This is a genomic window from Moraxella sp. CTOTU47618 (assembly GCF_032017425.1).
Classification (GTDB): Bacteria; Pseudomonadota; Gammaproteobacteria; order Pseudomonadales; family Moraxellaceae; genus Faucicola; species Faucicola tetraodonis.
Map to the genome: position 1 here is coordinate 1 of NZ_DALZPW010000002.1, position 57,671 is coordinate 57,671.

49 protein-coding genes (1 of these 49 running past the window's edge) are annotated in these 57,671 nt (G+C 44.2%); 17 read left to right on the forward strand and 32 right to left on the reverse strand.

The window, feature by feature from the left end:
• Window positions 1-269: 269 nt before the first annotated feature.
• Complete coding sequence (map, locus tag RTS09_RS02215; protein ID WP_096489403.1) at window positions 270-1,055, reverse strand: type I methionyl aminopeptidase; 786 nt, start codon at window positions 1,053-1,055, stop codon at window positions 270-272.
• A gap of 160 nt (window positions 1,056-1,215) precedes the next feature.
• Here map and msrB point away from each other — a divergent pair, with 160 nt between their 5' ends.
• The 3 genes from msrB to tsf all read left to right on the forward strand — a co-directional run bounded on the left by msrB (window position 1,216) and on the right by tsf (window position 3,838).
• Window positions 1,216-1,686, forward strand: a complete 471-nt coding sequence (gene msrB, locus RTS09_RS02220) for a peptide-methionine (R)-S-oxide reductase MsrB (protein ID WP_096489404.1) — start codon at window positions 1,216-1,218, stop codon at window positions 1,684-1,686.
• Between the two features lie 271 nt (window positions 1,687-1,957).
• Entirely contained in the window at window positions 1,958-2,731 is a 774-nt protein-coding gene (gene rpsB, locus RTS09_RS02225) for a 30S ribosomal protein S2 (protein ID WP_050324911.1), read from the forward strand.
• A 228-nt stretch (window positions 2,732-2,959) separates the two neighbouring features.
• Window positions 2,960-3,838: a translation elongation factor Ts gene (tsf, locus tag RTS09_RS02230; RefSeq protein ID WP_050324910.1), complete on the forward strand. Its 879-nt coding sequence runs from the start codon at window positions 2,960-2,962 to the stop codon at window positions 3,836-3,838.
• Window positions 3,839-3,985: 147 nt separating this feature from the next.
• Here the strand turns inward: tsf and RTS09_RS02235 are convergent, their stop codons facing one another.
• The 4 genes from RTS09_RS02235 to glyQ form a co-directional block, all read right to left on the reverse strand.
• Complete coding sequence (locus RTS09_RS02235) at window positions 3,986-5,272, reverse strand: O-acetylhomoserine aminocarboxypropyltransferase/cysteine synthase family protein (protein ID WP_312533943.1); 1,287 nt, start codon at window positions 5,270-5,272, stop codon at window positions 3,986-3,988.
• Between the two features lie 657 nt (window positions 5,273-5,929).
• On the reverse strand, window positions 5,930-8,032 hold the full coding sequence (gene glyS / locus RTS09_RS02240) for a glycine--tRNA ligase subunit beta (protein WP_312533945.1): 2,103 nt from the start codon (window positions 8,030-8,032) through the stop codon (window positions 5,930-5,932).
• 122 nt (window positions 8,033-8,154) lie between these two features.
• Window positions 8,155-9,024, reverse strand: coding sequence for a sulfite exporter TauE/SafE family protein (locus RTS09_RS02245; RefSeq protein WP_312533947.1), 870 nt, complete (start codon window positions 9,022-9,024; stop codon window positions 8,155-8,157).
• Between the two features lie 269 nt (window positions 9,025-9,293).
• Window positions 9,294-10,232, reverse strand: coding sequence for a glycine--tRNA ligase subunit alpha (gene glyQ, locus RTS09_RS02250; protein ID WP_062334805.1), 939 nt, complete (start codon window positions 10,230-10,232; stop codon window positions 9,294-9,296).
• A 583-nt stretch (window positions 10,233-10,815) separates the two neighbouring features.
• On the opposite strand from glyQ, the gene aciT reads away from it, so the two are divergent.
• The 5 genes from aciT to hemJ all read left to right on the forward strand — a co-directional run bounded on the left by aciT (window position 10,816) and on the right by hemJ (window position 15,939).
• Window positions 10,816-11,250 carry an AciT family ciprofloxacin tolerance protein gene (aciT, locus tag RTS09_RS02255; RefSeq protein WP_312533950.1) on the forward strand — a complete coding sequence of 145 codons (435 nt, stop codon included), beginning with the start codon at window positions 10,816-10,818 and terminating at the stop codon, window positions 11,248-11,250.
• A gap of 343 nt (window positions 11,251-11,593) precedes the next feature.
• Window positions 11,594-12,997, forward strand: a complete 1,404-nt coding sequence (locus RTS09_RS02260) for a hypothetical protein (RefSeq protein ID WP_065252165.1) — start codon at window positions 11,594-11,596, stop codon at window positions 12,995-12,997.
• A gap of 163 nt (window positions 12,998-13,160) precedes the next feature.
• On the forward strand, window positions 13,161-14,180 hold the full coding sequence (bioB, locus tag RTS09_RS02265) for a biotin synthase BioB (RefSeq protein ID WP_312534369.1): 1,020 nt from the start codon (window positions 13,161-13,163) through the stop codon (window positions 14,178-14,180).
• 72 nt (window positions 14,181-14,252) lie between these two features.
• Window positions 14,253-15,404 carry an aminotransferase class I/II-fold pyridoxal phosphate-dependent enzyme gene (locus RTS09_RS02270; protein WP_284035112.1) on the forward strand — a complete coding sequence of 384 codons (1,152 nt, stop codon included), beginning with the start codon at window positions 14,253-14,255 and terminating at the stop codon, window positions 15,402-15,404.
• A 91-nt stretch (window positions 15,405-15,495) separates the two neighbouring features.
• Window positions 15,496-15,939, forward strand: coding sequence for a protoporphyrinogen oxidase HemJ (hemJ, locus tag RTS09_RS02275; protein WP_219331982.1), 444 nt, complete (start codon window positions 15,496-15,498; stop codon window positions 15,937-15,939).
• 44 nt (window positions 15,940-15,983) lie between these two features.
• On the opposite strand, the gene RTS09_RS02280 is transcribed toward hemJ, so the two are convergent.
• From RTS09_RS02280 to ppnP, 5 genes are all read right to left on the reverse strand, one after another.
• Window positions 15,984-16,694 (reverse strand): exonuclease domain-containing protein, encoded by a 711-nt coding sequence (locus tag RTS09_RS02280; RefSeq protein WP_312533959.1) that lies wholly within the window; start codon window positions 16,692-16,694, stop codon window positions 15,984-15,986.
• A gap of 201 nt (window positions 16,695-16,895) precedes the next feature.
• Window positions 16,896-18,293, reverse strand: a complete 1,398-nt coding sequence (locus RTS09_RS02285) for a TrkH family potassium uptake protein (RefSeq protein ID WP_312533962.1) — start codon at window positions 18,291-18,293, stop codon at window positions 16,896-16,898.
• 37 nt (window positions 18,294-18,330) lie between these two features.
• Complete coding sequence (locus tag RTS09_RS02290) at window positions 18,331-18,990, reverse strand: potassium channel family protein (RefSeq protein ID WP_312533965.1); 660 nt, start codon at window positions 18,988-18,990, stop codon at window positions 18,331-18,333.
• Between the two features lie 75 nt (window positions 18,991-19,065).
• Complete coding sequence (gene rlmB / locus RTS09_RS02295) at window positions 19,066-19,842, reverse strand: 23S rRNA (guanosine(2251)-2'-O)-methyltransferase RlmB (RefSeq protein WP_062332305.1); 777 nt, start codon at window positions 19,840-19,842, stop codon at window positions 19,066-19,068.
• Window positions 19,843-19,903: 61 nt separating this feature from the next.
• Window positions 19,904-20,242: a pyrimidine/purine nucleoside phosphorylase gene (gene ppnP / locus RTS09_RS02300; protein WP_100285178.1), complete on the reverse strand. Its 339-nt coding sequence runs from the start codon at window positions 20,240-20,242 to the stop codon at window positions 19,904-19,906.
• Between the two features lie 587 nt (window positions 20,243-20,829).
• Between ppnP and recN the strand changes: the two genes are divergently transcribed.
• The 6 genes from recN to xerD all read left to right on the forward strand — a co-directional run bounded on the left by recN (window position 20,830) and on the right by xerD (window position 25,373).
• Window positions 20,830-22,536, forward strand: coding sequence for a DNA repair protein RecN (recN, locus tag RTS09_RS02305; protein WP_312533970.1), 1,707 nt, complete (start codon window positions 20,830-20,832; stop codon window positions 22,534-22,536).
• Window positions 22,537-22,619: 83 nt separating this feature from the next.
• Complete coding sequence (locus tag RTS09_RS02310; protein ID WP_050324897.1) at window positions 22,620-23,186, forward strand: YqgE/AlgH family protein; 567 nt, start codon at window positions 22,620-22,622, stop codon at window positions 23,184-23,186.
• Complete coding sequence (gene ruvX, locus RTS09_RS02315) at window positions 23,179-23,664, forward strand: Holliday junction resolvase RuvX (RefSeq protein ID WP_063619555.1); 486 nt, start codon at window positions 23,179-23,181, stop codon at window positions 23,662-23,664. Before RTS09_RS02310 ends, ruvX begins: the two co-directional genes overlap by 8 nt.
• Window positions 23,661-24,128, forward strand: a complete 468-nt coding sequence (locus tag RTS09_RS02320; protein ID WP_312533972.1) for a hypothetical protein — start codon at window positions 23,661-23,663, stop codon at window positions 24,126-24,128. Before ruvX ends, RTS09_RS02320 begins: the two co-directional genes overlap by 4 nt.
• Window positions 24,121-24,393 carry a sulfurtransferase TusA gene (tusA, locus tag RTS09_RS02325; protein WP_050324895.1) on the forward strand — a complete coding sequence of 91 codons (273 nt, stop codon included), beginning with the start codon at window positions 24,121-24,123 and terminating at the stop codon, window positions 24,391-24,393. The genes RTS09_RS02320 and tusA overlap by 8 nt, the downstream gene beginning before the upstream one ends.
• A 35-nt stretch (window positions 24,394-24,428) precedes the next feature.
• Window positions 24,429-25,373 carry a site-specific tyrosine recombinase XerD gene (gene xerD / locus RTS09_RS02330; RefSeq protein ID WP_312533975.1) on the forward strand — a complete coding sequence of 315 codons (945 nt, stop codon included), beginning with the start codon at window positions 24,429-24,431 and terminating at the stop codon, window positions 25,371-25,373.
• Window positions 25,374-25,383: 10 nt separating this feature from the next.
• Here the strand turns inward: xerD and RTS09_RS02335 are convergent, their stop codons facing one another.
• The 21 genes from RTS09_RS02335 to sdhC form a co-directional block, all read right to left on the reverse strand.
• Window positions 25,384-26,280 (reverse strand): putative RNA methyltransferase, encoded by an 897-nt coding sequence (locus RTS09_RS02335; protein ID WP_312533978.1) that lies wholly within the window; start codon window positions 26,278-26,280, stop codon window positions 25,384-25,386.
• A gap of 67 nt (window positions 26,281-26,347) precedes the next feature.
• The gene (mraY, locus tag RTS09_RS02340) at window positions 26,348-27,466 is read right to left on the reverse strand and encodes a phospho-N-acetylmuramoyl-pentapeptide-transferase (protein ID WP_050324892.1); all 1,119 of its coding nucleotides are present in this window, start codon (window positions 27,464-27,466) and stop codon (window positions 26,348-26,350) included.
• Window positions 27,467-27,687: 221 nt separating this feature from the next.
• Window positions 27,688-29,169 (reverse strand): UDP-N-acetylmuramoyl-tripeptide--D-alanyl-D-alanine ligase, encoded by a 1,482-nt coding sequence (locus tag RTS09_RS02345; RefSeq protein WP_312533981.1) that lies wholly within the window; start codon window positions 29,167-29,169, stop codon window positions 27,688-27,690.
• A 51-nt stretch (window positions 29,170-29,220) separates the two neighbouring features.
• Window positions 29,221-29,865 (reverse strand): histidine phosphatase family protein, encoded by a 645-nt coding sequence (locus RTS09_RS02350; RefSeq protein ID WP_312533983.1) that lies wholly within the window; start codon window positions 29,863-29,865, stop codon window positions 29,221-29,223.
• 14 nt (window positions 29,866-29,879) lie between these two features.
• Window positions 29,880-31,442: a UDP-N-acetylmuramoyl-L-alanyl-D-glutamate--2,6-diaminopimelate ligase gene (locus RTS09_RS02355; protein ID WP_312533985.1), complete on the reverse strand. Its 1,563-nt coding sequence runs from the start codon at window positions 31,440-31,442 to the stop codon at window positions 29,880-29,882.
• A gap of 19 nt (window positions 31,443-31,461) precedes the next feature.
• The gene (locus RTS09_RS02360) at window positions 31,462-33,531 is read right to left on the reverse strand and encodes a peptidoglycan D,D-transpeptidase FtsI family protein (RefSeq protein ID WP_312533989.1); all 2,070 of its coding nucleotides are present in this window, start codon (window positions 33,529-33,531) and stop codon (window positions 31,462-31,464) included.
• A gap of 12 nt (window positions 33,532-33,543) precedes the next feature.
• The gene (gene ftsL, locus RTS09_RS02365; RefSeq protein ID WP_312533992.1) at window positions 33,544-34,092 is read right to left on the reverse strand and encodes a cell division protein FtsL; all 549 of its coding nucleotides are present in this window, start codon (window positions 34,090-34,092) and stop codon (window positions 33,544-33,546) included.
• Window positions 34,093-34,233: 141 nt separating this feature from the next.
• The gene (gene rsmH / locus RTS09_RS02370; protein ID WP_312533994.1) at window positions 34,234-35,193 is read right to left on the reverse strand and encodes a 16S rRNA (cytosine(1402)-N(4))-methyltransferase RsmH; all 960 of its coding nucleotides are present in this window, start codon (window positions 35,191-35,193) and stop codon (window positions 34,234-34,236) included.
• A gap of 243 nt (window positions 35,194-35,436) precedes the next feature.
• Window positions 35,437-36,471, reverse strand: coding sequence for a UDP-glucose 4-epimerase GalE (gene galE / locus RTS09_RS02375; RefSeq protein WP_312533997.1), 1,035 nt, complete (start codon window positions 36,469-36,471; stop codon window positions 35,437-35,439).
• An 8-nt stretch (window positions 36,472-36,479) separates the two neighbouring features.
• Window positions 36,480-37,742: a UDP-glucose 6-dehydrogenase gene (locus tag RTS09_RS02380; RefSeq protein WP_284035099.1), complete on the reverse strand. Its 1,263-nt coding sequence runs from the start codon at window positions 37,740-37,742 to the stop codon at window positions 36,480-36,482.
• A gap of 28 nt (window positions 37,743-37,770) precedes the next feature.
• Complete coding sequence (pgi, locus tag RTS09_RS02385) at window positions 37,771-39,417, reverse strand: glucose-6-phosphate isomerase (RefSeq protein ID WP_312534005.1); 1,647 nt, start codon at window positions 39,415-39,417, stop codon at window positions 37,771-37,773.
• A gap of 17 nt (window positions 39,418-39,434) precedes the next feature.
• Entirely contained in the window at window positions 39,435-40,322 is an 888-nt protein-coding gene (locus RTS09_RS02390; protein ID WP_312534007.1) for a UTP--glucose-1-phosphate uridylyltransferase, read from the reverse strand.
• A gap of 213 nt (window positions 40,323-40,535) precedes the next feature.
• Window positions 40,536-41,438: a succinate--CoA ligase subunit alpha gene (gene sucD, locus RTS09_RS02395; RefSeq protein ID WP_007115061.1), complete on the reverse strand. Its 903-nt coding sequence runs from the start codon at window positions 41,436-41,438 to the stop codon at window positions 40,536-40,538.
• Between the two features lie 87 nt (window positions 41,439-41,525).
• Window positions 41,526-42,701 (reverse strand): ADP-forming succinate--CoA ligase subunit beta, encoded by a 1,176-nt coding sequence (gene sucC, locus RTS09_RS02400; protein WP_007115062.1) that lies wholly within the window; start codon window positions 42,699-42,701, stop codon window positions 41,526-41,528.
• A 189-nt stretch (window positions 42,702-42,890) separates the two neighbouring features.
• On the reverse strand, window positions 42,891-44,339 hold the full coding sequence (gene lpdA, locus RTS09_RS02405) for a dihydrolipoyl dehydrogenase (protein WP_050324884.1): 1,449 nt from the start codon (window positions 44,337-44,339) through the stop codon (window positions 42,891-42,893).
• 87 nt (window positions 44,340-44,426) lie between these two features.
• A complete protein-coding gene (gene odhB, locus RTS09_RS02410; protein WP_050324883.1) occupies window positions 44,427-45,662 on the reverse strand; it encodes a 2-oxoglutarate dehydrogenase complex dihydrolipoyllysine-residue succinyltransferase in 1,236 nt (411 codons plus the stop codon).
• A gap of 140 nt (window positions 45,663-45,802) precedes the next feature.
• Window positions 45,803-48,745, reverse strand: a complete 2,943-nt coding sequence (locus RTS09_RS02415; RefSeq protein ID WP_312534014.1) for a 2-oxoglutarate dehydrogenase E1 component — start codon at window positions 48,743-48,745, stop codon at window positions 45,803-45,805.
• Between the two features lie 427 nt (window positions 48,746-49,172).
• Complete coding sequence (locus RTS09_RS02420) at window positions 49,173-49,883, reverse strand: succinate dehydrogenase iron-sulfur subunit (RefSeq protein WP_312534017.1); 711 nt, start codon at window positions 49,881-49,883, stop codon at window positions 49,173-49,175.
• 77 nt (window positions 49,884-49,960) lie between these two features.
• On the reverse strand, window positions 49,961-51,823 hold the full coding sequence (sdhA, locus tag RTS09_RS02425) for a succinate dehydrogenase flavoprotein subunit (protein ID WP_219331998.1): 1,863 nt from the start codon (window positions 51,821-51,823) through the stop codon (window positions 49,961-49,963).
• Window positions 51,824-51,920: 97 nt separating this feature from the next.
• The gene (gene sdhD / locus RTS09_RS02430) at window positions 51,921-52,256 is read right to left on the reverse strand and encodes a succinate dehydrogenase, hydrophobic membrane anchor protein (protein WP_036594948.1); all 336 of its coding nucleotides are present in this window, start codon (window positions 52,254-52,256) and stop codon (window positions 51,921-51,923) included.
• Window positions 52,256-52,645, reverse strand: a complete 390-nt coding sequence (sdhC, locus tag RTS09_RS02435; RefSeq protein WP_100274133.1) for a succinate dehydrogenase, cytochrome b556 subunit — start codon at window positions 52,643-52,645, stop codon at window positions 52,256-52,258. Before sdhC ends, sdhD begins: the two co-directional genes overlap by 1 nt.
• A 777-nt stretch (window positions 52,646-53,422) precedes the next feature.
• On the opposite strand from sdhC, the gene gltA reads away from it, so the two are divergent.
• On the forward strand, window positions 53,423-54,709 hold the full coding sequence (gene gltA / locus RTS09_RS02440; protein ID WP_050324880.1) for a citrate synthase: 1,287 nt from the start codon (window positions 53,423-53,425) through the stop codon (window positions 54,707-54,709).
• A gap of 168 nt (window positions 54,710-54,877) precedes the next feature.
• Here the strand turns inward: gltA and nfuA are convergent, their stop codons facing one another.
• A complete protein-coding gene (nfuA, locus tag RTS09_RS02445) occupies window positions 54,878-55,495 on the reverse strand; it encodes a Fe-S biogenesis protein NfuA (protein ID WP_007115071.1) in 618 nt (205 codons plus the stop codon).
• A gap of 284 nt (window positions 55,496-55,779) precedes the next feature.
• On the opposite strand from nfuA, the gene RTS09_RS02450 reads away from it, so the two are divergent.
• Both RTS09_RS02450 and RTS09_RS02455 read left to right on the forward strand, forming a co-directional pair.
• A complete protein-coding gene (locus RTS09_RS02450; protein WP_312534020.1) occupies window positions 55,780-56,883 on the forward strand; it encodes a bifunctional nicotinamide-nucleotide adenylyltransferase/Nudix hydroxylase in 1,104 nt (367 codons plus the stop codon).
• 69 nt (window positions 56,884-56,952) lie between these two features.
• A protein-coding gene (locus RTS09_RS02455; RefSeq protein WP_312534022.1) for a nicotinate phosphoribosyltransferase crosses the window boundary here: on the forward strand, window positions 56,953-57,671 show its 5' portion. It continues 688 nt past the right edge of the window; only the first 719 of its 1,407 coding nucleotides appear in the window; it begins with the start codon at window positions 56,953-56,955; its stop codon lies beyond the right edge, outside the window.

Genomic DNA, 57,671 nt, shown 5'->3' on the forward strand with positions numbered 1-57,671 from the left:
ACAAGTTGTTCTTGTGTTTGTTGTTATTTAGTGTACCAAAGATATCGTCTATCATATGGTGAGCTTGATATTGTAATACGTTTTGTTTTACGCTGTCAAGCTTTATTTAATTCTTGCTAAGCTTCGTAATTTGTTTTACTTGTTTGTAAACTCTTCGTCGCTCAGTGGTGGCGTATTATACGTGAATCTAAATGGGTGTCAACAGGAAAATATAAATAATTTTAAATTAATTACTAACTTTCTTTTATATTAATGATTTTATTCATATTTTAACTGTTTAAAAAACTCAAATCTTCTTCTGGACGCTTGGTAAACACTTCACAGCCGTTTTCAGTGACCATCAGTGTGTGTTCCCATTGGGCGGACAATTTACGGTCTTTAGTAATTACCGTCCATTTATCGGGTAAGGTTTTGGTTTGCCATACACCTTGGTTAATCATTGGTTCAATGGTAAATGTCATGCCTGTCGTCAGTTGTAAACCGGTATTTTTTTTACCATAGTGCAGAATTTGTGGTTCATCATGGTATACGTCACTAATTCCATGTCCGCAATATTCTCTTACTACGCTAAAACGCTCGGGTTCAGCCACCGCTTGAATCGCTGCGCCAATATCGCCTACATAGGCGCCATTGCGAACAGCTTTCATCCCTGCATATAGTGCGTCTTGGGCAATTTTGCAGATACGCTGCGCCATGATAGATCCTTCACCGATAATCCACATTTTTGAAGTATCACCATGATAGCCATCTTTTATCACTGTGACATCAATATTGACGATATCGCCATCTTTTAGGATACGACTGTCATCGGGAATACCGTGACAAACCACATGGTTGATTGAAGTACAAAGCGTATGCTGGTAGCCATGATAGCCGACATTGGCGGGAATGGCTTTTTGCACATCGATAATATAGTCGTGCGCAAGCTTATCTAATGCCCCTGTCGTTACACCTTCTTTGACATATTCATCTAACATCACTAAAACGTCGGCGGCTAATTTACCAGCGACGCGCATTTTTTCAACGGCTTCAGGGTTATTTAATAGTGTTTTCATACAATAATTATCTGATTTTGCAAAAATTTAAGAAGACGTATTATAGCCCTTTTCGCCTTGTTCACAAAACTACTATTTGTTTAAACAGTTGTTACTTGAATTTTGGATGGGTTGTAACTATTGTGATGTTCTACAATGACAACAAGGGTTAGGAACGTCTATGGCTAATTCAATTAATATCGATACACAGAAGTATGTAAGACCTTCTGAAGCTGAAATCAAGGCAAATTTGAATGATGAGCAATATTATGTGACACAGCAAAACGGCACTGAACGCCCTTTTAGCCATGAGTATGATCACCAATTTGAACGTGGTATCTATGTGGATATTGTCAGCGGTGAGCCGCTTTTTAGCTCATCAGATAAGTATGACTCAGGTTGTGGTTGGCCCGCCTTTAGCAAACCGATTGATACAGCGGTAATCAATGAATTGTTTGATGATAGTCACGGTATGCGACGTACTGAAGTGCGTAGCCGTGTTGCTGATTCGCATTTAGGCCATGTGTTTAATGACGGTCTTCCTGAGCTTGGCGGCATGCGCTATTGCATCAATGGCGCGTCGCTACGTTTCATTCCTGTAGATGAGATGGAACAAGAAGGTTATGGTGACTTAATCGGATTGGTTGAATAATCGCCATGTGATTTTGCTAAAACATATAGCTTAACCATATAAAAATATGTTAAAATAGCAGTTTGTCATTTTATCTTGAAATGGCAAATTGCTTTTTTTATTTACTAACATGACACACACATTGCTATTTTCAAGCTGACAAGCTTGATAAGAGTTAAGCTGGGTGTTTGCAAATTTGATTAATTAAAATCCTGTAGATTTTGATGCGTGTTTGCAAATCGGCTTAATCGGTAATGTGGAGGCATAACCCAACTTTACTTAAGGAAATCTCATGGCGTCAGCTAATCCTACCCAAGTTTCAATGCGTGATCTTTTAGAAGCCGGTGCACACTTTGGTCACCAAACTCGTTTTTGGAATCCAAAAATGGGCAAATTTATTTTTGGTGCACGTAACAAAATCCACATCATCAACCTTGAGCATACAGTTAAAGCGATGAACGAAGCACTAAACTTCGTTAACCGTGAAGCAGCACGTGGCAACAAAGTACTATTTGTTGGTACTAAACGTGCAGCAAGCAATGTTATTAGCGAACAAGCCGCTCGCGCTGGTATGCCGTATGTTGACCATCGCTGGTTAGGTGGTATGTTAACCAACTGGAAAACCATCCGTCAGTCAATTACGCGTTTGAAAGAATACGAAAAACAAGCTGAAGATGGTACGTTTGCTAAGTTAACCAAACGTGAAGCGTTAGAGCGTACTCGCGAAATGGAAAAACTTGAGCGTGCCTTAGGCGGTATCAAAAACATGAACGGTCTACCTGATGCAATTTTTGTGGTTGACGTTGACCATGAAGCGATTGCAATCAAAGAAGCAAAAAACTTAGGTATCCCTGTTATTGGTATCGTTGATACAAACTCAAACCCAGATGACGTAGATTATGTCATTCCTGCCAATGACGATGCGATTCGTGCGGTAACGCTATACGTATCAGCGGTTGCAGATGCAATTATCGCTGGTAAAGAATACGCTAAAACTCAAGGCGGCAAAGCAGCAAATCAAGAAGAAGCAGTAACTGAAGCACCAGCAGAAGCTGCGGCAGAATAATGGTTACCGTAGTATCATAGCAGCGCATTGCTTAGGTTGTTATGATACTGTCATCAAAATTTTATAAACTAACTTTGATAGGTAAACACAAAATTGGTTTATAAAAATTCGAATTTGTAGCGTAATATTAAAGGGCAAAAATCACCCATTTTTGTCCTTTAATCTTCAAATTTTTAGACAATAAACAACCCAATTCTCATCTATAATGATAATCAATTGAGGTATCTCATGGCAGAAATTAGTGCAAAACTGGTAAAAGAATTACGTGACCGTACAGGTCTTGGTATGATGGAATGTAAAAAAGCCCTGCAAGAAGCAGACGGCGACATCGAAACCGCAATCGATAACCTGCGTAAATCAGGTCAAGCAAAAGCTGCTAAAAAAGCAGGTAACATTGCTGCTGATGGTGCTATCATTATCGCTCAAGAAGGTAACAAAGCCTTACTACTTGAAGTAAACTGTCAAACTGACTTCGTGGCAAAAGATGCTAACTTCACCGCATTTGCAAACAAAGTAGCTGAACTGGCGCTTGCTAACGATACCACTGATGTAGCGGCTATCTCTGCATTGCCGTATGGCGATGGTCAAACGGTTGAAGAAGCCCGTGTTGAGCTCGTACAAAAAATCGGCGAAAACATCCAAGTACGTCGTGCAGAAGTGATTGAAGGTGACAACCTAGCCTCTTACCGTCACGGTATCCGTATTGGTGTAGTGGTTTCTGTTGAAGGTGGCAATGCAGACACCGCAAAACACGTTGCCATGCAAGTTGCAGCATTCAACCCAATCGCCGTTGATGAAGCCAATGTACCTGCTGATACGCTAGCGCGTGAAAAAGACATCATCGAAGCGAAAGCAAAAGAATCTGGCAAACCAGACGCCGTGATTGAAAAAATGATTACCGGTGGTCTACAAAAGTACTTGAACGAAGTGACTTTGTTGAACCAACCTTACGTTATCGACAACGAGAAAAAAGTTGGCGATATATTAAAATCTGAAGGTATGACGGTTAAAGCATTCAAACGCTTAGAAGTGGGTGAAGGCATCGAGAAAAAACAAGAAAACTTCGCTGAAGAAGTGGCAGCAGCTCAAGCAGCAGCAGCTAAATAATAAGCGATAACCGCTAAGCGATTAACTTGTTAAAAATACCCCATTCATTTGGGGTATTTTTTTATCTAATTTTTTTATTTTTTAAATTCAAAAAGCGAGTTAAAGGTTCGCTTTTTTATGTGAAGCGATTATTTGTAGATGAAGCGATTAATTGGCTGCGGCTAACGCTTGCTCAAGGTCAGCTTTGATGTCGTCAATATGCTCAATACCAATGGATAAACGAATCATGTCTTCGCTGACACCTGCTTTTTGCAACTCTTCAGCATTTAACTGGCGGTGCGTGGTAGTAGCGGGGTGGCAAGCGAGTGACTTGGCATCACCGATATTAACCAGACGGGTAATTAATTGTAGCGCATCAATGAACTTCGCCCCTGCTTCACGACCGCCTTTTAATCCAAAGGTTAGAATCGCTGATGGCTTACCACCAAAGTATTTTTGCGCAAGCTTATGCTCTGGATGGTCGGTTAATCCTGCGTACTTGACCCAAGCCACTTGTGGATGATGGTTTAAAAATTCTGCCACGGCTTGGGCATTTTGGCAATGTCGCTCCATACGCAAGGCTAACGTCTCTAACCCAAGCATAATTTGCCAAGCGTTCATGGGGCTTAGTGCTGCACCGGTATTACGTAAGGGCGCAACGCGTGCACGTGCAATAAACGCCGCAGCACCCATGGCTTCGACAAAATTGACACCATGATAGCTGGCATCCGGGGTATTTAAAATCGCGAAACGTTCTTTGTGAGCGCCCCAATCAAATTTACCACTATCGATAATCACCCCACCCACCGACGTGCCCGAGCCGCTCACATATTTGGTCAATGAATGAATCACAATATCAGCACCATGCTCAAATGGACGGCACAATATTGGCGTGGCAACGGTGTTATCAATCACCACAGGTACGCCTTTGCTATGGGCAAATTCGCTAATTTTTGCGATATCCAGCACGTTACCCAATGGATTACCGATACTTTCGCCAAATACCAATTTAGTACGTTCATCAATCAAATCAACCAAGGTCTCAGGTTTGGTATAATCAAAGAAACGCACTTCGATACCTTGACGTGGCAACGCATGGGCAAATAAATTGTAAGTACCGCCATACAAAGTTGATACTGAGACGATGTTATCACCTGCCTCACATAGGGTTTGGATGGTATAAGTAATCGCCGCCATCCCGGATGCCACCGTCAATGCACCGATGCCGCCTTCTAACGCTGCCATACGCGCTTCAAGCACCGCATTGGTTGGGTTCATGATACGGGTATAGATATTGCCGGCAACTTTCAGATCAAAAAGGTCAGCACCGTGTTGGGTGTTGTCAAAGGCATACGAACTGGTGTGGTAGATAGGGACAGCGACAGCTTTGGTGGTTGGTTCTGGTTCGTACCCTGCATGAATAGCGAGCGTTTCTGGGCGATGCGGTGGGCTCATATATATTCCTTTAATTTAGTTTAATTAGCAAAAAAATCTCTTTTGCATTGTAGCGATTTGCTAATCAATTTTGCAAATTCACAATAGAGCATTATTGGAACATTAATGGCATGTTTTGGAATATAGATTTATAGTGACTTGGCCTCTAAAAGTGCGCCATATATCCATTGATAACCACCAATGATAGACAAACAAACACAGCACCACTAAGCTTTGCGAATAGGCTTTATAAAAGAACCCGCTACCTTTTGGTAACCACCATGGAATGAAACAAGCCATCATTATTACGGGCTTTCACGTAATTACTCTAGACGAAGATAAATTAGAAAAAATAAATTAGCGATAATGAACTAGAAAAGATAAATCATGGAGAACGCCCCACCGTTAAATACCTAATCTAACAAAAGTGTTGAAGCTGGTCACACCAGAATAAACCCTAGAGAGCAATTCAGACGAAAATACCCTTAAAATAGTATCAAATACGCGTAAACTAGCCTGCCAATTTAGTGAAAACAAGCGTAAAAGTATCTTTAGCTTGTAAAAAAACCCATAATGACCGTTGTCAGTATGGGTTTAACCAATGATATTAAAGCAGGGGTATTAAAGCCATTGTATCGAAGCCCTATGATTAAAGCGTTAACTCGTGTCTAAATTAGCTTATAGCTGTAACTCACTGATATCTGCAACCGTTAAAAACAACCCACGCACTTTTTTTAGCAGCGCCAACCGATTGGCTTTAAGATTAGCATCTTCACTATTCACCATCACCTGCTCAAAGAAGTCATCCAATGGCTGCTGCAGCGTGGCTAGCGATTGTAAAATCTGGGTGTAGTTGGCGTTGTCAGTATGTTGGTGGGGCTCAATACTTTGCGCTGCAGTTTGCACCGCTTGATACAATGCTTTTTCGGCAGGTTCTTGTAAATAAGCCGTTTGTATTTGGCTTGCAATCTCACCCTCAGCCTTGGCTAAAATATTGGCAACGCGTTTATTGGCCTCGGCAAGTTGTTTGGCGGGTGGCAAATCACGGAAAGCTTGGACGGCTTTGATACGATGGTCAAAATCCATTGGCACTTGCGGTTGTAGCGCCTGTACCGCCATAATTGTATCCACGCTCACGCCTTGGTCTTCATACATGGCACGGTAGCGTGAATTGATAAACTCCATCACTTGTTTAAAAGTTTTTGGTAAGTCGTCAATTTTGCCTACATAACCCAATAAAGCTTGCTCAAGCAATACTACCAAATTTAATGGCAGTTGCTTCTCAATCAAAATACGCAGTACCCCAATCGCCGCACGGCGCAGACTAAACGGGTCTTTTGAACCGGTTGGCGCTTGGTCAATGCCAAAAATACCGACCAGCGTATCCAAACGGTCTGCTAATGCCAGCGCCGTTCCAATGTTGGTCGCCGGTAATTTATCACCGCTAAATTTTGGCAGATATTGCTCTTCGATTGCCGCCGCCACCGCTTCTGGCTCTTGGTTTAAACGCGCATAGTAAGTCCCTGCCACGCCTTGTAATTCTGGAAATTCACCCACCAAGGTACTGGCAAGGTCTGCTTTTGACAGCAAGCCTGCCCGTGCCGTTTGCTCAACGTCTTCGCCAATTTGGGTAGCAATAAAGGCAGCTAGCTTGGCAATACGCTCAGATTTTTCCCAAATTGTCCCTAACTTATCTTGGAATACGCGGGTTTTGAGATTTTCAGTCAGCGCAAATAATGGCTGTTTTTGGTCTTGTAAAAAGAAAAACTCGGCATCGGCAAGGCGTGGACGTACCACTTTTTCGTTACCAGCAATCACTTGCGCTTTATCTTTACTGTCAATGTTACTGATAAAGATAAAATAAGGCTGTAATTTACCTTGGCTGTCAGTCAAACAAAAATATTTTTGATCCGCCTGCATGGTGCTAATCAAGGCCTCTTGCGGCACTTGTAAAAATCGTGGCTCAAAGCTTGCGCGTAGCGCTACTGGGTAGTCGACCAGCGCAGTGACTTCATCAAGCAAATCTTGCGGTACGATAGCGGTCGCCCCTACTTCATCGGCAAGCTGTTGGACTTGCGCTTTAATCTGTTGTTGGCGTTTGTCAAAATCAGCGATAACGTGCGCCTCGGCAAGGTTTTGCTCATAGCTGTCCGCCGTGTCAATTCTAACCTTATCAGGATGATGGAAACGATGTCCGAGACTATAACGACCCAGTTCAACGCCCTGCGACCCTGTCTCACCTGACATTAACCCTTGAATCGTTGCTGGCAGCACTTGGTCGTCTTTGAGTAGCACCAACCATTTGACAGGGCGAACAAACTCGGAACGCTCTGCGCCACTACGCATGCGTTTGGCAATCGGCAACTCATCTAAGGCTTTTTGAAAAATACTCGGCAGTAAATCAGCCACAGGCTGACCAATGACATTCATTTCATAGCCGATATAATCGCCTTTATCACCCTTGATGGTAATCAAATCCTTGACGTCAATACCCAAGCCTTGGGCAAACCCTTGTGCCGCTTTGGTTGGATTACCGTCCTTATCATAGGCAGCTTTGACTGCAGGACCGCGTTTTTGTTCGATTTTATCGGGCTGTTTTTCACTAATTCCTTGAATCTGCAAGGCAAGGCGACGCGGGGCGGCAAAGCTTTTAATGGTATCAAAGCGAATATTGGCATCTGTTAGTGATTGGGTGACATGGTCGCTAAGTGCATCACGCAATGTTTTTAGATTTTTTGGGGGCAATTCTTCGGTGCCAAGTTCAAATAAAATAGTAGACATGCTAAAGCCTTGTTGATTCAAATAAGGTAAATATAGGCGATTATAGCAGAAATTTAAGCCATAAAAATGCCCCATCAGCGGGGCAAATCAAGAAAACCGTCAGCGCAAAACGAAAATTAAACTTATCGGCTGGCGCTTGCCGAAGTCGTTACAGCGGTTGTGGCGACTGGCGTATTAGCTGCCGCTTTTGGTTTGGCTTTGGCAGGATTGACCACAAAATTAATGCCTAACAACAACAGCGTCACCCCTAAAATCGGGCGCAATTTTTTCTCAGGTAGTTTACTGCTCAATAATGTGCCTACAATAATGGCAGGAATCGCGCCAATGAGCAAAAAGGTCAGCATGTGAAAATCCACACTGCCTGACAGCAAATGCCCGAGACCTGCAACCAAAGTTAATAGCACCGCATGTACCACATCCGAGCCGATGATACGAATGAGGGGCAATTGGGGAAAAATCAGCACCAGCGCCATGACGCCAAATGCCCCTGCCCCAACCGAGGATAAGGTCACTACTACCCCGAGCAATATGCCCATCAGCACCAATTTATATTTGGGGATTTGGGAGGTGAGGCTGTCAGTTTGGTCAGTTTTACGGTATTTGTCAAAAAACGCTTCGATACGGTTGCGAAAAATCAGCGAAATCCCTGTAATGGTCAACATCACGCCCAATATCAAGGTCATAATTAGTTTGATGGCGTTGATATTACCCAAGTAAGTAGCGACGAGATAATTGGTGACAATGGAGGCTGGAATACTACCAATCGCTAGCCATAGCACGATTGGCCAAACGACATTCGATTTTTTAAAATGTACCACCCCACCAAAAAACTTGGAAATAGCGGCGTATAGCAAATCGGTGCCGACAGCAATATGCGGCTCTACTTTTAGCAGTAAAATCAAAATCGGCGTCATCAGTGACCCACCGCCCACGCCGGTCACACCCACGCAAAATCCGACAAAAATACCCGCTAAAATAAAATAAAGTTCCACTCACCGCCCCTTGTTACCTGGCTTACTTGCTGCGGCTATTGTAGTAGAATAGCGCGTCGTTGCCCTGTGGCGATTTTTGATATAAATATGCGAGATTAGAATATTCTGATAATTTGATATTTTTTATTAGCGTTGATAACAAAATAATCAATAAAATAAGGCAAGAAAAAAGGCAATAGAAACTATCTATTGCCTTTTTCAATTTTGCTGTTCAAAAAAATTTTTTCGTCGATGTGGTGAAACTATTGTGATTTATCCGCTTCTTTCATCTATTGTTTTGAAATAGCTTCTTTTGGTAGATATTTTTCTAACGCATCCGCTTTATGTGCGTCATCCGCCAATGGGAAGCCCAATTTGGCACGCGTTTCTACATAGCTTTGTGCGACCTTACGCGCCAAGGTACGCACACGCAGAATAAAACGCTGACGCTCAGTGACTGAAATCGCCCCACGCGCATCCAACAAGTTAAAGGTATGTGACGCTTTAAGCACCATTTCATACGCAGGCAGCGGCAGATTAAGACCGACCAATTTGTCGGCTTGGCTTTCATAAAAATCAAATAATTCAAACATTTTTGCCACATCGGCATGTTCAAAATTGTAGGTTGATTGTTCCACTTCATTTTGGTGAAATACATCACCATAGGTGACACGACCAAATTCGCCATCCGTCCATACCAAGTCATACACACTATCCACGCCTTGGATATACATGGCAAGGCGCTCAAGACCGTAGGTGATTTCTCCTGTCACTGGGAAACATTCAATACCACCGACTTGCTGGAAGTAAGTAAACTGGGTAACTTCCATGCCATTGAGCCAAACTTCCCAACCAAGTCCCCATGCGCCAAGCGTTGGTGATTCCCAGTTGTCTTCTACAAAGCGGACATCATGGGTTAGCGTATCGATACCAATCGCTTTGAGTGACCCCAAGTACAATTCTTGAATATCAGGTGGATTGGGTTTGAGTACCACTTGGAACTGATAATAATGTTGTAAACGGTTTGGGTTGTCCCCATAGCGACCATCCGTGGGACGGCGTGATGGCTGTACATAGGCGGCATGCCAACGCTCTGGACCTAATGCTCGTAAGAAAGTGGCGGTATGAAACGTGCCTGCACCCATTTCCATATCGTAAGGCTGTAACACCACACAGCCTTTTTCTGCCCAATAATTTTGCAAAGTTAAAATCAATTGTTGAAACGTCATCATACGAGAATTACCACTATATAGTCGGTGATTAGGCAAACCGTGTTTATCAAAATAGTTGTCCACGTGATTTTGATAAAGCGTCAGTTTTTTTAATTAGTCACATTAAAAATTTAAATTTTTTTGCGTCGCAAATAGCACTTAAAATAAGCGGTACAATTGCCGAACGATATTTTTACTTAAAACGCCCAAAATAGCAAACTTATCCAATTTTTCAGCTACAGGTATAGCAATGGTTATTGAGTAAATTAATTGGCTGGCAAAACTACAAAGCATTAAAACAATATACATTTCGCGACAAATCAGTTACCGCATTTTAGCACTTTTTTACTAGATTTACGAAAATTCCTGTTACCCTTGAACAAGAGATTTCGACGATTGATTGTTAGCTTTTTTTATGCCGTTTTAGCCTTTTTAATCGCTTTTTTTAAGATAAATCAGCCAAATTTGATACGTCATCCATTGTCGTTTTAGTTGGGTTTTGACTTTTAATTTTCATTTTTTACCGCCATAATACCCCGTACAAGCTTTTACTTAATTTAGATTAAGTATTTGTTTTTAATAACTTTTCGTGAGGTCAACCATGCTTATTTCGGCAAGTCTATTATTAGCTGCTACGTCGTTAACTTCTAATTGGTTGTTTTTAATCGCTCTAGTGACTGTCGGTATGCTAGCGATTGCGTTTACCCCTTACCGTTTTGTATTGGGCTATTTTATGTTGGGCATGGTGTACTGGATTTCGGTGGAAGGGCTGCATTGGGCAGTCGTCACGCTGTCATCATTGACTGGTACGGATGCGTATGTAGCGGCAATTGGCTTATCGATGATTCCCATTGTGATAGCGTTAAATGGAAAACCCAAGTTTAACAAAGCCGCAAATCAACCTGCTACTAACCAAACCATGTTAAAAAGTAGTGTTCAAATGAGCGCCGGTCATCGCCCTGTGGTGTTAGAAAAAGATACCGATTTTCATCAAAACTTTGTTCGTCATGCCTCCGTGTTTGACTCAAAACACTAATAACAACCCTATCCCCTTATTGCTAATTAGTAGCAAGTTATTTAACCCATCATGTTGATGGGTTTTTTATGCGCTTTAGCTTGATAGAAGCTAAAATATTCACTGTCTAACGTCGCTCAAATACACAAATCAAACGCTTTGATTACAAAAAATGATACTGATATGTTAAACATTACTGTAACTTGGCATGGATGCCCTTATAATATATTGTATAACAAAGCTATTAAATCGTTTGTAGTAGCGAATTATAATTTCTTTGAAATGAGTGACTTAAGTATCGTCATTTATTTCAAGACCTTGCGTATTGCAATATCTATAAAATCTATAATTTTGGAGGACACGTATGTTATCTCAATTAACCCAAATCAAATCAGATCCCCTTGACGTATTATTGTTTGCCGTTGGCTTGCGTCTAACCCAACTTGCCAAAATGGGCGATGACAAATTTAAAGGCTTATTAGAAAACCGTAATTTTACCATTCAACTCGGCAGCGACGCGGAACAAACGTCACGCTATTATGAGATTAATAACGGTACTTTTAGCCAACATGCAGGTCCAGCCAAAGAGCCAACATTGACGATTACCTTTAAAGACTCAATGACGGGTGTGAAATTGCTCACTAAAGGTGAGGCGACGGCATTTATGACGGGCATCCAAAATGGTGACTTAAAAATGTCCGGTGATTATTCACTGCTGATGTGGTTTAACCAAATCGCAAAATTTATTGTGCCAAAAGTACCTGAGCCACTTAAACCTGTGGTTGAACAAGCAAAACCCTTGATTGAAAAAGCCACACCTTTTGCTAAAGAACTTTGCAGCAAAGCCCTAGCAATGATTGGGGGCGCGAGCGCGGGTAAAGCATCTGGTAGCAGCAAATACTTTAATGAAGCCAACACCAAAGATGTCAATGCTGACAGTGATTCTGAAGCTACGAGCAAATTAGACACCCTTAAGGCGAAAGCGGCTGAAATTAAAGATGATGCGGTGGAAAAATTTGATGAGCTAAAAACCGAAGCCAAAGAAAAAATCGATGCACTCAAAGAAGATGCGAGCGGAAAATTAGCGGATATTAAAGACACCGCTAACGAAAAACTTGGCGAAACCAAAGAAAAGTTGGATGAGGTTAAAGCGCAAGCGGCTGATAAAATTGATGACGCTAAAGAAACTGCCACTGAAAAGCTTGATGAAGCAAAAGCAGCCAAAGATGATAAACTTGCGGATGCTAAAACCAAGCTTGAAGACGTCAAAGACCAAGCAGCTGAAAAATTAGCCGATGTTAAAAGCTTGGCGGGTGAAAAACTAGATGATGCTAAATCAAAGGTTGAGGAATTAAAAACCCAAGCCGATGACAAACTAGATGCGCTAAACGATGAAGCCAAAGAAAAAGTCAGCGAGGCAAAAGATAAAGTCGAACAAGCTAAGCAAAAGCTGACCGATGAAACGACGAGTGATTCTGATGCATCCGATAATAAAGCCATCGAAGAGAAGTATGAAGCGGCTAAAAATACTACTAATGCTCAAGATAGTACGGCAGATGATGATAGTATCCGTCCTGACAACGTGTTTGCCAAATCAGCCGATAATGACAACTTAACGCCTGCGCTGCGTAAATCTGCTGAAATTGAGGCAAAGCATGCGTCTGATGAGGTCATTGCCGACAATGTCAAAACTAGCGCAGTCACTGATGATAAATCACCTATCACCAATATTTCCATTACCCGTGGTGATAGCTCTCAAGACAAGTAAGCCATTGTCATTAAATGATAAAAAACAATCACTTTAGGTGGTTGTTTTTTTTTGGTATGATGAGACACCTTTTATCATTTTAAGCTTTATTTTAATTAGGATTATAGCTGTCATGGCAGACTTATTAGCAATTCAACAATCAGAGCAACCGATTGGCACCACAATGACCACCCAAAGCCGCCCAACTCGCGAGCAAATCCAAGCTTGGTTTGAATTACCTTTGATGGATTTACTGTTGCTCGCGCAAAACAAACTTCGCGAACACTTTCCACCCAATGCGGTACAAGTCAGTACCCTGCTATCAATAAAAACAGGCAATTGTCCTGAAGATTGCGGCTATTGCTCACAGTCAGGGCACCATAGCACCGACTTACAACCTGAAAAGAAAATCGAAGTAGAAAAAGCGATTATCGAGGCCAAAAAAGCCAAAGCCGCTGGCTCTAGCCGTTTTTGTATGGGTGCAGCATGGAAGCACCCAAACGATAGAGATATGCCGTATGTGGTTGAGCTTATTAAAGAAGTCAAAGCATTAGGTTTAGAAACTTGCATGACGCTTGGCATGTTATCGGGTAACCAAGCGCAAGTACTTGCTGAAGCGGGATTAGATTACTATAACCATAATCTTGATACCTCACGCGAGTACTACAACCATATCGTCTCCACCCGTAGTTATGATGACCGTCTAACTACCCTTGACCATGTGCGTCAAGCAGGCATTAATATTTGCTCAGGTGGTATCATCGGTATGGGTGAAAGTCGTGATGACCGCATCAATCTACTCACAGAATTGGCTAATCTGCCAAAACCCCCTGAATCAGTCCCAATCAATATGCTGGTACCCATTGAAGGCACGCCGATTGCAGATCAGCTGCAAGGCACGCGCTTGCCTGTGCTTGAGTGGATTCGCACCATTGCTGTCACGCGCCTTGCTTGCCCAACCAGCTATGTGCGTATTGCCGCAGGTCGTGAAGGCTTAACCGATGCCGAGCAAGCCATGCTGTTTATGGCAGGTGCCAATTCTTTCTTTTATGGGAATCGTTTATTGACCACCGATAATGCTACCACCAACCATGATGATCAGTTGATTGCCGATTTAGGGTTGACCGTTGAACAAGCCGAGCCTAGACAAATCCCGGTGACCAATGCGATGAATGGTCGCATCGGGAGTTTGGCTGTCGTTTAATAGCCCAACAAACCGCCGAAGTGGCGGTTTTTTCTTAGATGCTTTAACGATGCTTTAACAGAGTCCAACAGTATGTTAGCCAATTTTGCCCTTCAATCAGCCCTTGATGAACAGCGCCAAAAAGACCTGTATCGTCAACTGACGCCCATTAGTCAAGGCGTGACGCCCACCATTGACGTAGATGGCAAAACCTACGTCAACTTTGCCAGCAACGATTATTTGGGACTTGCCACCGACCCGCAGCTCATACAAGCGTTTAGCCAAGCTGCAAAAACCATCCAGCAAGTGGGTAGTGGCGCATCGCACCTGATTACGGGGCATACGCTTTGGCATGAACAATTGGATACCATCCTTGCCCAAGTGACAGGTTATGAACGGGCATTAGCTTTTAGCACAGGGTATATGGCAAATGTCGGTGTGATTCAAGCGTTGTGTGGTAAAGATAGCGTGATTTTCAGTGATAAACTCAATCATGCCTCCATTGTCGATGGGGCAATCCTTAGCCGTGCCAAAGTCATGCGTTTTGGGCATCGCAATTATAGCCAATTAGAACAATTGCTTTCGCAAAGTAGCGCTAAGCAAAAACTGATTGTCACCGATCATATTTTTAGTATGGATGGTACCATTGCCGATTTGGATGCACTGCATGCGTTAGCAGTTCGTTATGAATGCGCCTTGATGGTCGATGATGCGCACGGTTTTGGTTTGCCCTATCAGGCTTATAAAAAAGCCCAACCGCAAGCGGATATCTATATCGGCACCTTTGGTAAAGCGATAGGTACCAGTGGCGCATTTGTCGCAGGTTCGAGTGAGTTGATTGACTATGTGACCAATTTTGCCCGTTCATTTATTTATACCACGGCGATGCCCCCTGTGCTTGCCAGCGTGACTGAAACTAGCATTGCCATGTCGCACACCGATACTTTGCGCAGCGATCAATTACTTGCCAATATCAAACAGCTCAGTCAAGGGCTAGTGCAGCAAAATTGGCAAGTAGGTATTGATAATCAAATACCGACCACGGCCATTATTCCTGTGGTCATTGGCAATAATGACAGAACCCTGCAGCTTGCCAATGCGTTAAAATCTCGCGGTTTTTGGGTCTCGGCAATCCGCCCACCTACGGTGCCGGTAGGCACAGCACGGCTACGCTTTTGCGTAAGCGCTCGTCATAGTGAACAACAAATCTCGGATTTACTTGCTGTCATGCAGACTTTAAAATAACAGCTATTTGCAGACTTTTTTAGGGCAAGTTTATTTAGAATAAGCTGATTTAGGGTAAGCTTGTTTAGTTGCATCATCATCGGGGTAAGCAATGACAGAATATTTTTTATGGTTTAAAGCCTGGCATGTGATTTCATTGGTGTGTTGGTTTGCCGCGATTTTTTATCTACCACGCTTGTTTGTGTATCATGCCATGAGTACCGATAAAATCAGTCAAGATCGATTTGCGTTGATGGAGCGTAAACTGTATCGCGGCATCATGACACCTGCGATGATTGCCACTTGGATTTTTGGCTTGTGTATGCTGCTACCTAATTGGGACAGTTATAAAACCCAAGTTTGGCTACATATCAAGCTAGCCTACGTCATTGCGTTGACGGTATATCATGTAGCTTGTGGTCGATTTCGCTTAAAACTCATTGATAACCCTAACTATAAAACCCATGTTTTTTGGCGGTGGTTTAATGAGGTGCCTGTATTTATTTTAGTCGCGGTGGTGATTTTAGTGATTGTTAAACCGCAATTTGGCGCGTAATCATTTTGGCACTTCAGGGCTTCAATCATAGCGCAAGGACTCAATCATAGAAGGTTGCCATGATTGCCTGCGCTATTTTCGGTGAGTGCAAGGTGCAAATACGGGTCAAGGTCAGCTTGTTTGAGCAGCCAATCGACATAATCAGCCGGCAAGTCTTTAATGGCAACCCCTTTATGTTTGCCAAAGCGCATTACCGTGGGTTTTCGGGCATGTTCACTGGCTTGATACAGCTGTGCCATATCGGTGATGCGATGCTGATAGCAGATAGCTTTTAATACCAAAAAAGTAAACCAAATATCGTATTTGGCACCATGCGCGAATTTGATATTTTTTTTGGCAACCTGCGGCTCAAAAAAACACAGTAGCGCCCCCAAACTATGGCTATCTAACTGCGGGAAAAAATGCCGCGCCAGTGCCAAAGTGCAAATACGCTTAATGTTTGATAAATCACAGTTGGCATTGGTCAGTACGTCAGCATCAAAGTCGATATTGTGCCCAATGAGATACTCGCAGTCTTTTGGTAACTGAAAATCAGTATGCGGCGGCTTGTCTGCCACATCGTCGTCAAAAATGCCTGTGATGGCTTGGCTGCCCAAAGTAATTTTTTTGTGTGGGTTAAAGCGCTGCTCAAAGGCGTTGTGGGTCTGTAGTATCAACTCGTCTGCTGGACTAAACACCACGCCAATGTAGGCAATTTCGGTCGCATGTGGCTCAACCAATCCATGCGCTTCTGTATCTAAAATATAACTACTCATAACCTTAAGACTTACTAAATCGCTCAATTCACCAGTTGTAGACAATCATCATACACGATTTAGCGATCGCTTCCTTAGGTTTTCAGTATCTTGGATTTTCAGTATCTTGGGTGCACCAACCGCTGTGTAAAATTTTTGCTTGGTCTTTGCTGCTTCGCTAACCCTGTTGAATTAGCCAACTTAGCCAATAAGGGCGCCAACTCAACCAATAAGGGTATGGGTCTCAGGATAACGAATACGGGTCGGTTTAGGGGTGGCGATAAAATACGCCAAGGTTAATGGTCCAAGACGCCCCATATACATCATAAACATAATCACCCATTGCCCAGGTTCACTCAATGTCGGGGTGAAATTTCGTGATAAACCGACCGTTGCCGATGCCGATATCACTTCAAATAAAATATCAGTCAAATGCCCTTCTGGCTCAAATATCGTTAAAATAAACGCCGCTAAAGCAATCATCAAAATCGAGGTGCTCATCACCGCAAACGATTTTTTTACCAAGTGATCAGAGATAGCACGATGAAAAATCGTCACTTGCGGGTGCTGACGCAAATATGCCCTAGTCGATGCTAGGATAACCACAAAGGTGCCAATTTTGATACCGCCACCTGTGGACATTGAGCCTGCGCCAATAAACATCAATATAAAGGTCAATAACGTACTGGCATCTGTCACTTGGCTATAATCAATATTATTAAAACCTGCGGTACGTGACGCCACCGCCATAAACCAAGATGCAAACCACTGCCCAGCTTCGCTCAATCCGCCAATCGTTTTGGCGTTATGACGCTCAAGTAACCAATACAGTATACAACCAATGATATTGAGCGCTAACGTCCCCAAAACCATGACTTTGGTGTGCAGGGTAAATTTTTGCCAGCGCTTGTGTTTGATGATATCTAAAATCACCAAAAATCCGATACCACCCGTGATAATAAGCAAACTTATGATAAAACTAATCATCGGCTGGTGCACATAGGCAGTCATATTGTTGCCATTTAGCGCAAAACCTGCATTGTTAAACGCTGAGATACACAGAAAAAACGCTTCATACATCGCATCTTTTAGCCCTTTTAGCGGTGCTAACAATAGCGTTAACCCTAAAAAACCCAAGCCCTCGGTGATAAAGGCAATTTTGATTACCGCTTTGGCTGTACTACCAATTTGGTTGCTATGAGTACCCAACGCTTCTTGCGCCGTGATTGAGCCAGATAACCCCATTTTACCTTGCAAACTGGTCAATACCAAAATTGCAAAGGTCATAAAGCCTAGACCGCCAAATTGAATCAGCGCGGCAATCACCAGTTGTCCAAACGTGGTATAGTTAGCGGTATCTACGACATTTAGTCCGGTGACGGTCACCGCAGAGGTCGCAGTAAAGGCTGCCGCTAGGATACTAATCGGTTGAATCGTTGCGATTGGCAATGACAGCAAAACCGTCCCAATCACAATTAACGCTAAAAATCCCAAGGATAAAATAGCAGGCGAGGACAACTGCAGTCCTTGTTTGGTAGGCGGGTCTAGGTCGTGAGCACTGGGTTTTGATTTATCAACAATCTTTGCTTTGTCGCCTTTTTTGACTTCACGAAACGGCATATCTACACCTAATTACCTTTTTTGCGTGAGTGGTGGATTAAATAGCCGTTTGCCGAATGGCTTTGGCAAGGCGACGCAGCGCTTGGGTATCACCCCCTACCACCAACTTATCCCCACCTTGAAAGAAAAAGCCATCGGGTAATTGGTTAAAGATTTGCTGGTTACGTTTTAGCATGATAAAGATAATATCGGGATGGCTGTGTTGGACATCCGACCACGGGTGCCCTCGCCACTGCTCAGGCGGGTCTAGGCGAACCAAAAACTGCTCGTCACCCAATGCCATGTATTGTTTGACCATCGGATAGTTCATTTTTTGGGCAATACGAATCCCCATGTCTTGTTCGGGGTGAATAATATTGTTCACCCCTAAGCTTTTTAGGATTTGGTGATGGGAGTCGGTTTTGGCTTTTACCCATAGGTTTTGTACGTTTAGGCTTAGTAGGTTGAGTGTACATAGCAAGCTGGCTTCAAGGTTATCACCAATGCTCACGAGCACCCCGTCGAAACTTGCAAGGTCAAGCTCTTCTATGGTGTCTTTGTCGGTGGCGTCAGCAATCACGGCACGGGTGACATATTCACTGATGTCATCGACCAGTTTTTCATCAATATCAATCGCTAGGACTTGGTTGCCCAGTTTTTCAAGCTCTTTAGCACAGGTAATACCAAAAACACCCAGTCCGATAATGGCAAATTGCATTTTGATTTTTCCTTTCTTAGCCCACTTCCTGAGCAATTTTTTTTAAATCATCAATACAGATAACATATTTTCTCATTATTTTTTAGCTCGCTGGCGGCTGGCTTCGTACAGTACCATGCCAGTGGCGACACTGACATTTAAGCTTTGGATTTGCCCATGTTCATTGCCGGGCATCGGGATATAAACGAGCTGGTCACAGGTATCTGCGGTCAAACGGCGAATACCGTCACCTTCTGAGCCCATCACAATCGCCACATCACCTGTCAAATCACAGTCTTGCACGGGCTTTGCCGTGTCATCGAGTGCCGTACCAAACACAAACACCCCTTGTTTTTTGATGTCAGTGAGCGTACGTGCTAGATTAGTGACTTGGATAAAAGGAATTAATTCCACCGCACCGACCGCGACTTTTGCCACGGCTGGGGTGATGCTTGAGCTATGATTTTTGGGAATAATGACGGCTGAGACGCCCATTGCCACAGCGGTACGCAAACACGCGCCAAGGTTGTTCGGGTCGGTGATTTGATCAAGTACCAGTAGTAATAGCGGTTTTCGCTCGGCTTGGTGTTTGTCGACGAGGTATTTGAGATCTGCCTCATCTTGGAGTTCAGCAGGGCGGGCTTGCAATACCACGCCTTGATGCTGCGGACTTTCTGCAAGTTTGGTAAGTTTGTCTTTAGCGCTGATTTGTATCGCAATCCCGTAGGTTTGGGCAAGCTCGGTGATGTTGGCTACCGTGGCATCATCTTGTTTTTTACCGTCTTGAATAAAGAGTGTCAACCCATCGATACCGCGGTGTTGCAAGATGGATTGCACGGCATGAATGCCATAAAAATAACTCGGTTTTGCCATGATTGATGACCCTTTTCTTCAATTTTATATTTGCCTTGCCCTTAGCCTTGTATATTATCCGTTAGCCTTCTAGGTGGCAAATGTACTGCACAATTGCTTCATTACGTAGCTCATAACTGCTATGCCCTTCGACCAAGAATGCTTGACCGGCACGGTAATAAGTAAATTCTTCCTCGCCTGCCAGTTTGACTTCACACTCGCCTGCCAAGATTTCGATACGTTCAGATGAGTCGGTTTTAAATTCATAGGCAGGCACATCGGCATCACAAGGTAGCACGATTCCTAGCATTTTTTTGCGTCCATCTTCAAACCAAACGGTCCGACTAAAAGTACGACCTTCATAGTAAACATTCGCTATTTTTTCTACCGATACATGGTCGAAACGATTAGGTGACGTCATGAGATTCTCCTTAAAATACACAGTCAGTTGACTTGAAAACGCTGCCTTGTTATAAAAAATTATAAAGAATTATAAAGATTGGCAGGTCGTTTTGCGGCAACCCGCTTTTTTTAATCGACAAATGGGTTTTATAATCAAACGCAGTCCGTGACTTGTCGCAATCAGCCAATGGTATTGCCGATAGATTGTTAACGGTTGATAAAAAATTATGTTCCGTTATCCTTATGCAGACGTTGTTTAGACAAATAGGATAGCATCAAATTTAGTCAACTTTTATGACAATCTATTAATAACACTCTATGTTTTATGACAACGATGAAACCGCCCTTAACTTGACTAGGCGAAGATTGCTCGACACAGATACCCATCAAAGATAGCCAGCTGACGGAAATTTGGATTTTTGCGTTGCTTATTTTGTAATTGTCCCAATTATGCTATTGTTTAGTGTGAAACAGCTAGATGGAATTTTTACTGATTTTTGAAGACTTGTCTAGGATTATTGTGAGCTTTTCATGAGAAGGTTACAATAAAGTTTTTGCAAATTTGACCGCCAATGTGCCACTCTTAACGTCAATGATAGGATTGATATGCTGACACAGTTAACCTTACAAAATTTAGCCCTCGTCACCAATGCTGAAATTGAGATGAATGCTGGATTTAACATTATCACTGGCGAGACAGGTGCTGGTAAATCACTATTGCTTGATGCCTTGACCTTGTGCGTGGGTGGTCGTAGTGACGCAGGTTTGATTCGGCATGGACAGACCACGGCAGACGCTTTTGCAGAATTTAATATCGGTCAATTACCCGAAGTCATGGCATGGCTGAGCGAGCAAAATTACCCATTTGAAGACGATACGCTGCTGATTCGCCGGCAACTTGCCAACCAAAACGGTACGCTTCGTAGTAAAGCTTGGCTCAATGGCATGCCCATTAGTATGAATGAGCTTAAAATTTTGGGTGGGTTACTGGTCAATATTCACAGCCAACATGCCCAGCAAAGTTTGCTACGTCCGCAGTTTGTGATGGAATGGCTTGATAGCGCCACGGGCTTAAATAGCCAAGCAAGCGACGTGAAACAAGCTTTTTTGCAGTACGAACGCCTTAAATCACAAGCCGCCCAGCACGCCAAAGACGAGCAATTGCGCCAACAGCAAATTGAGCTATTGAGGAATCAATTAGCCGATATTGAGCCAATTGCCACTGTCTTATACAGTGAACTTGAAGCTGAGTACGATGAATTATCTAACCTTGAAAACCTCATGCAGCAAGCCGCCTTGTCGGTGCAACTACTCGATAATGACAGTGATGAGCCCGATGTGGTAAGCCTGCTTAATCGGGCGATTAGACTGTGTGAAGCACAGACTGAGCTTAGCCAAACCTATGCCGATTGTGTTGAACAGTTGTACTCAGCACATACCCAAATCGCTGAAGTGGCTAGCACCCTCAGCAATTATGCTGAGGGACAAAGCCTTGACCCCAAGCGGTTAGCACTACTTGATGAGCAGTTATCGACGTTCCACCGACTGGCGCGTAAATATCATACCACGCCGGAAAACCTTGTTGAAGACAGCCAAGCCTGGCAACAGCAATTAGATGATTTGCAATCAGTGATGTCGCCTGAAGCGATGGCAGAGCAAATTGAAGAAGCTTATCAAGCCTACCTGCAAAAAGCCAAAGCGTTGGATGACAGTCGCCAAGCCAATGCCACAACATTAGCTGAAGCGCTAGTCGCACGGTTAAAAGCATTGGCATTGCCCAATGTGCAGGCAGCATTTGAATTTACCCCACTTGATAAACCGCAAAGTATCGGGTTATCGCAAATTGAACTGCTATTTAGTGCCAATGTCGGTATGCCAATGCAACCGATTCACAAAATTGCCTCAGGCGGTGAATTATCACGGTTAGCGCTTATCATGCAAGTCATTGATGCGCAAGGGGTTTGCCGTAATACGACGACCGATATGGCAACCACCACCCGTCAGTTATTGGTATTTGATGAAGTGGATGTGGGTATCAGTGGTGGCACGGCGCAAGTGGTGGGCGAGTTACTGCGTGAACTGGGTGAAGAACAACAAATCATTGCTATCACTCACCAATCGCAAGTCGCGGCACAAGCCCATCAGCATATTTTGGTGTACAAGACCCAGCAAGAGAAAGCCCAGTCTCACTTAAAAATCCTGTCGGGCGATGACCAAGTGCAGGAATTAGCGCGCATGTCGGGCGGGGTCAATATCACCGAAGACACGCTCAAACACGCGCGCAGTTTGCTAGCAAGTCGCCGGGTAAGTTAATTTAATATCGCCTGTCGCTTTTAATGTTTATCGTTTTTAATCTTTGCCGCTTTTAAGTCGCTTTTAATTAGGTATGCCACTGAATGTCAAAAAACCAAAATCTTACCAACCATTTTTTGATAGCCTCGCCCAATATTGACGGCGGGATTTTCTATCAATCTTTGGTCTATATTTGCCGTCAAGACCAACAAGGCACGTTAGGGCTGGTAATTAACAAACCCATCGAAACCAGCAACGTCGCCAAATTGTTTGAAGAATTAAATATTGATGTGACAATCACTGACTTGCACCGAAAATTACCCTTAGATGGCGGCCCCATGAACCCGGAAGTTGGGTTTGTGCTCCATACGGGACAGCCCGATTGGGTATCTTCGTTTGCCATCACCGAAAACGTCTGTATCACCACTAGCAAGGATATTTTACAAAGTATCGCCAATGGTCAAGGTGTTGAGCATTTTGAGCTTTGTTTGGGTCATGCCAGCTGGGGGAAAGGGCAGCTAGAAGAAGAAATCAACCAAGGCGATTGGTTTGTTTTGCCGGCATCAATGGGGCTATTGTTTGATATCGACCATCAGACTCGCTGGCAAGTCGCCGCTCAGCAGTTGGGCGTTGATTTTAACAAACTGAGTACGGATATCGGGCATGCTTAACCTGACTATGGCACAAGATACCCATCACACCCACACTATCGAAACGGTGATGGGGCTTGATTTTGGCATCGCAAAAATGGGTATCGCCTTGGGCAATACCTTAACCCAAACCGCAAGCCCGTTGATGCAGTTTAAAATGGATAATGGCAAACCCAATTGGGATGAATTGCTAAAAATTATCGAGTCATGGCAAGTAAGCACCATCATCATCGGTTTGCCACTGAATATGGATGGCACTGCATCTGAGCTTGGCAATCGTGCCAAAAAATTTGCTCGTAGGCTTAAACACCAGCTCGAGGAAGCGCATCGACCACGGCCGATTATTTTGGCGGATGAGCGCTTAACTAGCCGTGAAGCCAAAAATTTGGCTTGGGAATATGGGTTAATCAAAAGTGACAAAGAGCCGATTGATAGTATCGCCTCAGCGATTATGCTCGGCAGTTGGCTTAGAAGTGGCGAAGGAGCGCTGTTATCATGACTCAATTAAATGCACCTGCTACGCCAACGACCAAAGGCTTTTCAGCCCCTGTTCTTTGTTTGATTGAGCACGCACAGCGACTCAACAAATGGTCAATTTATCTGGTTTATTTGGCAATTGCGCTATTTTTATTATTTGGTACCCTAAAGAGCTTGTCACAGTTTAAGGACAGTCAAACAATTTATACTTTGTTTCATTGGGTGCCTTATGGACTTGTTGGACTCACCATACCGCTATCCTGCTATGTGGCGTTTATTTTATACCGTTACCGTTTAAGCCAGCCGAGCATGCTTGCGCTGTGTATCGGTATGGGATTTGGCTTGTTTGTTATCAGTAGCTATGTCGCCCTAGCCGCCTGGATTGGGGTGGCGTTTATGTTTAAAGCCAATTTAACCCGTTTTTTTAATTTTATCCAAGAAAGTCGACAAACAGAAACTCAAAAAACAGAGACTCAACATGCCTGATGCCAATTACCAACTCGATACCCAAGGGCTGATTTGTCCAGAGCCGATTATGCTACTGCATAAAACCGTTCGTAAAGCGCAGTCGGGAGAGGTGATTCATGTCATCGCCACTGACCCTGCGACCACGCGCGATATCCCCAATTTTTGTCGCCATCTGGGGCATGAACTTATCGAGCAGCAAGACATCATCAACCCCCAACAACACCAAAATCCTGATCCGTATGCCAATGTGTATCATTACTGGATTAAGAAAAAAGCTGGTTAAAAAACGCCCCCTTATCCCGAGATTTCAAGTCATTTATGTCCCAAGTCGCCGCGCGCCAACCTCGCCAAGTCAAAGCCTTACACCTTGATGATGAGCCCAGTTATATTCAGCAGTTTCGCCAAGAATTGCTGACGCGGGGACTTGCCACCAATACGCGCAATGCTTATATTCGTGACTTGATGCTGTGTGAAGCCACCTGTAGCAAAGCCATCACCCGTTGGGATGCCAGTGACGTGTTAGCTTGCCTAGCGGCGCTCTATAAACAAGGCAAAACAGCGCGCAGCCAAGCGCGTGCCTTATCATCGCTCAAACAGTTTTTTTTATGGCAAATCAACGCTAATCAGCGTGATGACAACCCGTGTGAGCATATCAAGACCCCAAAACTTGGGCGCGCGCTACCCAAAGATTTATCCGAAAGTGATGTCGATGCCCTACTCGCCAGCCCAGATACATCGACCCCATTGGGCATGCGTGACCAAGCCATGTTTGAAGTGCTCTATGCGTGCGGGCTGCGTGTCTCTGAGCTTATTCATTTATCGTTAAGTGAAGTCAATCTCAATGCAGGCTGGTTACAGGTTACCGGTAAAGGTGATAAGACTCGGCTGGTACCCCTTGGCGAAGTGGCGATTGATGTATTGACCGATTATTTGAGCGTAGCGCGACCGCAATTATGTATCATGAAAAATGGGCGAGAAAGTCGCTGCCAAGCGGTATTTTTGACCCAACAAGGCGGCTATATGACCCGCCAAAACTTTTGGTATGTCATTAAACGCTACGCCAAGCAAGCCGGCATCGACAGCGAAATTTCTCCGCATACCTTACGTCATGCCTTTGCTACTCATTTGCTCAATCACGGCGCTGACTTGCGCAGTGTACAGATGTTATTGGGTCACAGCGATTTATCAACCACCCAAATCTATACCCATGTGGCTACGGCAAGACTGCAACAGCTGCATCAGCAGCACCATCCACGCGCTTAGGGCTGTTTGTTTATAGACAAATTTTTTGAAACCCATAAAGCATAAAATCGGTCGTAAAGCGCATTGACCCTGCCTGCTGGCAGCGCTCGATTAATGCTTCACGTCTGGCTGGCTGCGCCCGAAACGCATAGGGCGTCATAGTCAATAAATCTTGTAACTGCGTAGCGGTAAGCGAAATCGTGGTTTCCACCCGCGTTTGCTTAACCAACTCAAAATACGGTGCTAATTCATCGATAAATTTGTCTGAGTCGTGCGCCACGATTTGTTCAAATAGCCCATCACGCATCTCAATCAAGTGATTGACGGCGGGCTTGGCAATCACTACAAAACCCTGATCGCTGACCAACCGATGAAATTCATCCGCCAAAATCGGGCTAAAAATACTGGTCAACATACTCACCGCCTGACTGGCCAATGGTACTTGTGAAGCAGATGCCACTAAGCAATATTTTTGCGTGGTCGTGCTAATTGGTTTAAGTCGTTTGGCCGTAGCAAGTACGGCAGGTTTGCTGATATCAAGCGCGACTAACTTGCTTGGGTTAAGCTGTAAAAATCGCTCAGTGTAATATCCTTCGCCACAGCCAATGTCTAGCCAATTTACCGATGGTTGGGAGGATAATAGCCCTTTGCAAAAGTCATAGAGCCCATCTTGCAGCGACTGATAAAACCCCGCTTGTAGAAAACGACGACGCGCCATAATCGACTCATCACTATCACCGGGGTTTTTGCTATGCTTATTTTGCACCGGCAGTAGATTCACATACCCTTGTTTGGCGACATCAAAGCTATGTTGCCGCTGCTGCGCATTTTCACCGGTGCATTGCCAAACTTTTTCACCCACCTTTAGCGGACTTTGGCAAATCGGGCAGCGAAAATTTGCAGAAAATGTCGAAGGGGATGCCACCATAAAAATATCTCAAAAAAGCTGTTAAAAACCCAATTGATGCAAAGCGCCGTTAGCGAACGTAGCAAAATTAGCGAAGTTTCAACGTCATCAGCCCTAAAATAACCAAGACAATGGTAATAATCCAAAAACGGGTAACCACTTGGGTTTCTTTCCAGCCACCTTCTTCAAAATGGTGATGCAGCGGCGCCATGCGAAAGATGCGTTTTTTACGAAGTTTGTAAGAGCCTACTTGTAGCATGACCGATACGGCTTCTGCCACAAATAAACCACCCATGATGAACAGCACAATCTCTTGGCGCGTCATCACAGCAATGGTGCCAAGCATCGCGCCCAAGGCTAATGCACCAACATCGCCCATAAACACTTGGGCGGGATGGGCATTAAACCATAAAAACCCTAAGCCTGCCCCAACCATGGCACCACACACAACTGTCACATCGCTATTATAAGCAATATAGGGCACGTGGAGATATTCAGCAAAGCGAAAATCCCCTGACACATAAGCAAACACCCCTAAGCCTGCGGCGACCAACACCACAGGAAAAATGGCAAGACCATCCAAACCATCGGTTAAGTTGACCGCATTTGAGGTGCCATTAATCACAAAATAAGTAAAGATAATAAACGCCAAACCCAATGGTACAGCGGAGAAAGGAATCGACACGTTTTTAAATAACGGAATCAGTAAATCTTGCATGGCGTGAGCTGTCGCCACATGCGGCTGCTGACTGGCAATCCAGTATAAGGATACACCCACAAATAAAGCGCCAACCGACAACCAAAAATATTTTTTGCGCGCAATCAAGCCTTTTGGGTCTTTATATTTGATTTTCAGCCAGTCATCTGCCCAGCCCACCGCGCCAAAAATCACCAAGACCACCATCAAAATCCATACGTAGGGGTTGGTTAGATTCGCCCACAATAGCGTGGTCACCAAAATACTGCCCAAAATCAAAATCCCGCCCATGGTGGGTGTGCCTGTTTTGGCAAGGTGGCTCTGTGGGCCATCGTTACGAATGGCTTGTCCATATTTGAGCGCACGCAGCCGTTCAATAACGCGTCCACCAAACACCATACTGATACCCAGCGCAGTCAGCACCGCTAATAAAACACGTAAGGTCAGCGATGACACAGCCGAAAATGGGGAATAAAATTGGCTTAGCCATTCAAATAACCACAATAGCACGAGTGGACTCCTTAGGGGGTTCTGGGTAAAAACAGGGGCTTAAGGTCCCTGTCATTATCATGATAGGATACATGAAAAATCGCTATGAAAACCGTCTATAAAAACTGTCTCACGTTGACTCATTAGCAAAAACCCATCATAAAAAGTTGACTATTTTAAGTAAAAATTCACAAAAAATCAGCCAATTTTTATCAAATGGCTGATGAAAGCGCTGTTTTTAGTTAGGATGGCTGACGGGTTAACTCGTCAATTACCTGCTCCATCATCATATAGCGTGAGCCTTTAAACAAGATATGCCAGGCGTCATCACTACTCGCCAGCTTATCTTTGATCGCCGCAAGTAGGGTGGCTTTGTCTGGATAAGCCTGTGCTTGCATGCCGGATGCTTGCGCTTGCGCGACGGTAACAGGCGTTAACTCCCCCACCGTATACAGCACAGTCACGCCAGAGGCGGCAATAGCCTCACCGAGCTTGCGATGCTCCTCTTGGGCGGCATCACCCAACTCACCAATATCGCCCAATACCAACATGGTGGGCGCACCTTGACTCACCAACACTTGCGTGGCAGCAACGACGGCACTGGGATTGGCATTATAAGTGTCATCAATTAAAGTATGTTTACCAAACTCAATAAAATTGAGTCGACCTTTGGCAGGTTTGGCGGTATCGAGTCCTTTGGCGATATCATCAATCGACAGCCCCAAGGCTTGCGCACATGCCGCGGCGGCTAAGGCATTGCTGATGTTGTGTTCACCTGCAAAGTTTAAAGTGACGTTTTGACTCTCGATTTCATCAATTTCAAAATTGAAATTTAGGCTAAAGGTACTGGTATTACCGACTTCCACATCATCGGCAAACACATCACCCATCAGTAGCACCGTATCTTCATCTGTTAAGCCAATCTCTTTGGCTTGTTGCATATCCACGCCAGCATCCGCCAAGGACACGTCACGCTCGCCAAAGGTTAGAATATTTTGGGTAAATTGTTGGGCATTATTGAGTAGCGTATCAAAATAATCATCACCAAATGGCACAATCGCTGTACCTGTGTTACTTAATCCTTGATAAATCTCAGATTTGGTCTTGGCGATATTATCACGCCCGCCAAATTCCCCCAAATGTGCCGTGCCGATATTGAGCACACAAGCGACATCGGGTTTGACAAGCTGTGTGGTATAAGCAATCTCTCCGACATGGTTGGCGCCAAGCTCCATCACGGCATAGCGATGGTCATCGGTCAGCTCTAGTAGCATCATCGGCACGCCCAAATCATTGTTGAGATTGCCGCGGGTGATAAGTGTCGGCGCAATACGGTTTAAAATACTGCCAAGCATTTCTTTGGCGGTGGTTTTGCCGCTCGAGCCTGTAATCGCGACGACTTTTAGATTGGGATGTTGGCCACGGCGGTAAGCACCTAATTTGCCGAGTGCCAATTTTGTGTCAGTCACTACGAGTTGCGGCAAGTCACTTTCGACTGCACGGCTGACAATCGCTAAGACCGCGCCTTTATCTTTGGCAGTTTTTACATAATCATGTCCGTCAAAGTTATCGCCTTGGATGGCTAAAAAGATATCGCCTTGTTCGATTTTGCGGGTGTCGGTGATAATTTTTTTGGATGTCTGGGTAAAATCACTGTGAAAGGTTGGGTTTAGATCTTTTAGCGCTTCGGTTAAGTTGGCAGATTGCCAAATATATGCAGTCATTTTGGTCTCTTTGTTGGGGTCTCTTTATTCGGGTCTCTTTATAGTTTATTACTAGCGAATCTCGTCATCTTGCCCATCATTGCGCACCCATACTTTCTTGATTCCTGCAGCAGCGAGCAACAACACTTCGCAATTTTTGGGGCGCATTGCCAGTTCAAACTCACGGAATTTTTTCATGTTATATAGACGCGGGCTATCGCCAAGTAGCAGTTGCCAGATAAGCATGCCAATCCACATGCCGTGGGTAAATACTAGATAGGTGCCATCGGGCAAGGCATCAAAATACGCACGCACTTTTTGTACCCGCGCTACGAAATGCTCAAAACTGTCCGTCACCTCACTGGCTCGGTGCGCAGAATGCTGTTGCCAAAAATCATCGGCAATCACACGGATGTCATCAAATGACAAATCCTTGATGGTGTCAAAATCCAAAAAGTTAAATTCGTGCAATTCTTCGATGACAGTGGCTGTGCGCTTAGTGCTTTGAAGATAAGGCTGAGCCGTTTGCTGGGTGCGAAGATACTGGGATACAAAAATCTCGGTGACTGGCTCGCTGATATGGTCAGTAAGCCAATCCGCCAATGCTTGCGCTTGCGTCTTGCCAACGTCAGTAAGATTAATGGCATGATTGGGGCGCACTGCTTGCCCTGCATTGGACTCGCTTTGGGCATGACGGATTAGGTAGATTTTTTTCATGATGCTAGGCTAAGTTATTTGCCGAATTTTTCAATGGCGTTTTTTACCACCACTTTATCATCAAAATCGTGGCGCACCCCTTTGATTTCTTGATAGGTTTCATGCCCTTTGCCTGCAATCACCACGATATCACTAGGCTTGGCATGCTGCACCGCATATTCAATCGCCTTTTGACGGTCTGGCTCGATAATGGCTTGATAGTGCTGCTGGCAAGTCATGCCCGCTTGCATATCGTTCAAAATCGCGTTGGGGTCTTCACTGCGTGGGTTATCGGCAGTCAAAATCACTTTGTCAGCTAGGCGAAGTCCTGCTTGTGCCATCAGTGGACGTTTACCCTTATCACGGTCGCCACCACAGCCAAATACCGCCCACAGCTCACCTGTACAGTGCGATTTTAAACTGGTCAACACCTGCTCTAGCGCATCTGGCGTATGCGCATAATCCACGATAAAACAGCTACTGGTCGATGGCACCCGATCCATACGACCTGTGGCACCGCGAAGCGTTGGCACTGCCGCTTGGATTTGCGCCACACTCAATCCCATCGCGGCACTTTGTGATAACGCGAAGGCGCCTGCGATACTCGCCAACAAATTGGCCACATTAAATCGCCCTAACAGTGGACTGTTCACCGTTAATTCACCTTGTGGCGTGACAGCTTTTGAAAGAGCAATGGTCAAATCACCCCCTTGCAAACTAGGCAGGATGGTTTTGGCAAAAAAATCGGCTTGGTCATTGGTCAAGCTATACGTCCACACGGTTAAATGGGATGCGTTAGCCGCCTCAATCATCAATTCACTAAATTCATCATCTAAATTAATAATCGCGTGAGTGAGGGTGGGAAAATGTGCTTTATCAAACAGTCGCGCTTTCGCCTGCGCATAATCGTCCATGTCAGTATGATAGTCGAGATGATCACGACTTAAATTGGTAAACATCGCCACGTTGATGGGTACGCCTTGCAGCCGCTGTTGGTGTAACCCGTGAGAGCTGGCTTCAATGGCTAAGGCTTGTACGCCTTGCTTGGCAAAATCATCAATCGCATGTTGCAGATTAAAGACTTCTAAGGTGGTGTGGGTACTTGGGGTTAAATTTGGCAAAACCCCATTACCTGCCGTGCCCATCACCGCAGTTTTGATGCCCGATTGACTGATGAGTTGGGCGACCAGTTGGCTTACGGTGGTCTTGCCATTGGTGCCTGTCACCGCGATGACCGCAGGCAACTTGGTGCGATGTTGCTGTTGCAAACTGGTTTGAATCAGAGAACCTAAAAAATCACGAATGGTAGGCAAATAAATAATCGGCAACATAAACTGCGACTGGAGCGCAGATACATCAATTTCTGACAACACAAACGCCGCTTTGTCTGTGACTTGGGCAAGATAACCTGTAACTTTTTCCAAATCAAGGCTGTCGGTCGCGTTTTGACTCTTTAGCAATACAAATACATCGCCCTGACCCACTTGACGGCTATCGACCACAAACTGCCCAAATGGTTGATTCATGACAGGGTTTAACAGTTGTCGCACGCTTTCTGGTAGCGATAGCGCAGACATCATCGGTTGCAACGTAATCATAGCTTTTTCCATAGGGTTGTTATAAGTCATTGACACTTTCGATGCTGGTGGTAGTGGTTTCTTTACCCGATAGCGGCTTGTCAAACGGCACATTGTACAAACGCAAGGCTTCTTTCATCACACTGCGGAACACGGGTGCTGCAACCAAACCACCAAATTTGTTAATACGCGGGTCTTCAACCATGATGGCGACCACAAAACGTGGGTTGGAAGCAGGGGCAATACCGACAAATGCGGTACGATATTGGTCATTGTAATAACCGCCTTTAGGGTTGGTACGTCTTGCCGTACCGGTTTTACCCGCCACACGATAGCCATCGATAGCGGCTAAGGTTGCCGTACCGCCAGGCTCAGTGACTGACGTCATCATGTCGACAATGGTAAGGGCATCGCTGGTTTTGATGACTTGCTTGGCGGCAGGTTTGGCAAAAGGGACGGAGACATTATTGGTACTACTGCTATTGAGCGCGTTATCACGGGTACTTTTAAGGATCGTCAACGGATGCATCACGCCCCCTGCACCTAGCACACTGTAAGCTTGTGCAAGCTGCGCTAGCGTGACTTGGAGACCATAACCGTACGACACAGTTGCGCGGCGTGCGATTTCATTTTGCTCAGGCGTTGGCACTAGTCCAGCAGATTCACCGGGTAATTTTAGGTTGGTTTTTGCGCCAAAGCCAAAGGCTTTTTGCGTATCACTCATCGTGGTGGCAGGCAAAGAAAGGGCAATTTTTGCTGAGCCAATATTACTCGATTTTTGCAGTAGGGTACGCAGACTAATGGTACCTAAATTGCCATGGTCACGAATAGTATGCCCTTGCACCACCATGCTCCCTGGACTGGTATTAACCAGTGAGTTGGCATTGTATTGTCCTGACTTTAAGCCCGTGGCAACGGTGATGGGTTTCATTACCGAACCTGGTTCAAATACATCCATCAAGGCATGGTTACGCTGGTTTTCATTGGATAAACTATTTAAGTCATTGGCGTTAAACGACGGCCAGTTGGACATCGCCATCACTTCGCCCGAGTTGACATCGACAATCATGCCCGCTGCCCAGCGCGCCTGCTGTACTCTTCCGACTTTTTCAAGCTCTTGGTACAAGATATATTGTAGCCGTGAGTCAACGGTTAGTTGTAAGTCCTTGCCAGCGACTTCAGGTTTGACTTGTTCGATTTCTTTAATGCTGTTGTTTTTGGCATCACGCATGACCATGACTTCGCCATCTTTGCCCGATAGCATGTCATTAAATACGCGCTCTACCCCAGCTTGCCCTTGGTAATGCGTGCCATCTGTCATATTGGTACGCGCCATAAAGCCTAATAATTGGGCATTGGGCTGTGGCTGTGGATAGTAGCGCTGATAAAACGTGTCGGTACTGACCCCAGCAAAGTTGGCATCAATGAGCGGCTGTGCTGCTTCAGGTTGCACATTTTTCATTAATGGAAAATAATGCGACCCTGCGCCCGTGGGCAATACAGCTTTTACCGCTTCTTTATCAGCAAGATTGATGTTGTCATTAATACGTACCGCATTTTTAAATTCGCTGACGCTAATGCCTGTCAATGCCGAAAGTTTGGCTAAATCCATGTTCTGCAAACGTTTTGCAACGCGCTCAAGCTCACGATTGACCGATTTACTCGGTTTAGATTTTTGCAATTCTTGCTGGCGCGCTTTGAGCTCATAGTATTCCACCGCATAATCATGCGGACTAAAATACGCAGAGGTTAATGGCGCTGAAATCGCAAGCGGCATGTTATTGCGGTCGGTGATCATACCCCGGTAGGACGGCTCTTTTTTGACGGTGGTAATGAGCGAATTACCTTTACCTTGATAGTAGGATTTATTAATGACTTGGATGTATGCCAAGCGCCCAAAAATCGCTACAAATACCAGCCCCATCGCTATCCAAATGGACTTAAAGCGAATGGCATCTTCTTCAATACTGCCTTGGCGTGAGGCACCACTACGACGCTTTGACGCATTTCTTTTAGGGGCAGTGACTTTGAGCACAGGCACTTTGGTGGGTCGCCCTGACATGGCATTGGCAACTTTGGTGGTTATCGATTTCTTATTGCGAGTATTCACGCGGTTGCCTCATCAATGCTGCGTTTCTGGATTGATAGCTGGAGTGTTTGACTCGTTGCTGCTGGCGTCACTAGTAAATACCGTGACTTTGTTGTCGTGAATAATCATACGATCGGACAAGTTAGGGTAAAACATATTGAGTTCAGTCACCGCGCGGTTGGTCACTTGCGGGGTAGCGCTAAAGGTTTGCTGCTCAATCAGCATACGTTGGTGTTCCATTTGCAGATGGCGAAATTGTTTTTTGAGTTTTTGCAGCTCGCCATATTGTTGGTGATAAGTTTGGATTTGCTCGACGACGCTCACCCCTGTCCACAAAATCGCAATCACTAATAGCATCATCGCAACCGTATATAGACTAACGCCGCGATACTCGGTATCGAGCATCTCGCTAATACTGGCACCCAAGCCTTCACTGCTTTTTTTCATCGTCGTGTTATTTTTTACCGTTGCGTCGTTATTTTTGGCGGAGAAAAGACGCGTTTTTTTGAGCGAATTTTGGTTATCGCGGCCATTTGACATGGGGTTACTCGTCATGGGAGGCAGGGGCTGAGATTTTGGCATTTTTATATCAAAGAGCTTTTTATATCAAAGAGCAGGGTATCAAGATAAAACAAGTCATTATAACGCAAGCCATCTAAGTTTGGTTAATGCAATCGCTTTTTATTGTTTGTTATAAATATCATGTTACAAAAACGGCTATCTTTACAGTCGGGTTGCTGACCGAAGCCACGCACTTCTGGCGCGCGGGTTGGTTTTTATTTCACTATCCGACGGGGCGACCCGCTCAGGTTTAGATAGCAGTTTGGGGCGTTTGGGTGGCATCGGCAAATTGGCGTCTTCAGGATATTGACCTTTACTGTGTTTTTGCAAAAACTGCTTGATGATACGGTCTTCTAGCGAATGAAAACTAATCACCGCCAAGCGTCCCCCTACGTTAAGCGCCATGAGCGATTGATCCAAGAAGCTATCGATATCACCGAGTTCATTATTGATAAAAATACGCATGGCTTGAAAACTTTGGGTGGCAGGGTGCTTGCCTTTTTGCCAATTGGGATGCGCCTGCTTGATGGTTTCTGCCAGGGCTAGGGTAGAATCATAGTGCTCCATTTGTTTGATTGCCCTTGCAATACGGCGGCTGTGTCGTTCTTCACCATAGTTATACAGCACATCTGCAAGCACGGTTTCATCCACGCGTTTTAACCATTGGGCGACCGATTCGCCACGGCTGGTATCCATGCGCATATCCACCGCCCCATCGCGCATAAAGCTAAAGCCGCGGCTACCGTCATCAAGCTGCGGTGAGGACACGCCCAAATCTGCCATAATCCCGTCGACCTGTTCAATTCCTAATCGCTGCAGATTGTCTTGCAGTTTGGCAAAACTATCATGAATCACTATCACGCGCGCATCACTGGCTGCCAATGCTTGCGCCGTTTGTATGGCTTGGGGGTCTTTATCAAATACGAGCAGACGACTGTCTTTATCCAAATAAGTTAACAGCAATCGGCTGTGCCCACCGCGTCCAAATGTCGCATCGACAAAGGTGCCCGTTTTTTTGATGGCTCCTGTTTCTAGCTGCGCTACAGTTACATTGAGCACACTTGCCACCGTTTCTTTTAGCAAAACGGTTTCATGGATAAATTCAGGTGCGCTAATGGTCATAACAGGCTCAATGGGACAATAAGAAAAAAGAAATTCGCTAAACAATCGCTAGGGTGAAAACACATAAAAATCATAATTTATCTAACCCTCTATTATCGCTGAAGCCAGCCTAGGGTCAAGTAAAATCATAAACTTGACTGGGTTTTTATGATAAAAATGCTTATCTTTGATAAAACCTAGCCATAAAAAAGACGGTTATAAAACCGTCGTTAATACTCGCCATCGCCAGTATTAAAGGAGCGCCTAATCGTCATAGCCATTAGGGTTTTGGCTTTGCCAACGCCAGGTGTCAGCACACATACGCTCGATATCAAACTCAGCTTGCCAGCCCAACAGACTCTTTGCTTTATCACTACTGGCATAACAGCTGGCAATGTCGCCAGGTCGTCTTGGCGCTATGCTATAAGGCACGGGTTGACCGGTGGTTTTGATAAAGGCATTGACCAATTGTAATACAGATGTTCCTTTACCTGTACCCAAGTTAATCGGCTCAAATCCGAGCTGGGTTTGCTGTTGCAAATACTGTAAAGCGGCGACATGCCCTTTTGCCAAATCGACCACATGGATATAATCTCGCACGCCTGTCCCATCCACGGTATCATAATCATTGCCAAACACGCTTAATTGCGGCAGCTTACCCACTGCCACTTGGCTGACATACGGCATCAAATTATTGGGAATGCCATTGGGATTTTCACCTATGGTTCCGGTATGGTAGGCACCAATGGGATTAAAATAGCGCAGTGAAATTAATTGCCAGTGGTTATCTGATTTTGCCAAATCTTCAAGCATATGTTCAATCATCAGCTTGCTTTGCCCATACGGATTGGTCGCAGAACGCGGTGAGGATTCGACAATCGGCAAGGCTTCTGGGTCACCATACACGGTTGCTGATGACGAGAAAATCAAGTTTTTGACATTGGCTTGCGTCATCGCATCGAGTAGATTGAGCGTGCCTGCGACATTATTTTGATAATACCACAGTGGCTTGGCAACCGATTCACCGACCGCCTTTAGCCCTGCAAAATGAATCACCGCAGTGAAGTCATGGGCAGCAAAGGTTTTGGCAAGCAGCTGTGTGTCCAAAATATCGCCTTCGATAAATTCAATGGACTGCCCCACAATTTGCTGGACGCGCGCCAGCGAGGCTGGACTACTATTGGATAAATTATCATACACCACGGGGGTGAATCCTGCAGCAATTAGCTCAATTAACGTATGTGAGCCGATATAGCCTGCACCGCCAGTCACTAAGATTTTTTTGCTTTGATTTATCATTGTTTTGCCTATTTTTTACAGCCTATACCCGTATAAAAACCAACGAGCTGCTGAATTTGTGGTTCGGTTAACGTATTTTTTGCATCGAAAATGGGTAATGCAATGTTATTTAAGCGATTGATATCCGGCTTGATCGGTAGCGACCAGTTGACAATAAACAACGCTTGCACTTGCGTAAGCGGCGCATAGGCATCGTCGGTCAATGAAAACAGCGGATGATTACCGTATAACTCTAACAATTCTTCTTTGGTATTGTTGGCATACACAATCGTCTTGATATTGTATGACCATAATAATTTAATCAGTGGATGAAACGCTGAATGGGTGGTGCGTCCGGTACCATTACGATAGCCTGAGCCCCAAATCATCACCGTTTTATTTTCGATAAAGCCATCAAAATATTGCCAAAATTCACGGAAAATCAGTTCTTTTTGGTCTTCATTAATGGATTTTACCGCCTCGAGCAACGACGTCTCCACTTGGTTATGCTTAAAACTATCAATCAAAAAATCCAATTCTAGGGGCAATGACTTGCCACCAAATCCCCAACCTGCTTTGAGATAATCTTTACCAATGCGTTTATCAAGCCCAAGGATTTGCTCGACTTGTTTGATATTGACCTGTTCACTGGCGGCGAGACGCGCCATTTCATTCATGAAAGACAAGCGTGTTGCTAGCATTCCCATGATACTACTGCGCGCAAATTCTGCCGTTTTGATATCGGTAATAAAGTGCTTGTCACTTTTTTCAATAAAAAACAGCAAAATGTTGTTGTGCGCGCTACTGCCTTGCGTTTTTTCACCAATCAATGCCAAATCGGCTTGGAAAAAAGAACTAAAATTCGCCCCATCTTTCATAAAAATAAAGGGAAGATAATAAACCCAAGTAGTTGTCAATTTGCGGGCGAATTGTTCAATCTCACCAATGGCTTTGACACCGCTAATGATAATCTGGGTAGTGGGGTTAAAATGAAATGAGCCAAATTGGTCAAGCGCCTGCGCTGATACGCCATCGACAAACAACCAAATATCATCTGCGTTGACATAGGCTGAAAAATCATGGGTTGGCAAAGGCTGGGTAACGATGTTGCCTTGAGATTGGTACAACTGCCACAGCAGCACCATCTGCCGATCAAACTGGTAATCATTCATGACCTGCTGAAGGCTATCGTCGTCGGTCAATAGCCTAACTTGGTATTGAAGGGTGGCAAGCAAAATACAAGCATTGATTGATTCATTGGTACTGCCAATTACATATACAGTTTTTGTCATTGTTTTCTTCTTTTATCCCTATCTATCATTAGCTTGCAAAGGTTGTTTTAATGGTATTTAGCAACTGATTGGTTGAGCTATCAAATGGCTGCGCTTGTTGCGGCGATAATTCTTGCGTTGATACTAAGGCATCAAAGACGGCATTAGCCATCACTTTACCCACTTCAACCCCCCACTGGTCAAATGGGTTAATCTGCCAAATGACTGACATAACAAATACTTTGTGCTCATACAGCGCAATCAATGACCCTAACGTTCTTGGGGTCAGCTGTTTAAGTAGAATGGTCGTTGACGGCTGATTGCCGCGATAATGTTTGAATTTATCCATACCACTATTGCTGTCTTTGATGGCGGCATTGCCAAACGCCAGCACTTGGCTTTGCGCTAAGCAGTTGGCAAGCGAAAGTCCATGCTGCTCAAGCAAGTTTTTATTGATTGTTTGGGCATCTGCGTAGCGTTTGATTGGGGCAATAAAATCACAACTGACTGCCTGTGTGCCCTGATGGAGCAACTGATAAAACGCATGCTGAGCATTGGAGCCAATATCACCCCACAAAATCGGACAAGTACTGTAAGTCACTGCCTCACCTTGGCGATTAACAGATTTACCGTTACTCTCCATCTCAAGCTGGGTTAAGTAATTGGGGAAAAAAGATAACCGACCATCATAAGGTAACACCGTATGGGCGTTAATGTGTAAAAACGTACTGTTCCAAACACCGAGTAGCCCTAACAACACAGGCATGTTTTGAGCAAAATCGGCGGTAGCAAAATGCCGATCCATCGCATAGGCACCTGCTAGCAATTCATAAAAATTGTGCATGCCAATTTTTATGGCAATCGCCAGTCCAATCACCGACCACATGGAGAATCGACCCCCAACCCAATCCCAGAGCATTAATTGGTTATCGACATGAATACCCCATTCTGACATCTTATCGGCTTTGGTAGAAATCCCAATAAAATGACGACGCAAAATAGTGGCTTTGTTATCATGACTGGCTAACAACCATGACATCGCCGTCTTGGCATTGGACAGCGTATCAATGGTGGAAAATGATTTCGACGAGATAATAAACAGCGTGGTTTGCGGATTTAATACCTTGAGCAAACTATCGAGCTGGGTGCCATCCATATTGGAGACAAAATGTACACTGATAGGGGTATCTGTCCATTCTTTTAATGCCGTTGTTGCCATCACTGGCCCTAGATCTGAGCCGCCGACGCCGATATTCACGACATCGGTGATTGCCTGACCAGAATAACCACGCCAGACCCCATTACGAATCCGCTCCACCAACTTTTCCGCTTTTTGTAAGCTGGTATGCACTTGCTCAATGACATTGATACCTTCGACCCAAACTTGCTCACCTTGCGGCTGTCTTAACGCGGTATGCAGTGCAGGGCGATGCTCAGTATCGTTCACGATTTCGCCTGTCATCAGCCGATGGATTTCTTGCGCTAACTCACGCTCATTTGCCAGTGTGATTAAATTACTGAGCACAGCCGCATCAATTTTTTGTTTACTAAAATCCATGATCATGTCGCATGCGGCAACACGGTACTGTAAGCCGCGATTGGATTGTTGGCTAAACAATTGATTAAGCGTGGCCATACTATCTGCTTGAGTAGACAGTGTTTGCCATGTACGATTCGCACTTGTATCGGTTGACATTCGCCTATGACCCTATATTAATTTGCTGTATGTTGAAACGCTTCAATGCCCAATTGAGTGGCAAAGTAACCCACGGCTTGTAAGTAGCTATTCATGTCACCTGCATCAAAGCTGTTACCCACCATGCTAACCACATCTACCCCTTGCGTGCTAATAAGCGCATCAATGGCATCGGTCAACTGAATTTCCCCACCCACACTTGGCTGCGTGTTCGCTAGATAATCAAAAATAGCATTATTAAACACATAGCGTCCAACGACAGCCAAATTAGAAGGCGCGTCCTCAGCTTTGGGTTTTTCCACAAAACCCGTCACAGCAAACGACTGGTTTTGTTCAGACTTTGCTACCATTTGTGTGCTGGCTAGCTTGGCAATACCATATTTAGAAATATCACTTTCTTTCACTGGATCAACCAATATCTGTGAATGCTGCTGCTTGGCAAACTGCTGTAGCATGTAGGCTAAATTCTGCTGAGTATAGTCAGTGTTATAGGGGTTCAAAATCACATCGGGTAATAGTACAGCAAATGGCTCATCACCTACAATGGCACGGGCTTGCAACACAGCATGCCCTAATCCTAACGGTTTGCCTTGGCGCACACTGGTAACCGTGACCCCTGCAGGTAGCCAGTTTAAACTATCTGCTAGCGCTGCTTTACCTTTACCCCGTAACTGGGTATCTAGCTCGCTATTGATGTCAAAATAGTTTTCAATGGCAGTTTTTTGCGCATGATTGACCAAAACAATATTGGTTAAACCTGCGGCAATCGCTTCTTCAACGACATATTGAATGGCAGGCTTATTGCCAAGCGGTAGTAACTCTTTTGGCACTGCTTTTGATAGTGGTAACATACGCGTGCCAAACCCTGCCACAGGAATAACAGCGTGAGTGATTTTTTTCGACATAGTGACTCTCAATAAAACAAGTTGTTCAAATAGTTTATATCAAGCTTAACATATTTTTATGGCAAATATTTTATCTGCCCGAATATTTTAAACGCATTATTAAAATTGATTGAGGGTGTTTTTCTCACACCAGCGTTTGCTAACACCAGCGGATAATAAAAAAGCAGATAAACCAATGATTATCTGCTTTTGATTAGCCAAAATAGCGGATGATTACCAACCAGTGACTTCTTTTACTTTTTCACCGATTTTTGAAGGGTCACGGGTATAAGCAATACCAGCCTCTTCAAAGGCTTTGAATTTTTCTTCCGCTGTACCTTTACCACCTGAGATAATCGCACCGGCATGTCCCATACGTTTACCTTTTGGTGCTGTGACACCTGCGATATAACCAATAACGGGTTTAGTCACGTGGTCTTTGACATATGCAGCCGCTTCTTCTTCAGCCGTACCACCGATTTCACCGATTAATACAATCGCTTCGGTTTGTGGGTCGTCTTGAAGCAATTTCAATGCGTCGATTTGGTTCATACCTGGGATTGGGTCACCACCGATACCGATACAGGTTGATTGACCAAAGCCAAGTTTAGTGGTTTGGGCAACCGCTTCATAAGTCAATGTACCAGAACGTGAGATGATACCGACTTTACCTTCTTGGTGGATATGACCTGGCATGATACCGATTTTGCATTTACCTGGGCTGATGACGCCTGGACAGTTTGGACCTACCATACGGATGATTTCTTCGCCCTTGGCTTGTAGGTCAGCGTTGACGTTTTCTAAGTAACGTTTGGCTTTTAGCATATCTAGGGTAGGTACGCCTTCGGTGATGACCACAATCAATTTTACGCCAGAGTTAATCGCTTCAACGATTGAGTCCAATACAAATGGTGCTGGTACAAAGATAACAGAGGCATTGGCACCCGTTGCTGTTACTGCTTCATCCATGGTATCGAATACTGGACGATCAAGGTGGGTTGTACCGCCTTTACCTGGGGTAACACCACCAACGATGTTGGTACCATAAGCAATTGATTGCTCTGAGTGTAGAGTACCGTTTTTACCTGTGAAACCTTGCACTAATACTTTAGTGTCTTTTCCAACTAATACGCTCATTGTTTTTCCTTTTACTTTTTATGTTTGATGTAAACGATTAACCAGTAGGGCACATAGCCCTACTCGCTCATACCTATAATTTCTTAATTAGGCATTATTAACCGCATCAACAATTTTTTGACCGGCTTCAGAAAGACCTTCAGCAGGAATTAATTTAAGACCTGAATCACGTAGGATTTGCGCACCTTTTTCAGCGTTGTTACCTTCAAGACGCACAACCACAGGTACGGTGACGTTGACTTCTTTTACCGCTTCGATAATCGCTTCAGCAATCATGTCACAACGTACGATACCACCGAAAATATTGATGAGTACGCCTTGGACTGATTTGTCTTCAAGAATCAATTTAAACGCTTCAACCACACGTTCTTTGGTCGCACCGCCGCCTACGTCTAGGAAGTTAGCAGGTTGACCGCCATATAGTTTGATGATGTCCATGGTTGCCATCGCAAGACCGGCGCCATTCACCATACAGCCGATGTTACCTTCAAGCGCAACATAGTTTAGGTCAAATTCTGAGGCTTTTAATTCACGCTCATTTTCTTGTGATTTGTCACGTTGTTCAGCGACTTTTGGTAGGCGATAAAGGGCATTTGAGTCGATGCCGATTTTGGCGTCAACACAGGCTAATTCGCCAGATTTACGAACCGCTAATGGATTGATTTCAAACAACGCAAAGTCATTTTCCGTAAAGGCTTTATAAGCCCCTGTCATCAATTTGGCAAATTCGTTGATTTGTTTGTCTTTTAGACCCAGTTTGAAAGCGACTTCACGAGCTTGGCTAGGTTGTAAGCCCACCAGTGGGTCAACTTCTACTTTCAAGATTTTTTCTGGGGTTTCTTCGGCAACTTTTTCAATTTCAACACCGCCTTCAGTTGACGCCATAAATACCACACGACGGGCTGAACGGTCTACGACTGCACCTAAGTACAATTCAGTTGCGATTGGGTACATGTCTTCGGCGATAAGTACGCTGTTAACAGGTTGACCGTTGGCGTCAGTTTGGTAAGTTACCAAGTTTTTACCAATTAATTCTTCAGCAATTTGTTTGGCTTCTTCACGCGTTTTAGCGATTTTTACGCCGCCCGCTTTACCACGGCCACCGGCATGTACTTGGGCTTTAACAACCACGGCACCGGCGTTGCCCGCCATTTTGTCAAACGCTGCTGCGGCTTCGTCGCCATTTTTAGCGATGATACCTTCTTGTACGGGCAGTCCATAGCTTTTTAATAATTCTTTGGCTTGATACTCATGTAAATTCATGAATTTATCCTCTCGGTTTTGGTTTACATTGTTTTAAAATTATTTTTGAATATTGTGGTCAACAGTGAGCTAACATGTTTGATAATCTAGTTAGCTCACCTGCTTTATCCAAACTATTGACGCATAAACTAATTAGCCCATTTACTTGTAAACTAAGTTACTTGTGAGTCAAGTTACTTGTGAACTAAGTTATTTGCGCTTACGTTGAATCGCATGAATCGCACGACCATCCGCTGATAGCACCGCCTCGTGTACTGCTTCAGAAATGGTTGGGTGAGCAAACGTCATCAACTGCAAGTCTTCAATACTTGATACGAATTCCATCGCAATCATGCCTTGATGAACGATATCGCCTGCACCCGCTGATACGACATGCATACCCAATAAACGATCAGTTTTGGCATCGGCAACCACTTTGATGAAGCCTTGGCCTTCACCAGCAGCTAACGCACGGCCATTCGCAGCTAGGCTAAATTGACCTGTTTTGACTTCATGACCTTTCTCTTTGGCTTGTTCTTCAGTCAAGCCCACCCATGCAATTTCTGGGTGTGTGTAAATTACGCTAATAATGGTGTCATAATTGACTTGAACCTTTTCACCATGAATACGTTCAACTGCCATCATGCCTTCTTCCATCGCTTTGTGCGCTAGCATTGGACCACGCACCAAGTCACCGATTGCATATACGCCATCAAGGTTGGTTTGACAGAAGTCATTTACCGCTACCAAACCACGTTCAGTAAGCTCTACCCCTGAATTTTCGCCAAGTAAGTTTTCTTTATAAGCACGGCGACCCACACAAACGATGAGTTTATCGAAGGTTTCCTGTCCTGCTTGACCTTTAGCATCAAACGATACAAGTACCTTACCGTTTTCTACTTGAGCCTGAGTAACTTTGGTATCAATACGGATATCCATGCCTTGGGCTTTTAGTAGTTTTGCCGCTTCTTTGCTCACGGCTTTGTCCGCCGCTGCTAAAAATTCTGGCATGGCTTCAAATACCACAACTTCACTACCTAAACGACGCCATACCGAACCCAGTTCAAGACCGATTACACCACCACCAATGACGCCTAGACGCGCAGGCACTTCGGTAAAGTCTAACGCACCGGTTGAATCAACGATATATTCGTTATCAATCGGGGCAACAGGGATATCAATAGGCACAGAACCAGAGGCCAAAATCACATTTTTAGCGGTAATAGTGGTAGGCGCAGAACCATCTAATGGAGTAAATTCAACTTGTTTATCCGCACCTTTACCATCAAGTAATTTACCTGTACCTTGTAGCCAATCAGCACCGTTACCCTTTAACAATGCAGCCACACCACCGGTTAATTGTTTAACGATAGCGTCTTTACGACTTAACATTTTGCTGATGTCAATCGCCACTTCACCTGTGGTGATACCGTGGTCGGCTAAATCATGTTTTGTTGCTTCATAGCGATGTGAGCTGTCTAGTAATGCTTTTGAAGGAATACAACCGACGTTCAAACAGGTACCGCCTAACGCTGGCTCACCTTTATTAATACGTTTTTCGATACAAGCCACGCTCATACCTAATTGGCCTGCACGGATAGCTGCTTCATAACCACCAGGGCCACCACCGATAATTACCAAATCATAGCTTTCTTTCATAATCTTCACCAAAAATTTGAATTGTTATTGTTAAAGTTGTTAAACAAAAAAGCCTGTATCAACCTTTGCCAATACAGGCTTTTTTTATTATAAATCGAGAAGTAGCATCGCTGGATTTTCAACCAATTCTTTGATCGTGACCAAGAATTGTACCGCTTCTTTACCATCAATTAAACGGTGGTCATACGACAATGCCAAGTACATCATAGGTAGAATTACCACTTCGCCATTAACCGCCATTGGGCGTTCTTTAGTCGCGTGCATACCCAAAATCGCTGTTTGTGGTGGATTGATGATTGGGGTTGACATCAATGAGCCAAATACACCACCATTGGTAATGGTGAAGGTACCACCCGTCATGTCTTCAATGCCTAATTTACCTTCACGCGCTTTTGATGCATAGTTACCAATCGCACGTTCGATATCTGCCATACCCATTTGGTCAGTGTCACGTAATACCGGCACCACAAGACCACGGTCGCTCGATACCGCAACACCCACATCATAATAACCATGATAAACGATATCGCTACCATCAATAGAGGCATTTACTGCTGGGAAACGTTTTAACGCTTCAGTGGCGGCTTTTACAAACAATGACATAAAGCCTAGTTTCACACCGTGACGTTTTTCAAAACGCTCTTTAAACTCACCACGTAAGTCCATGATAGGTTTCATGTTCACTTCGTTAAACGTCGTCAACATTGCAGTTTCTTGGGTAGCGGCTAACAGACGCTCAGCAACACGGGCGCGTAAACGTGTCATTGGCACACGTTTGTCTGCACGTTGACCGACTGCATTGGCAACCACTTGACCGTTGTCTGCTTTAATTGCATTGTTGGCTTTTAAGGTTGGGTTTGCCATGTCTTCTTTGGTCACACGACCGCCACGACCTGAACCTTCAACGTCTGCAGGATTGACGCCTGTGGTATTCGCGGCTTTACGAACCGCTGGACTTTGGTCTTTATAATCTGCTTCAGCAGTCGCTTGAGCGGTAGGCGCTTGTTGTGCAGCTGCAGGCGCGGCTTCAGCTTGGGCAGCCGGTGCTTGGGTTTCAGCAGGTTGGCTGGCTGGTGCAGCCGCGGTTGCGCCTTCAGTCAGCTCACCGATGACTTCAGCAGAAAGCACTGTGTCATCAACTTGTTTGAGAATTTTGCTAAGCACGCCGTCAGCTTGTGCCACCACTTCCATCACAACTTTATCGGTTTCGATTTCACACAATACAGCGTCACGGCTTACTTGATCGCCTTCATTAAAATTCCAAGCAACAATTGTACCGTCAGCAACGGATTCTGGGAAAACGGGGACTTTAATCTCACTCATGGAAAACTCCTAGTTAATTTCACATTCTTTCATTTTTAATGGGTTAAATTCATTGTTGTCTTAGCACTCGGCGCAATTGCCTATACCAAAAACCAAGAAGGATTAGTACGCATCTATTAAGTACTAATCCTTTAAAACGCTTAGTCAGTCGCTTGTTTTTCTGCGATTTCCGCTTTAGCTTCTAGCTTATCTTCGGTTGAATCTTCATTCTTTGGCAAACCCAATGCTTCGTTGATAACTTTTTGTTGTTGGGCAACGTGCATTTGCATCGAACCTGCAGCAGGTGCGGCCGATGAAGGGCGAGCCACTGGCTCAAGCAAGTAGGCTTTGGTGGGACGAGTCGCTGGTTTTGGCGGTGCAATCAAACGGAATAAGTGCGGTGCTAGATAGTACCAAGCACCTTGGTTACGTGGCTCTTCTTGTGTCCAAACAATACCTTCAAGGTTTGGATATTTTGCCACTTCTTCCAAAATACGTGCTTCAGGTAATGGATAAAGCTGCTCGATACGCACAATCGCCACATGGTTCAGACCCAATTCACGACGTTTTTCAAGCAAGTCATAATATACTTTACCGCCACACAACACTAAACGCGTCACTTGGTTATTATCAAGTTGGTCAATCTCTGGAATCACGGTTTGGAACTGACCTTGCGCAAGCTCTTCAAGCGTTGACACCGCCAATTTATGACGTAGCAGTGATTTTGGTGACATCACAATCAGCGGTTTACGCGCTGGGCGAACCACTTGTCGACGCAGGGCATGGAAAATCTGTGCCGGAGTTGTGGGCGTAATTACTTGCATATTATCTTCAGCACATAGCTGCAAAAAACGCTCTAGGCGCGCTGATGAGTGCTCAGGACCTTGACCTTCATAGCCGTGTGGTAACAGCATGGTCAAACCACAAAGACGTTGCCATTTGGTTTCACCTGAAGAAATAAATTGGTCAATGACCACTTGTGCGCCATTGGCAAAGTCACCAAACTGCGCTTCCCAAATCACTAGCGCATTGGGTACTGTCGTTGCGTAACCATATTCAAACGCCAATACCGCTTCTTCTGACAACAATGAGTTAAAGGTGTCAAAGCGTGCTTGGTTAGGGCTCAGGTTAGCAAGCGGGACATACATACTGCCGTCTTTCATGTTGAACAGTTCTGCATGGCGATGCGAGAAAGTACCACGTCCCACATCTTCACCCGTGATACGCACAGGGTAGCCTTCTTCGACCAGTGACGCATAAGCCAAGGTTTCTGCCGCGCCCCAGTTCAATGGCTCTTGACCGGTTTGCATGGCTTTGCGCTGCTCAACCACTTTTTGCACTTGGCGTTGTAGCTCATAGCCTTCTGGCATTTGCGCCATTTTCTCACCATACGCTTTTAATTGATTGATATCAACGCCCGTATCCCAATTGTCTTCAAGCTTATGACCAATATAAGGTGTCCAATCTACATACAGCGTTTTATTTGGCTCACGCACGAGTGCGCTAGCAACATATTCGCCTTTATCGAGCGACTCACGGTAGTCATCTTCAAAAGCCACACTTTCAGCTTTGCTAATAATGCCTTCGGCAACTAATTTATTGGCAAATAGCTCACGAGTACTTGGCAGTTTTTTGATGACCGAATACATAAGTGGCTGAGTGGCGGAAGGCTCATCCGCTTCATTGTGACCGTTACGACGGTAACAGTACATATCAATCACGATATCTTTATGGAAAGTTTGGCGATAGTCGTGGGCAAGCTGCGCCATAAATACTACCGCTTCTGGATCGTCACCGTTTACATGAAAAATCGGTGCGTGTACCATTTTAGCAATATCGGTACAGTATTCAGTTGAACGCGCATCTTCTAAGCGGCTGGTGGTAAAACCGACTTGGTTATTGATAATAATATGCAGCGTACCACCTGTTGAGTAGGCACGGGTTTGTGACATTTGGAAAGTTTCTTGGTTGACACCTTGACCGGCGAACGCAGCGTCACCGTGTACCACGATTGGCAAAACGGCATCACCGGTTTTATCTTGACGGCGTACTTGGCGGGCACGCACTGAACCAATCAATACAGGCGATACAATCTCAAGATGCGAGGGGTTAAATGCCAAGGCTAAGTGTGCTTCGCCGCCCGGTGTCATTACGTTGGATGAATAACCATTGTGGTATTTTACGTCACCTGAACCCACGGTCGGTTGTTTTTTACCATCAAACTCATCAAACAAATCTTTGGGGTTTTTACCCAAAATATTCACTAATAAGTTTAAACGTCCACGGTGCGCCATACCGATAACCATTTCTTTGGTACCGTTTTCACCCGCACGCTGAATTATCTCATTGACCATTGGGATAAAGCTCTCGCCACCCTCAAGACCAAAACGTTTCACACCGGTATATTTACGCGCTAAGTATTTTTCTAATCCTTCCGCTGCTGTCAAACGCTCAAGGATAGATTTACGTTTTTCATTGTCAAATTTGACATAGCCAAGATTTTGCTCTAGGTATTTTTCAATCCAGCGTTTTTCTTTGGCAGTGGTCACATGGAAATATTCTGCACCAATGCTGCTACAATAAACTCGCTCTAACACTTGGATAATTTCACGCAGTGTGGCTTTGTCTTTACCGATATTTAGGTCGCTGACAGGGTAGACAGTGTCTAAATCCGCTTCAGAAAGACCATAGTAAGCTAAAGTCAATTCTTCAACTTCTGGACGTGGCATCAGTCCTAAAGGATCTAGATTAGCAATACGATGACCACGACGGCGGTAACTGGTAATCAGTTTTTGCACGCCCATTTGGTTGTCCGCAAATTCGCGAATTTCAGAAGGGCTGACAGCGCCTACCGCTGATTGACCAGTAACTTTGTGGGCAGTGGTATTGCGAGCTAATAGCAAAAATTGGTCTTGGATAGTATGGTGAAGGGCGTTTTTATCATCATCTTTGGCAAACTGCGCAAAGTAAGGAATGTATTTTTCATCAACGCTTTGTGGATCTTGAAGATACTGTTCATAGAGTGATTCAAGATAGACTGCGTTATCTGCTGACAGTTCGGTAAACTGAGCAGATGAGACAGAAGTTTGGTTTTGGTTAGCCATGATTCTTTCTACTGTAGTATTTAAAGGTGGAAATAAAAATTTTAGGGAATAGCCTAGCATTTTTATAATTAACAAAAAATTTTGTTAAGGTAATAGTTACCATTCATTTACTAAATATAGCAACTCACGCCGCTTGGCGTGTGGAGAAATAGCTATCAAATGGTAGTAAAAGAAGAGTAATGTGAAAGTTAGTTTTCTCCTTCCTTAGAAAACCTAAATGAATATTCCCTATAGATACCTATCGTATATTATACAAAATTCATGATAATTTATCTCATTCATTAGGCTGAAAAGGTATAAAAAATATTATGATATTGGGATATGATTTATTACTTTAATTAATAGATAGCCAATTACTATGAATTTATCACATCCCAATAAAAAAAGCCCTGTCGATACAGAGCTTTTTTGTCACCAAACTGTGGTACTAACCTGCTTGGTCTAACAGCATGTTACGTAAGTGACCAATCGCTTTGTTAGGATTCAAGCCTTTTGGACAAACCGACACACAGTTCATGATACCACGGCAACGGAACAAGCTAAATGGGTCGTCTAAACGTGCTAAACGCTCCTGTGTGCTAGTATCACGGCTATCTGCCACAAAGCGGTAGCCATTCAACAAGGCTGATGGACCTAAGAACTTATCTGGGTTCCACCAGAATGATGGACAGCTGGTTGAACAACACGCACATAAAATACATTCATATAGACCGTTTAACTTTTCGCGGTCTTCAGGTGATTGTAGACGTTCAGTCGGTGGTGCTGGCTGGTCATTGATCAAGTAAGGATGAACTTTTTCATATTGCTCATAGAATTGGTTCATATCTACCACTAAGTCGCGCACCACAGGTAAACCAGGTAGCGGGCGTAAAGTAATTTTTTGTGGTAGCGTGTTCATGTTAATAAGACATGATAGACCGTTTTTACCATTGATGTTCATACCGTCAGAGCCACAAATACCTTCGCGACACGAACGGCGGAAACTGATGGTTTCGTCCATTTTTTTCAAACGGACAAGTACGTCTAATAACATACGGTCAGAGTCTAAAAGCTCAATTTGGTATGTCTGCATACGGGGTGCTGCGTCTTTATCTGGATCGTAGCGGAAAATCTCGATGGTGCGAGTACCTCTGCTCATAATGCTAAACTCCACACGTTTATGATATTGGTTGATAGGGTCTTCACAATAGTTTGCAAAGACCAAAAAAATATTAATTAGAATGTACGCACTTTTGGCTCAACATAGTCTACAGTCAGTGGGCTCTTACGAACAGGTTTATAGATAACACGGTTACCTTCAGAGAACCAAAGGGTATGTTTCATCCATTCATGGTCATTACGACCAAGCGGGGCATACGCATCATCTGCCGCACGTTCGTAGTCAACGACGGTGTGCGCGCCACGACATTCTTGACGCAGGGAAGCTGAAATCATTGTCGCTTTGGCAACTTCATAGAGATTCGCCACTTCAAGCGCTTCAATACGTGCGGTATTAAACACTTGCGATTTATCAGCTAGGTGAAGACTATTGACCTGGCTTTCAAGTGCCAAGATTTTTTTTACGCCTTCATTCATTGACGCTTGGGTACGGAATACACCTGCATGTTGCTGCATGGTACGGCGGATTTCATCAGCCACATCTTGCGCATTTAGCCCTTGAGTAGATTGCTGTAACACATTCAAACGCGCCAAGGTTTTGTCAAGAACACGCGGTGATAAGGGCTCATAGTCATGACGGTCAGCGGCGTGGAACTCATCAATGATATGTTGACCCGCTGCACGACCAAATACTACCAAGTCAAGTAATGAGTTAGTACCTAGACGGTTGGCGCCGTGAACGGATACACATGAACATTCACCAATCGCATATAAGCCTTTCACGATTTTTTGCTCGGCGTATAAACCTTCCGCATCCGTACCTGCCTCAAGATCTGGCATGACAACCTGACCATGAATATTGGTTGGGATACCGCCCATTTGGTAATGGATAGTCGGTACAACTGGGATTGGCTCTTTGGTAATGTCAACGTTCGCGAAGTTTTTACCAATTTCATAAACCGATGGTAAACGCTTCATGATGGTATCCACACCTAAGTGCGTCATATCAAGTACCACATAATCACCCTGTGGACCACAACCACGGCCTTCTTTGATCTCTTGGTCCATTGAGCGTGATACAAAGTCACGCGGTGCCAAGTCTTTTAGGGTTGGCGCATAACGCTCCATAAAGGCTTCGCCATCTTTATTACGAAGTAACGCACCTTCACCACGACAACCTTCGGTCAATAATACGCCCGCACCTGCAACGCCTGTTGGGTGAAATTGCCAAAATTCCATATCTTGGAGTGGAATACCGGCACGCACTGCCATACCTAGGCCGTCACCGGTGTTAATAAAGGCATTAGTAGACGCAGCGAAAATACGACCTGCACCACCCGTTGCTAGGACAGTTGTTTTCGCTTGAAATACCGCGACACGACCTGTTTCTTGCTCTAGTGCGATAACACCGTTAATGTCGCCCTTGCTATCTTTGACCAAATCTAGCGCAATCCACTCAATAAAAAACTCTGTGCCTTGCTCAAGATTTTTTTGATACAAGGTATGCAATAACGCATGACCTGTACGGTCAGCTGCCGCACACGCACGTTGCACCGCTTTTTCACCGTAGTTGGCAGTATGACCGCCAAATGGACGCTGATAAATCGTACCGTCCGCGTTACGGTCAAATGGCATACCCATATGCTCAAGTTCATATACCACTTTTGGTGCTTCACGGCACATATACTCGATGGCGTCTTGGTCACCTAACCAGTCAGACCCTTTGATGGTGTCATAAAAGTGAAAATGCCAGTTATCATCACTCATGTTACCCAAACTTGCGCCAATTCCACCTTGTGCAGCAACCGTGTGAGAACGCGTTGGGAACACTTTGGTTAATACCGCAACATTCATACCGCCACGCGCCAATTGTAGCGACGCACGCATACCAGAGCCACCGCCGCCAACGATAACCGCATCGAAGGTTAAGGTTTGAATATTGCTAATGGTGTTGTCTTGTTTTGTTGCCATTGCTTTAATTTCCTAAATGATGGTTCGATTTTATCCACATAAATGCTTAAAAAGCGATGAAGTTAAAATCGATAAATACGTTAACAAAATTTATCTAACAGGATGTTTAGAAGAAAATCATCACGCCCCAAAATAAATAAACCAAGACTGCAAGAATCATGGCAGATTGCAGCACAAAACGTAAACCATTTGACTTAACGTAGTCTGTTAATACAGTCCACATCCCTACCCACGCATGACCCACTAATGCTAGTATCATCAATAGCGTAAATAAGCGCATCGGTAGGCTTAGCATAAAGCCTTGCCATAATTCAAACGTTGGTTGGTGGGTTAAGAACCACCCCAACATTACCAATGAATAAACTGCCAATACAACCGCACTAATACGTTGTACCACCCAATCGCGAGAGCCTGAGCCTGTTAAACCTGTTGCACTTTTCATTAGAACATCACCCATACAAATGAACCCACAACCCAAAGGGCTGCAAGTACAAAGCCAATGAATGTCGCAGTGCGACCACTGTTTAATTCTTCATTCATGCCCATGTCGGCAAATAAATGTTTGAAACCCATCACAAAATGGTAGCCTAATGCAGCCACAAAGATCCAAGCCAAAAACTTCACCAAGGGGCTCGTAAAAATATCTGCAAAGCCTTCAGCACTGGCAAGCGACGTTTGAAAAATCCATAACATCACAGGAATTAGGAGAAATAGCACCACACCAGAAACACGGTGGGTAATTGAAGCCAAAGCAATTGGGTTTTTTGAATTAACATTAATTACTTGGCTTAAAGGAAGGTCAATCGGTCGGTTGCTTTTCACAGCGGGCATCCTTTATTCGCAGTTATAACTTACCTGTGTTATTGCTATGCCAATATCCAAAATATCAAGCACGAACTTCAAATCACTTGCAGGGTTTGATGAATCACATAGCCTGTCAAAAAACAGGTAAATCGAAGATAAGGAATAGCTAGCGTACTTTGGATTATTCACAGAATAGATAGTTATTAGCCGCGAATCTAATCGTATCTCACAATTAAAAACTAATAAATTACAAACTAATAATCGACAAAAAGCCACACACAATTTACTTTTTAATTTTGTTAAATCACAAAGCTAAAAAGTAAATTATGTTTAGCAAATATTAATAATACAAAGCTAGCCACCAGTAAAATTTTTATAATTATAAGAGTCTTTGATTACAAATACAAACAAAAACAGAAAAAAAACCATCTTTTATCAAACCACTGTAGCGCACTATTAAAATTCAGAAATAATTTGATAAGATTCAGCGTTTTGCCACCCACTCTTCTAGATAGTTAACCGTATCAAGGGTTGATAGAATGTCAGTAGCAGAGAGCATAGTTTTAGCTAACTCCTGTTAATTATAACTAACTGTTTGTACGCGTAAGGCGTAAATTTACTTTCATTTTTGGCAAAAATGCTGTTAATATAGATATGTTTTAGTTTTGGGTTTTCGCTATTTTTTCGCTATTAAAGTCGCCCTGCACGTCTCTGTGTGGCGGGGCAGTCACCTATCCTTGTCATTGCGCCAATGCATTTGAGCAAGTATAGGTCTTCTTTTTTTTACACGTCTGAGAGGATTTTATGTCAGAGAAAGACAATATTGCAACCTTGCACGTCAATGGCCAGGACTATGAGCTTCCTATCATTGAAGGAACATTAGGCGATCCTGTACTCGATATTAAGGCCGTACCCCAAGCTGGTTTTTGGACATACGATCCAGGTTTCATGTCAACCGCTTCCACTGAATCAAAAATCACCTTCATTGATGGTGACAAAGGTATCTTATTACACCGTGGTTACCCAATTGACCAATTAGCTGATAAAGCAGAATACTTAGAAGTTGCGTATGCACTCATTCATGGTGAACTACCCAATGCTGAGCAAAAAGCTGACTTCTACGAAAAAGTTCGTAAACATTCAATGGTGAATGACCAATTACGTCGTTTCTTTGAAGGTTTCCGCCGTGACGCTCATCCGATGGCGATTATGGTTGGTGTGATGGGTGCATTATCTGCGTTCTACCACAACAATCTTGATGTCAGCAAACAAGACCATCGTGAAATCACCGCGATTCGCTTGATTGCAAAAGTCCCTACCATCGCCGCCATGTGCTACAAATACAGCAATGGTCAGCCATTCATGTATCCGCGTAATGATTTAAACTACGCTGAAAACTTCTTACACATGATGTTTGCAACCCCAGCGGATGTCAACTATCAAGTCAATCCAATCCTGGCAAAAGCGATGGATAAAATCTTTACCTTACATGCTGACCACGAACAAAATGCCTCGACCTCAACTGTACGTCTAGCAGGCTCTACGGGCGCTAACCCATACGCTTGTATTGCGGCAGGTATTGCGGCTCTTTGGGGACCTGCACACGGTGGCGCCAACGAAGCTGTACTTAAAATGCTTGATGAAATCGGCAGCGTAGACAACGTTGACGAATTCATGGAAAAAGTCAAACGTAAAGAAGTGAAATTAATGGGCTTTGGTCACCGTGTTTATAAAAACTTTGACCCACGCGCCAAAGTGATGAAAGAAACTTGTGACGAAGTATTGGGCGAGCTTGGTATCAAAGATCCACAACTTGAACTTGCAATGAAGCTTGAACAAATCGCCTTGAATGACCCGTACTTTAAAGAGCGTAACCTATATCCAAATGTTGACTTCTACTCAGGTATCATCCTAAAAGCCATCGGTATTCCAACCTCTATGTTTACCGTAATCTTTGCTTTAGCACGTACTTCTGGTTGGATCAGCCACTGGTTAGAAATGCACTCTGCACCTTACAAAATCGGTCGTCCACGTCAGTTATATACTGGCTATACCCAGCGTGATTTTGTGGCTGTTGAAGACCGCGATTAAGCCAATACGTTAAACCAAAAAACCCAGTGTTACACTGGGTTTTTTATTGAGTAAAATTTAATAATAATTTAATAATAAAAAAGGACCTCTTATGACGCCCTTTCTTGAATTACCCTTTCTTTAATCAAGTGTCACTTGAATTAAGTATCACTTGCCAATCTCTTCACCTTACTTATAAAACGCATTGGCAGTATAAGTATGGTCGGTCTCATCAATCACTTGGGTTAATTCTGGTATTTGCTGTTTAAGCGAAACTTCAACCCCTTGTTTTAGCGTCATATCAACTGCAGAGCAGCCTTGACAGCCACCACCAAATTTGAGCACTGCGGTGATACCAACCCCTTCTTCATGTACCAAATCCACCAATTGCACGTTACCCCCATGCGACGCTAGATTTGGATTGATTTCTGAAGACAACACGTAATTGATACGTTCCTCTAGGCTCGCATTTTCACCCAGTTTTGGCACTTTTGAGTTAGGCGCACGGAATGTCAATTGACCGCCAAAACGGTCCTTATTGTAATCAATCACCGCATCTTCAAGATAAGGAATAGACGGGGTGTCTATATAAGCGGTGAATGTCTCATAATCCAATTTTAAATCATCAGGATTGTGTTCATTTGGCTGGCTATATGACATACAGCATTCTGCTCGCGGCGTGCCTGGATGTTCAACAAAAATACGTACGCCGATGCCGTCAGTATTTTGTTTTGCCAACAACTCAGTCAGATAACCTTGCGCTGAATCGGTAATTTTGATATTTGTGGTTTTTTCTGTATCGCTCATATGTCACCCTAGCTTGTCATCAATTTTTACCCATATTTTAGCATAAACTTGAGTAATTTACTCGGATTTTATTGGGGGTGGTTTTTTGGCTTATCAAGGGTCGTCACAATATTTTTTAGGTAAGCTAAAACTTCAATCTAGTCCTTATCTTTAACCAAAAATAACTTGGCATTGGTTGAAAGTTTAGGCAAGATAGTTAAAAAAACATGCTTTATCACCGAACTTTATCACCAAAACGCTATTGGATAGACCGAGGGCGTTATCATTCGCAAGGAGTTTGCGTCATGCCAAATAACACGACTGACACTATCACGGTTACTAAAAACGACTTTAACGAGGATAAAGGGCGTTTTAGCACACCCAAAAATAAAAAAGGTTATCAATATGATTATTTGGTATTTATCGGGCGTTTTCAGCCGTTTCATTTAGGTCATAAATCGGTTGTCGATGAAGCATTAAAGCTTGCTGAAAATGTGATTATGCTAATCGGCTCTGCCAATTTACCAAGTAGTATCCGCAATAGCTTTAGTGTCGAAGCACGTAGCCAAATGATTTTGGGCGCCTTTGACAAAAAAGATGCCAAACGTATTCATTGTGTCGGTTTGGATGATGCTTTATACAATGATACAAAATGGCTTCAATATGTGCAGCAGTGCGTCAAGTCGGTTACCGGCGATTTAAACGCCAATATTGGTCTAATTGGGCATTCAAAAGACAGCTCATCATATTACTTGTCACTTTTTCCAAATTGGCAGTCGGTGGCTGTGCCCAATTTTCATGAGTTGTCTGCCACGCCAATTCGCGAAGGCTTTTTGCTGGGTGCCGATCCGTTAACCGATACGGTACCGCAATCGACAACCGATGTCATGAAGGCATTTAAAAAGACCGAAGCATATAAACGCTTACACGAAGAGGCTGGCTTCATTGATAAATACAAAAAACAATGGGAATCAAGCCCCTACCCACCCACCTTTATGACGGTTGATGCGGTGGTCATTCAATCAGGACACATCTTATTGGTGGAGCGTCGTGGTATGCCAGGTCAAGGACTATGGGCATTGCCTGGTGGCTTTATTGACCCTAAAGAGACACTATTTGACGCCTGTATTCGTGAGCTACGTGAAGAGACTCGGTTAAAAGTGCCTGAAGCGGTTCTGCGCGGTTCGCGCCATAGTCAACATACCTTTGATGACCCGTATCGCTCAGCTCGTGGTCGCACCATCACCCAAGCGTTTTACTTTGTGCTCAAAAACGACCCCAAAGGCTTACCATCGGTGAAAGGTGGCGATGATGCCAAAAAAGCGTTTTGGCTACCCTTGGCTGAATTAAAAGCCGATAAACTGTTTGAAGACCATTATGCCATTATTTGTAAAATGGTCGGTCTCTGATTTTTTCCTGCCAAACTGATAGACGGTTTGGTTTTAACCTGCGCAAGCAATCACCAGAGGAGTTCTGTGATGTTTAGTCAAAATTTTGACAATTTTATTTTAAATACCGATAGCTATAAGACGTCGCATTGGCTGCAATACCCGCCAAATACCGAGTACGTATCTAGCTATATTGAAGCGCGTGGCGGCAATAGCAACTTTGAAAATGTGCTATTTTTTGGTCTACAAGCTTTTTTAAAACAGTATCTTACCAAACCCATTACCGACGCTGATATAGACGAAGCCAAAGTGCTACTTGCTGCTCATGGCGTACCGTTTAATGAAGCAGGCTGGCGACAATTAGTCGCCAAACATGGCGGTCTATTACCGCTTCGCATTCAAGCGATACCAGAAGGCATGGTGGTACCAACGGGTCAAGTATTGTGTCAGGTGGTGAATACTGACCCTGAGTTTTACTGGTTGACGAGCTATATCGAGACCACCCTATTACGCGCTATTTGGTATCCTAGCACTGTGGCAAGCCTTTCTTATTATTGTAAACAAATCATCAAAGCAGGCTTGGAAAAATCGGCTGATAACTTAAATAATCTACCGTTTAAATTGCATGATTTTGGCGCCCGTGGGGTGTCTAGCCTTGAATCAGCTGCGCTTGGCGCGCTTGCCCACTTGGTTAACTTTTCCGGTACGGATACTTTAAGTGCGATTGTGGCTGCCAATCGTTGGTATGGTATGCAAAATGACATGACGGCTTTTTCCATTCCCGCAGCAGAGCATAGCACCATGACCAC

Coding starts and splice junctions, on each gene's coding strand:
- map (WP_096489403.1), bottom strand. CDS start 1,055: ATGAAAACACTATTAAATAACCCTGAAGCCGTTGAAAAAATGCGCGTC.
- msrB (WP_096489404.1), top strand. CDS start 1,216: ATGGCTAATTCAATTAATATCGATACACAGAAGTATGTAAGACCTTCT.
- rpsB (WP_050324911.1), top strand. CDS start 1,958: ATGGCGTCAGCTAATCCTACCCAAGTTTCAATGCGTGATCTTTTAGAA.
- tsf (WP_050324910.1), top strand. CDS start 2,960: ATGGCAGAAATTAGTGCAAAACTGGTAAAAGAATTACGTGACCGTACA.
- RTS09_RS02235 (WP_312533943.1), bottom strand. CDS start 5,272: ATGAGCCCACCGCATCGCCCAGAAACGCTCGCTATTCATGCAGGGTAC.
- glyS (WP_312533945.1), bottom strand. CDS start 8,032: ATGTCTACTATTTTATTTGAACTTGGCACCGAAGAATTGCCCCCAAAA.
- glyQ (WP_062334805.1), bottom strand. CDS start 10,232: ATGACGTTTCAACAATTGATTTTAACTTTGCAAAATTATTGGGCAGAA.
- aciT (WP_312533950.1), top strand. CDS start 10,816: ATGCTTATTTCGGCAAGTCTATTATTAGCTGCTACGTCGTTAACTTCT.
- RTS09_RS02260 (WP_065252165.1), top strand. CDS start 11,594: ATGTTATCTCAATTAACCCAAATCAAATCAGATCCCCTTGACGTATTA.
- bioB (WP_312534369.1), top strand. CDS start 13,161: ATGACCACCCAAAGCCGCCCAACTCGCGAGCAAATCCAAGCTTGGTTT.
- RTS09_RS02270 (WP_284035112.1), top strand. CDS start 14,253: ATGTTAGCCAATTTTGCCCTTCAATCAGCCCTTGATGAACAGCGCCAA.
- hemJ (WP_219331982.1), top strand. CDS start 15,496: ATGACAGAATATTTTTTATGGTTTAAAGCCTGGCATGTGATTTCATTG.
- RTS09_RS02280 (WP_312533959.1), bottom strand. CDS start 16,694: ATGAGTAGTTATATTTTAGATACAGAAGCGCATGGATTGGTTGAGCCA.
- RTS09_RS02285 (WP_312533962.1), bottom strand. CDS start 18,293: ATGCCGTTTCGTGAAGTCAAAAAAGGCGACAAAGCAAAGATTGTTGAT.
- RTS09_RS02290 (WP_312533965.1), bottom strand. CDS start 18,990: ATGCAATTTGCCATTATCGGACTGGGTGTTTTTGGTATTACCTGTGCT.
- rlmB (WP_062332305.1), bottom strand. CDS start 19,842: ATGGCAAAACCGAGTTATTTTTATGGCATTCATGCCGTGCAATCCATC.
- ppnP (WP_100285178.1), bottom strand. CDS start 20,242: ATGACGTCACCTAATCGTTTCGACCATGTATCGGTAGAAAAAATAGCG.
- recN (WP_312533970.1), top strand. CDS start 20,830: ATGCTGACACAGTTAACCTTACAAAATTTAGCCCTCGTCACCAATGCT.
- RTS09_RS02310 (WP_050324897.1), top strand. CDS start 22,620: ATGTCAAAAAACCAAAATCTTACCAACCATTTTTTGATAGCCTCGCCC.
- ruvX (WP_063619555.1), top strand. CDS start 23,179: ATGCTTAACCTGACTATGGCACAAGATACCCATCACACCCACACTATC.
- RTS09_RS02320 (WP_312533972.1), top strand. CDS start 23,661: ATGACTCAATTAAATGCACCTGCTACGCCAACGACCAAAGGCTTTTCA.
- tusA (WP_050324895.1), top strand. CDS start 24,121: ATGCCTGATGCCAATTACCAACTCGATACCCAAGGGCTGATTTGTCCA.
- xerD (WP_312533975.1), top strand. CDS start 24,429: ATGTCCCAAGTCGCCGCGCGCCAACCTCGCCAAGTCAAAGCCTTACAC.
- RTS09_RS02335 (WP_312533978.1), bottom strand. CDS start 26,280: ATGGTGGCATCCCCTTCGACATTTTCTGCAAATTTTCGCTGCCCGATT.
- RTS09_RS02345 (WP_312533981.1), bottom strand. CDS start 29,169: ATGACTGCATATATTTGGCAATCTGCCAACTTAACCGAAGCGCTAAAA.
- RTS09_RS02350 (WP_312533983.1), bottom strand. CDS start 29,865: ATGAAAAAAATCTACCTAATCCGTCATGCCCAAAGCGAGTCCAATGCA.
- RTS09_RS02355 (WP_312533985.1), bottom strand. CDS start 31,442: ATGATTACGTTGCAACCGATGATGTCTGCGCTATCGCTACCAGAAAGC.
- ftsL (WP_312533992.1), bottom strand. CDS start 34,092: ATGCCAAAATCTCAGCCCCTGCCTCCCATGACGAGTAACCCCATGTCA.
- rsmH (WP_312533994.1), bottom strand. CDS start 35,193: ATGACCATTAGCGCACCTGAATTTATCCATGAAACCGTTTTGCTAAAA.
- galE (WP_312533997.1), bottom strand. CDS start 36,471: ATGATAAATCAAAGCAAAAAAATCTTAGTGACTGGCGGTGCAGGCTAT.
- RTS09_RS02380 (WP_284035099.1), bottom strand. CDS start 37,742: ATGACAAAAACTGTATATGTAATTGGCAGTACCAATGAATCAATCAAT.
- pgi (WP_312534005.1), bottom strand. CDS start 39,417: ATGTCAACCGATACAAGTGCGAATCGTACATGGCAAACACTGTCTACT.
- RTS09_RS02390 (WP_312534007.1), bottom strand. CDS start 40,322: ATGTCGAAAAAAATCACTCACGCTGTTATTCCTGTGGCAGGGTTTGGC.
- sucD (WP_007115061.1), bottom strand. CDS start 41,438: ATGAGCGTATTAGTTGGAAAAGACACTAAAGTATTAGTGCAAGGTTTC.
- sucC (WP_007115062.1), bottom strand. CDS start 42,701: ATGAATTTACATGAGTATCAAGCCAAAGAATTATTAAAAAGCTATGGA.
- lpdA (WP_050324884.1), bottom strand. CDS start 44,339: ATGAAAGAAAGCTATGATTTGGTAATTATCGGTGGTGGCCCTGGTGGT.
- odhB (WP_050324883.1), bottom strand. CDS start 45,662: ATGAGTGAGATTAAAGTCCCCGTTTTCCCAGAATCCGTTGCTGACGGT.
- RTS09_RS02415 (WP_312534014.1), bottom strand. CDS start 48,745: ATGGCTAACCAAAACCAAACTTCTGTCTCATCTGCTCAGTTTACCGAA.
- RTS09_RS02420 (WP_312534017.1), bottom strand. CDS start 49,883: ATGAGCAGAGGTACTCGCACCATCGAGATTTTCCGCTACGATCCAGAT.
- sdhD (WP_036594948.1), bottom strand. CDS start 52,256: ATGAAAAGTGCAACAGGTTTAACAGGCTCAGGCTCTCGCGATTGGGTG.
- sdhC (WP_100274133.1), bottom strand. CDS start 52,645: ATGCCCGCTGTGAAAAGCAACCGACCGATTGACCTTCCTTTAAGCCAA.
- gltA (WP_050324880.1), top strand. CDS start 53,423: ATGTCAGAGAAAGACAATATTGCAACCTTGCACGTCAATGGCCAGGAC.
- nfuA (WP_007115071.1), bottom strand. CDS start 55,495: ATGAGCGATACAGAAAAAACCACAAATATCAAAATTACCGATTCAGCG.
- RTS09_RS02450 (WP_312534020.1), top strand. CDS start 55,780: ATGCCAAATAACACGACTGACACTATCACGGTTACTAAAAACGACTTT.